This is a genomic window from Gordonia oleivorans, from assembly GCF_040044975.1.
Lineage (GTDB): Bacteria > Actinomycetota > Actinomycetes > Mycobacteriales > Mycobacteriaceae > Gordonia > Gordonia oleivorans.
The window spans coordinates 288358-344184 of sequence record NZ_JBDZDI010000003.1 but is presented as its reverse complement, the minus strand read 5'-3'; the positions used below and the strand labels follow the sequence as shown (position 1 = coordinate 344184).

General features: G+C 66.1%; 49 protein-coding genes, 2 tRNA genes and 2 pseudogenes. 37 read left to right on the top strand and 16 right to left on the bottom strand.

Translation table 11 applies throughout. The features are described from left to right. The coding region (locus ABLE92_RS08105) for an HNH endonuclease signature motif containing protein (protein ID WP_348804249.1) at positions 1 to 343 on the top strand (343 nt) is incomplete at its 5' end. A gap of 346 nt (positions 344 to 689) precedes the next feature. Here ABLE92_RS08105 and ABLE92_RS08100 read toward each other — a convergent pair. Next, positions 690 to 2630, bottom strand: coding sequence for a glycoside hydrolase family 15 protein (locus tag ABLE92_RS08100; protein WP_348804267.1), 1941 nt, complete (start codon positions 2628 to 2630; stop codon positions 690 to 692). A 189-nt stretch (positions 2631 to 2819) separates the two neighbouring features. Between ABLE92_RS08100 and ABLE92_RS08095 the strand changes: the two genes are divergently transcribed. From ABLE92_RS08095 to ABLE92_RS08075, 5 genes are all read left to right on the top strand, one after another. After that, on the top strand, positions 2820 to 3026 hold the full coding sequence (locus ABLE92_RS08095) for a hypothetical protein (RefSeq protein ID WP_496560780.1): 207 nt from the start codon (positions 2820 to 2822) through the stop codon (positions 3024 to 3026). Between the two features lie 173 nt (positions 3027 to 3199). Beyond that, complete coding sequence (locus ABLE92_RS08090; RefSeq protein WP_348804247.1) at positions 3200 to 4357, top strand: sulfate ABC transporter substrate-binding protein; 1158 nt, start codon at positions 3200 to 3202, stop codon at positions 4355 to 4357. Continuing rightward, on the top strand, positions 4354 to 5229 hold the full coding sequence (cysT, locus tag ABLE92_RS08085) for a sulfate ABC transporter permease subunit CysT (RefSeq protein WP_348804246.1): 876 nt from the start codon (positions 4354 to 4356) through the stop codon (positions 5227 to 5229). The genes ABLE92_RS08090 and cysT overlap by 4 nt, the downstream gene beginning before the upstream one ends. Continuing rightward, positions 5226 to 6173, top strand: a complete 948-nt coding sequence (gene cysW / locus ABLE92_RS08080) for a sulfate ABC transporter permease subunit CysW (protein ID WP_348804245.1) — start codon at positions 5226 to 5228, stop codon at positions 6171 to 6173. The genes cysT and cysW overlap by 4 nt, the downstream gene beginning before the upstream one ends. A 1-nt stretch (position 6174) precedes the next feature. Continuing rightward, the gene (locus ABLE92_RS08075) at positions 6175 to 7170 is read left to right on the top strand and encodes a sulfate/molybdate ABC transporter ATP-binding protein (protein ID WP_348804244.1); all 996 of its coding nucleotides are present in this window, start codon (positions 6175 to 6177) and stop codon (positions 7168 to 7170) included. A gap of 120 nt (positions 7171 to 7290) precedes the next feature. On the opposite strand, the gene ABLE92_RS08070 is transcribed toward ABLE92_RS08075, so the two are convergent. Genes ABLE92_RS08070 through ABLE92_RS08050 form a run of 5 tightly spaced genes read right to left on the bottom strand, consistent with a single transcriptional unit; the run spans position 7291 to position 12833 of the window. Next, positions 7291 to 8016, bottom strand: coding sequence for a sirohydrochlorin chelatase (locus ABLE92_RS08070; RefSeq protein ID WP_348804243.1), 726 nt, complete (start codon positions 8014 to 8016; stop codon positions 7291 to 7293). Then, the gene (locus ABLE92_RS08065) at positions 8013 to 9308 is read right to left on the bottom strand and encodes a sulfate adenylyltransferase subunit 1 (protein WP_348804242.1); all 1296 of its coding nucleotides are present in this window, start codon (positions 9306 to 9308) and stop codon (positions 8013 to 8015) included. Before ABLE92_RS08065 ends, ABLE92_RS08070 begins: the two co-directional genes overlap by 4 nt. Then, positions 9308 to 10261, bottom strand: coding sequence for a sulfate adenylyltransferase subunit CysD (gene cysD, locus ABLE92_RS08060; RefSeq protein ID WP_348804241.1), 954 nt, complete (start codon positions 10259 to 10261; stop codon positions 9308 to 9310). Before cysD ends, ABLE92_RS08065 begins: the two co-directional genes overlap by 1 nt. Next, positions 10240 to 10998 carry a phosphoadenylyl-sulfate reductase gene (locus tag ABLE92_RS08055; protein ID WP_348804240.1) on the bottom strand — a complete coding sequence of 253 codons (759 nt, stop codon included), beginning with the start codon at positions 10996 to 10998 and terminating at the stop codon, positions 10240 to 10242. Before ABLE92_RS08055 ends, cysD begins: the two co-directional genes overlap by 22 nt. Beyond that, entirely contained in the window at positions 10995 to 12833 is a 1839-nt protein-coding gene (locus ABLE92_RS08050) for a nitrite/sulfite reductase (RefSeq protein ID WP_348804239.1), read from the bottom strand. The genes ABLE92_RS08055 and ABLE92_RS08050 overlap by 4 nt, the downstream gene beginning before the upstream one ends. 409 nt (positions 12834 to 13242) lie before the next feature. Here ABLE92_RS08050 and hemW point away from each other — a divergent pair, with 409 nt between their 5' ends. Beyond that, a complete protein-coding gene (gene hemW, locus ABLE92_RS08045) occupies positions 13243 to 14442 on the top strand; it encodes a radical SAM family heme chaperone HemW (RefSeq protein ID WP_496560777.1) in 1200 nt (399 codons plus the stop codon). A gap of 19 nt (positions 14443 to 14461) precedes the next feature. Here the strand turns inward: hemW and ABLE92_RS08040 are convergent, their stop codons facing one another. Beyond that, positions 14462 to 14920, bottom strand: a complete 459-nt coding sequence (locus tag ABLE92_RS08040; RefSeq protein WP_348804238.1) for a type II toxin-antitoxin system VapB family antitoxin — start codon at positions 14918 to 14920, stop codon at positions 14462 to 14464. 147 nt (positions 14921 to 15067) lie between these two features. Between ABLE92_RS08040 and hrcA the strand changes: the two genes are divergently transcribed. From hrcA to ABLE92_RS07975, 13 genes are all read left to right on the top strand, one after another. Next, on the top strand, positions 15068 to 16102 hold the full coding sequence (gene hrcA / locus ABLE92_RS08035) for a heat-inducible transcriptional repressor HrcA (protein ID WP_348804237.1): 1035 nt from the start codon (positions 15068 to 15070) through the stop codon (positions 16100 to 16102). 145 nt (positions 16103 to 16247) lie between these two features. Further along, positions 16248 to 17405 carry a molecular chaperone DnaJ gene (gene dnaJ, locus ABLE92_RS08030; RefSeq protein ID WP_348804236.1) on the top strand — a complete coding sequence of 386 codons (1158 nt, stop codon included), beginning with the start codon at positions 16248 to 16250 and terminating at the stop codon, positions 17403 to 17405. A 10-nt stretch (positions 17406 to 17415) separates the two neighbouring features. Next, complete coding sequence (locus ABLE92_RS08025; protein ID WP_348804235.1) at positions 17416 to 18165, top strand: 16S rRNA (uracil(1498)-N(3))-methyltransferase; 750 nt, start codon at positions 17416 to 17418, stop codon at positions 18163 to 18165. Positions 18166 to 18182: 17 nt separating this feature from the next. Continuing rightward, positions 18183 to 18953 carry an alpha/beta hydrolase family protein gene (locus tag ABLE92_RS08020; RefSeq protein WP_348804265.1) on the top strand — a complete coding sequence of 257 codons (771 nt, stop codon included), beginning with the start codon at positions 18183 to 18185 and terminating at the stop codon, positions 18951 to 18953. Between the two features lie 191 nt (positions 18954 to 19144). Further along, entirely contained in the window at positions 19145 to 21316 is a 2172-nt protein-coding gene (locus tag ABLE92_RS08015) for a PhoH family protein (protein ID WP_348804234.1), read from the top strand. Beyond that, complete coding sequence (gene ybeY, locus ABLE92_RS08010) at positions 21313 to 21897, top strand: rRNA maturation RNase YbeY (protein WP_348804233.1); 585 nt, start codon at positions 21313 to 21315, stop codon at positions 21895 to 21897. Before ABLE92_RS08015 ends, ybeY begins: the two co-directional genes overlap by 4 nt. After that, positions 21894 to 23312, top strand: coding sequence for a hemolysin family protein (locus tag ABLE92_RS08005; protein ID WP_348804232.1), 1419 nt, complete (start codon positions 21894 to 21896; stop codon positions 23310 to 23312). Before ybeY ends, ABLE92_RS08005 begins: the two co-directional genes overlap by 4 nt. Further along, positions 23309 to 23665 (top strand): cytidine deaminase-like protein, encoded by a 357-nt coding sequence (locus tag ABLE92_RS08000; protein ID WP_348804231.1) that lies wholly within the window; start codon positions 23309 to 23311, stop codon positions 23663 to 23665. Before ABLE92_RS08005 ends, ABLE92_RS08000 begins: the two co-directional genes overlap by 4 nt. After that, complete coding sequence (era, locus tag ABLE92_RS07995; RefSeq protein ID WP_348804230.1) at positions 23662 to 24573, top strand: GTPase Era; 912 nt, start codon at positions 23662 to 23664, stop codon at positions 24571 to 24573. Before ABLE92_RS08000 ends, era begins: the two co-directional genes overlap by 4 nt. 45 nt (positions 24574 to 24618) lie before the next feature. Beyond that, positions 24619 to 26082: a YhgE/Pip domain-containing protein gene (locus ABLE92_RS07990; RefSeq protein ID WP_348804229.1), complete on the top strand. Its 1464-nt coding sequence runs from the start codon at positions 24619 to 24621 to the stop codon at positions 26080 to 26082. A gap of 127 nt (positions 26083 to 26209) precedes the next feature. Beyond that, complete coding sequence (gene recO / locus ABLE92_RS07985) at positions 26210 to 27001, top strand: DNA repair protein RecO (RefSeq protein WP_348804228.1); 792 nt, start codon at positions 26210 to 26212, stop codon at positions 26999 to 27001. Beyond that, positions 26982 to 27800 carry an isoprenyl transferase gene (locus ABLE92_RS07980; protein WP_348804227.1) on the top strand — a complete coding sequence of 273 codons (819 nt, stop codon included), beginning with the start codon at positions 26982 to 26984 and terminating at the stop codon, positions 27798 to 27800. Before recO ends, ABLE92_RS07980 begins: the two co-directional genes overlap by 20 nt. Beyond that, the gene (locus ABLE92_RS07975) at positions 27797 to 28225 is read left to right on the top strand and encodes a hypothetical protein (RefSeq protein ID WP_348804226.1); all 429 of its coding nucleotides are present in this window, start codon (positions 27797 to 27799) and stop codon (positions 28223 to 28225) included. Before ABLE92_RS07980 ends, ABLE92_RS07975 begins: the two co-directional genes overlap by 4 nt. A 26-nt stretch (positions 28226 to 28251) precedes the next feature. Here ABLE92_RS07975 and ABLE92_RS07970 read toward each other — a convergent pair whose 3' ends face one another. Further along, positions 28252 to 28689: a Fur family transcriptional regulator gene (locus ABLE92_RS07970; RefSeq protein ID WP_348804225.1), complete on the bottom strand. Its 438-nt coding sequence runs from the start codon at positions 28687 to 28689 to the stop codon at positions 28252 to 28254. After that, positions 28686 to 29051 (bottom strand): ArsR/SmtB family transcription factor, encoded by a 366-nt coding sequence (locus ABLE92_RS07965; RefSeq protein ID WP_348804224.1) that lies wholly within the window; start codon positions 29049 to 29051, stop codon positions 28686 to 28688. Before ABLE92_RS07965 ends, ABLE92_RS07970 begins: the two co-directional genes overlap by 4 nt. Positions 29052 to 29224: 173 nt before the next feature. Here ABLE92_RS07965 and ABLE92_RS07960 point away from each other — a divergent pair, with 173 nt between their 5' ends. Further along, positions 29225 to 30004 carry an oxygenase MpaB family protein gene (locus ABLE92_RS07960; protein ID WP_348804264.1) on the top strand — a complete coding sequence of 260 codons (780 nt, stop codon included), beginning with the start codon at positions 29225 to 29227 and terminating at the stop codon, positions 30002 to 30004. Between the two features lie 27 nt (positions 30005 to 30031). On the opposite strand, the gene ABLE92_RS07955 is transcribed toward ABLE92_RS07960, so the two are convergent. Next, positions 30032 to 30280 carry a hypothetical protein gene (locus tag ABLE92_RS07955; RefSeq protein ID WP_348804223.1) on the bottom strand — a complete coding sequence of 83 codons (249 nt, stop codon included), beginning with the start codon at positions 30278 to 30280 and terminating at the stop codon, positions 30032 to 30034. A gap of 124 nt (positions 30281 to 30404) precedes the next feature. Between ABLE92_RS07955 and ABLE92_RS07950 the strand changes: the two genes are divergently transcribed. From ABLE92_RS07950 to ABLE92_RS07940, 3 genes are all read left to right on the top strand, one after another. After that, the gene (locus ABLE92_RS07950; RefSeq protein ID WP_348804222.1) at positions 30405 to 31805 is read left to right on the top strand and encodes a glycine--tRNA ligase; all 1401 of its coding nucleotides are present in this window, start codon (positions 30405 to 30407) and stop codon (positions 31803 to 31805) included. A 130-nt stretch (positions 31806 to 31935) separates the two neighbouring features. Next, entirely contained in the window at positions 31936 to 32421 is a 486-nt protein-coding gene (locus tag ABLE92_RS07945; RefSeq protein ID WP_348804221.1) for a cold-shock protein, read from the top strand. After that, the gene (locus tag ABLE92_RS07940) at positions 32414 to 33721 is read left to right on the top strand and encodes a deoxyguanosinetriphosphate triphosphohydrolase (protein ID WP_348804220.1); all 1308 of its coding nucleotides are present in this window, start codon (positions 32414 to 32416) and stop codon (positions 33719 to 33721) included. Before ABLE92_RS07945 ends, ABLE92_RS07940 begins: the two co-directional genes overlap by 8 nt. A gap of 24 nt (positions 33722 to 33745) precedes the next feature. Here ABLE92_RS07940 and ABLE92_RS07935 read toward each other — a convergent pair whose 3' ends face one another. Then, positions 33746 to 36022: a glycoside hydrolase family 3 C-terminal domain-containing protein gene (locus ABLE92_RS07935; protein WP_348804219.1), complete on the bottom strand. Its 2277-nt coding sequence runs from the start codon at positions 36020 to 36022 to the stop codon at positions 33746 to 33748. A gap of 140 nt (positions 36023 to 36162) precedes the next feature. Here ABLE92_RS07935 and dnaG point away from each other — a divergent pair, with 140 nt between their 5' ends. Continuing rightward, entirely contained in the window at positions 36163 to 38082 is a 1920-nt protein-coding gene (gene dnaG / locus ABLE92_RS07930; protein ID WP_348804218.1) for a DNA primase, read from the top strand. Between the two features lie 48 nt (positions 38083 to 38130). Here dnaG and ABLE92_RS07925 read toward each other — a convergent pair whose 3' ends face one another. The 4 genes from ABLE92_RS07925 to ABLE92_RS07910 form a co-directional block, all read right to left on the bottom strand. Next, positions 38131 to 38295, bottom strand: a complete 165-nt coding sequence (locus tag ABLE92_RS07925) for a hypothetical protein (protein WP_348804217.1) — start codon at positions 38293 to 38295, stop codon at positions 38131 to 38133. Positions 38296 to 38416: 121 nt separating this feature from the next. After that, positions 38417 to 38998 carry an ATPase gene (locus tag ABLE92_RS07920; protein WP_348804216.1) on the bottom strand — a complete coding sequence of 194 codons (582 nt, stop codon included), beginning with the start codon at positions 38996 to 38998 and terminating at the stop codon, positions 38417 to 38419. Next, on the bottom strand, positions 38995 to 39375 hold the full coding sequence (locus ABLE92_RS07915; RefSeq protein ID WP_348804215.1) for a TA system antitoxin ParD family protein: 381 nt from the start codon (positions 39373 to 39375) through the stop codon (positions 38995 to 38997). The genes ABLE92_RS07920 and ABLE92_RS07915 overlap by 4 nt, the downstream gene beginning before the upstream one ends. A 377-nt stretch (positions 39376 to 39752) precedes the next feature. Next, a tRNA-Ile gene (locus ABLE92_RS07910) sits at positions 39753 to 39826 on the bottom strand. 300 nt (positions 39827 to 40126) lie between these two features. Here ABLE92_RS07910 and ABLE92_RS07905 point away from each other — a divergent pair. The 9 genes and pseudogenes from ABLE92_RS07905 to ABLE92_RS07865 all read left to right on the top strand — a co-directional run bounded on the left by ABLE92_RS07905 (position 40127) and on the right by ABLE92_RS07865 (position 50244). Then, on the top strand, positions 40127 to 40780 hold the full coding sequence (locus tag ABLE92_RS07905; RefSeq protein WP_348804214.1) for an MspA family porin: 654 nt from the start codon (positions 40127 to 40129) through the stop codon (positions 40778 to 40780). Positions 40781 to 40862: 82 nt separating this feature from the next. Further along, the gene (locus tag ABLE92_RS07900) at positions 40863 to 43703 is read left to right on the top strand and encodes a PQQ-binding-like beta-propeller repeat protein (RefSeq protein ID WP_348804213.1); all 2841 of its coding nucleotides are present in this window, start codon (positions 40863 to 40865) and stop codon (positions 43701 to 43703) included. Positions 43704 to 43706: 3 nt separating this feature from the next. Next, a complete protein-coding gene (locus ABLE92_RS07895; protein WP_348804212.1) occupies positions 43707 to 44060 on the top strand; it encodes an Imm8 family immunity protein in 354 nt (117 codons plus the stop codon). A gap of 803 nt (positions 44061 to 44863) precedes the next feature. Then, positions 44864 to 45135: pseudogene (locus tag ABLE92_RS07890) on the top strand (ISL3 family transposase); the annotation flags it as partial. Positions 45136 to 45341: 206 nt separating this feature from the next. Then, on the top strand, positions 45342 to 46040 hold the full coding sequence (locus ABLE92_RS07885; protein ID WP_348804210.1) for a GntR family transcriptional regulator: 699 nt from the start codon (positions 45342 to 45344) through the stop codon (positions 46038 to 46040). Positions 46041 to 46137: 97 nt separating this feature from the next. After that, the gene (locus tag ABLE92_RS07880) at positions 46138 to 47565 is read left to right on the top strand and encodes an allophanate hydrolase (RefSeq protein WP_348804209.1); all 1428 of its coding nucleotides are present in this window, start codon (positions 46138 to 46140) and stop codon (positions 47563 to 47565) included. A gap of 54 nt (positions 47566 to 47619) precedes the next feature. Beyond that, the gene (locus ABLE92_RS07875) at positions 47620 to 48315 is read left to right on the top strand and encodes a cysteine hydrolase family protein (protein ID WP_348804208.1); all 696 of its coding nucleotides are present in this window, start codon (positions 47620 to 47622) and stop codon (positions 48313 to 48315) included. Between the two features lie 102 nt (positions 48316 to 48417). After that, positions 48418 to 50010, top strand: coding sequence for a regulator (locus ABLE92_RS07870; protein ID WP_348804207.1), 1593 nt, complete (start codon positions 48418 to 48420; stop codon positions 50008 to 50010). A 161-nt stretch (positions 50011 to 50171) separates the two neighbouring features. Further along, positions 50172 to 50244, top strand: a tRNA-Asn gene (locus ABLE92_RS07865). Positions 50245 to 50417: 173 nt separating this feature from the next. On the opposite strand, the gene ABLE92_RS07860 is transcribed toward ABLE92_RS07865, so the two are convergent. Continuing rightward, the gene (locus ABLE92_RS07860) at positions 50418 to 50903 is read right to left on the bottom strand and encodes a hypothetical protein (protein ID WP_348804206.1); all 486 of its coding nucleotides are present in this window, start codon (positions 50901 to 50903) and stop codon (positions 50418 to 50420) included. Positions 50904 to 51509: 606 nt separating this feature from the next. Between ABLE92_RS07860 and ABLE92_RS07855 the strand changes: the two genes are divergently transcribed. The 3 genes and pseudogenes from ABLE92_RS07855 to ABLE92_RS07850 all read left to right on the top strand — a co-directional run bounded on the left by ABLE92_RS07855 (position 51510) and on the right by ABLE92_RS07850 (position 55749). Then, positions 51510 to 51884, top strand: coding sequence for a hypothetical protein (locus ABLE92_RS07855; RefSeq protein ID WP_348804205.1), 375 nt, complete (start codon positions 51510 to 51512; stop codon positions 51882 to 51884). Positions 51885 to 52344: 460 nt separating this feature from the next. Then, positions 52345 to 53400, top strand: a pseudogene (locus ABLE92_RS26125) (WD40 repeat domain-containing protein); the annotation flags it as partial. 192 nt (positions 53401 to 53592) lie between these two features. After that, positions 53593 to 55749: a P-loop NTPase fold protein gene (locus ABLE92_RS07850; protein WP_348804204.1), complete on the top strand. Its 2157-nt coding sequence runs from the start codon at positions 53593 to 53595 to the stop codon at positions 55747 to 55749. Positions 55750 to 55827 lie beyond the last annotated feature (78 nt).

Here is a 55827-nt window from a genome sequence, read left to right as displayed (position 1 = left end):
CGACCCCACCGGGCACGGCGGACATCTGCTCCCACCCTCGGGTGCGTTGACGTATCGGATACCGGCCTGGTTGCGGGAGAAGATCATCGAGTTGGATGGCACCTGCCGGTACCCGCACTGCGGCCGCCCGGCCAGTGAATGCCAGATCGATCACCTGGTGAAATTCGTGCACCAGGATCCGATCACCGGTGGCTGGACCGTGGAATTCAACCTGATGCCGTTGTGCACCCCGGACCATCAGCGAAAACATATGGGGTTGTTGATCCCCACCATGCTGTCGGATCGGGCTGTCATCTGGCGCGACCCCGTCACCGGGGAGACCATCACCACCTATCCACGGTAGGTCACTGCCGTCGGGTGGTGCTGCGCTGCGATCGGGTTCCAGCACCGTGTTGCGTGGTCTCGAGGCTCGTCGCCTATGGGCTCCTCGCGCCTCGACCGGCGGGAGTCATGTTGCGCTGCAATCGGTTTCCAGCTCCATGTTGGGTGGTCTCGACACGCCACGGGCTCGCAAGCTCGCACGAGGCGGCTCGACCGGCGGGGTAAAGCACCTCGACCGGCGGGAGTTGGGTTGTGCTGCAGTCGGTTCCAGCATTGGGTTGCGTGGTCTCGACCTCGACAAGCTCGGCCCGGCGGTCACGGTCCTCCGTTTCGACGGAGCTCGCCGCAAGGCGAGAGGGCGCACCGACTCAGTGATTGGCCGGCTGGAACTGCCCGTGGCTGGCGGCCTCCTCCGCGCGAATCACGTGCATGACCGCGTTGATCAACGCCAGGTGGGTGAAGGCCTGCGGGAAGTTGCCCAGGTGCTGGCCGGTCTTGGCGTCGATCTCCTCGGCGTACAGCTTCAGTGGGCTCGAATACGACAACAGCCTTTCGCACAAGGTCTTTGCGCGTTCCAGCTCACCGATCTCCACCAGCGCCGACACCAGCCAGAAGGAGCAGATGGTGAAGGTACCCTCCTCGCCGGACAGGCCGTCGTCGGTCTCCTCGACCTTGTAACGCAGGACGAGGCCGTTGTCGGTGAGTTCCTCGGCAATCGCCAGGACGGTGTTGCGGACGCGGTAGTCGTCCGACGGCAGGAACCGGAGAAGAGGAACCAGGAGCAGGGAGGCGTCCAGAGCGTCGTCGCCGTAGCGCTGGGTGAACACGCCGCGGTCGTTGACGCCGAACGCGAGGATGTCCTCGCGGATCTCGTCGGCGATCGCCGCCCACTCCCGGGCGTACTCCTTCTCCTCGTGCAATGCCGCCAGGCGGGCGCCGCGGTCGAGGGCCACCCAACACATCACCTTCGACGAGGTGAAGTGCTGCGGTTCACCGCGGACCTCCCAGATACCGCGATCGGGCTTGCGCCAGTTGCGAACCGCCTCATCGACCTGCGCCTTGAGCACCGGCCACAGCGTCTCCGGCACCGACTCACTGGACTTGGTGTTGAGGTACACCGAGTCGAGCATCGTTCCCCAGATGTCATGCTGCGCCTGGTTGTAGGCACCGTTACCGATTCGCACCGGGCGGGCACCGTCGTAGCCGGTCAGGTGCCCGAGTTCCTCCTCCTCCAGGGTGCGTTCGCCACCCACCCCGTACATCACCTGCAGCGGATGCTGTTCGCCGCTGGTCACGCCGGAGACGTCGGCGATGAAGGAGAAGAAGTCGTCGGCCTCGCGGTCGAGGCCCAGGGTGTAGAGCCCCCACAGTGCGAAGGTCGAATCACGCACCCAGGCGTACCGGTAGTCCCAATTGCGTTCGCCGTGAGGTGTTTCCGGCAGGGACGTGGTGGCCGCGGCCAACAGCGCGCCGGTCGGGGAGTAGGTCAGGCCCTTGAGCGTCAACGCAGAACGCTGCAGGTGCGTACGCCACGGATGGTCCGGGAAGGAACCGATGTTGATCCACTGCCGCCAGCATTCGGAGGTGGCCCACATCTTCTGCGCGGCCTCGGTGAAGTTCTGCGGGGCGGGCTGTTTGGACCAACTCAGGGCGACGAACCGGTCGTCACCCTCGACCAGCCGGGTCCGCGCCCGAGCCTCGCGACCCTCGAGGCCCAGCCGCAGATCGGTGGTCAGCTTCAGTGTCGGACAAGTGGCGTCGGTATTGATGGCCGTGGCGATCGCCTCGCCGTATGCGGGACCGGAGTACTCCCACTTCGTCCGGGCCCGGTGATAGTCGAAGGCCGGTTCGCAACTCATCGCCAACTCGACGGTGCCCGACACGCAGCGCACGGTGCGGAGCAGGATGTGCTCGGCGTCCCAATCGGTCGGTGTGCGGCGATGGGTGGTCGAGCGGCGCTCGTTGTCATGCCAGGGGCCCATCACCAGCGCGTCACGCACGACGATCCACCCGGTGTCGGTCTGCCAGGTGGTCTCCACCATCAGGCTGCCCGGCAGATACCGACGATCGACGGGAACGTTCACGCCGTACGGCGCAAGACGGAAGTGGCCCGCGCTGCGATCGAGGATCGCCCCGAACACACTCGGCGAGTCGGGGCGTGGTGCACACATCCACTCCACCGACCCGTTGCGGGCGATGAGGCAGTTCGTCTCGGTGTCGGAGAGGAACGCGTAGTCGCCGATCGGCGGGAACGAGGTGACGGTATGCGTCGCCGGGGAGAAGGCGGCGGCCTCCGGCTCGACCGGCATGGGCGGTACATCCGGCTCGGCCACCGCCGCATCGGTGATATCCGAGTCGAGGGCGGAGTCGTCTGTGGCCGTCATGGATATATCATTGCGACCGGTCCGCAATGCCGCCACTTGAGTGGCGACGGCCGGATCGGAGAGTTCGAATCAGGCTGAATGAAAGTCCACAGCCGAGCGGGGACTGACGAGGTGATGGGTGTGAACGGGGTACTCGCCTGGTGGGACGGTGTCGAGGAATGGCTGACCGGTCTGGCCTTCGTTCCCCAACTCCTGGTCACCCTGGTGGTCCTGGTTCCCTGCGCCATCGCCGCCGCGATCGTGCTGAATGCGCTGGTCGACGGCGTGATGTCGGTGATTGATCGTCGCCGGTTCGCCGACGACGACCAGAAAGGTTTGTAGGTGGTGTTCCGCTCGCGTGTGACCTGGGCGCTCGTCGCGCTCATCGTTCTCGTTCTCTTGGCCTGGCTCCTCACTCGATAGCACCTTCCGCCGGCGAGGGCCAGAAGGCCGTTCGCGGGTTTCGGCGGCCCCCACGAGGGTTGTTAGCGTAATTCGTCCGCTGGTCACGGCCCATGTCGACCGGCGTCGAAATCACATCTTCGGAGGAGCCTGTAGTGAACGCTGCATCCATCCCGCGACGCAGAACGCCGATACTGGTGTGTCTGCTGGCCCTGGCGATGGTCGCGGTGGCCGGTTGTGGCGGCGGATCGACCGACGAACCCGGTGGCGTCGACATCTCCAGTGGCTCCCGCCACCTGGACCTCGTCGCCTACGCGACGCCCAAGCTCGGATTCGACCACATCATCCCGGCCTTCCGCGCCACCCCCGAAGGCCACGACATCGGGTTCTCGGCCTCCTACGGGGCCTCCGGAGACCAATCCCGCAAGGTGGCCCGCCACGTCCCCGCCGACGTCGTCAACTTCTCCGTCGAACCCGACATCACCCGACTGGTGAAAGCCGGCCTGGTCGACAAGGACTGGAAGACCCAGGCGCCCTACAACAGCACTCCGTTCGGGTCGGTCGTGGCGTTGGTCGTGCGCAAGGGCAATCCCAAGAACATCCACGACTGGAACGATCTGCTGCGCCCCGGCGTACAGGTGGTGACACCCAATCCCGGCAGTTCCGGATCGGCGAAGTGGAACCTGCTGGCACCGTATGCCGCGATGAGCAACGGGGGTCAGAACTCCCAGGCCGGCCTCGACTACGTCGCCGAACTCGTCCGCGATCACGTGCGCGTGGTCCCCAAATCAGGCCGCGAAGCGACCACCGCCTTCGAGCAGGGACAGGGCGATGTGCTGATCAGCTACGAGAACGAGGCGATCATGCTCGACCGGGCGAATGCCACGGCGGCGCCGTCCGCGCAGGTGGAGTACGTCATTCCGCCACAGACGTTCAAGATCGAGAACCCGGTCGCGGTGGTCAATACCTCCGATGACCTGCCCGCCGCGCGCGCCTTCGTCAACTACCTGTTCACCGATGAGGCGCAGTACATCTGGGCGCAGCAGGGCTTCCGGCCGGTGGTGCCGGCGGTCGCCGCGGCCACCGCGAACCTCTTCCCGGGTGACATCGAGAAGCTGTGGACGATCAAGGAGCTCGGCAAGGTCCTCGGCCAGGGCACCGCCGCGGACAACGACGGCGTGGACCTCACCGGGTGGAAGGCCGTCGACAGCGCACTCTTCGGCACCAAGGGCGCCATCACCAAGATCTACGACGCAGGGGGTGTCCAGTGACCTCGGAAACCGTACCGGCCCCGCGACCGGAGGCGGTGGGTTCGCAGCCGCCGGGCGGATTCCTCGGACGTTCGCGGACCTTCGCCGGCGTCAGTCCGATCACCATCGGGGTGGCGTGGCTGTGGCTGAGCCTCATCGTGCTGCTGCCGCTGGCCGCGATCACCGTGCAGTCCTTCGACGACGGGTGGAGTGGATTCTGGGACGCGGTCACCGCTCCCGCAGCACTCGACACCCTCTGGATCACGGTGCTCGTCTCGCTCGTCGCCGCACTGATCAATGTCGTCTTCGGCACCCTGATCGCCTGGGTGCTCGTTCGGGATGACTTCCCCGGCAAGGGATTCGTCAACGCGATCATCGACCTGCCGTTCGCCTTGCCGACCATCGTCGCGAGCCTGGTGTTGCTGAGTCTGTACGGTCCGAACAGTCCGATCGACATCCATCTCAACGCCACCAAGCCGGCATTGATCATCGCGTTGACCTTCGTGACGTTGCCGTTCGTGGTGCGTCAGGTGCAGCCGGTGCTGATCGAACTCGACGTCGACGTCGAAGAGGCCGCGGCGGTGCTCGGCGCGCGCAACTGGACGACCTTCCGCAAGATCATCCTGCCGGCGCTGCTGCCGTCCATCCTGACCGGCGCCGGGTTGGCGTTCACCCGCGCGATCGGTGAGTTCGGTTCGGTCGTCCTCATCGGCGGCAACATCCCCGGCGACACGCAGGTCGCCTCGCAGTACATCCAGCAGCAGATCGAGATCGACAACCCGGTCGGCGCCGCGGCGATCTCGGTGGTGTTGCTGCTCATCGCCTTCGTCACCCTGCTGATCCTGCGTATCGCCGGTCGCTGGCAGTCCAAGCGGGAGGATGCGGACCGATGAAAGTCTCGCCACTGACCCGGTACGGGCTGCGCACGATCGCACTGGTGTACCTGTTCATCCTGCTGATCGTGCCGGTCGGGACGATCTTCTACCGCGCCTTCGAGCACGGCATCGTGCAGTTCTGGGAGTGGATCACCACCCCGGCGGCGATCTCGGCGCTGCAACTGAGCCTGCTCATCGTGGTGATCGTGGTGCCGCTCAACGTCATCTTCGGGGTGCTGATCGCCCTGGCCCTGGCGCGCGGCCGCTTCCCCGGCAAGGGGGTGCTGCAGGCCGTCGTCGACCTGCCGTTCGCGGTGTCCCCGGTCGTCGCCGGTGTCGCGCTGATCCTGCTGTGGGGCTACGGCGGCTGGTTCGGCGGCGTCGAAAGCCTCGGCTTCCGTGTCATCTTCGGTTTCCCCGGACTGGTGCTGGCCACCCTCTTCGTCACCCTGCCGTTCGTGGCACGCGAGGTCGAACCCGTCCTGCGCGAGATCGGCACCGAACAGGAAGAGGCCGCGGCGACGTTGGGCGCCAACGCCTGGCAGGTGTTCTGGCGGGTCACCCTGCCGGCGATCCGCTGGGGCCTGACCTACGGCATCGTGCTGACCGTCGCCCGCTCGCTCGGCGAGTTCGGCGCGGTGACGATGGTGTCGTCGAACTACCCGGGCATCTCGCAGACGTTGACCCTGCTGGTCAACTCCCGCTACACCGACGACTACAACGAATTCGGTGCCTACGCGGCCGCGACCCTGCTGATGATGGTCGCGATCCTGGTGCTGGTGCTGATGTCGCTGATCGAACGACGGGCCAAATCGCGTCTGGCCGATGCCAGTACGTCGGTCACCGGCGAGGTGGACACCGTCGAACCGGAACTGACGGTCCCGCACGGCCCCGAATCGCTCGACGCCGAGCAGGTCGTCCACACCCACTCTCACTCCGCCGCAGGCAAGGAAGGCGTCTGACATGTCCATCTCGGTGATCGGTGCCAACAAACGGTACGGCGATTTCGCCGCCCTCGACGACGTCTCGATCGAGATCGCCGACGGTCAGTTGACCTCGCTGCTCGGTCCGTCCGGGTCGGGGAAGTCGACGTTGCTGCGGGCCATCGCAGGGCTGGACACCCTCGATTCCGGCACGGTCGTCATCAACGGCAACGACGTGTCCGGCAAGGCACCACAGAAGCGCGACATCGGCTTCGTGTTCCAGCACTATGCGGCGTTCAAACACCTCACGGTGCGCGACAACATCGCGTTCGGCCTCAAGATCCGCAAGCGACCGAAGGCCGAGGTCGACGCCAAGGTGGACGAACTGCTCGAGGTGGTCGGTCTGACGGTGTTCCAGAAGCGCTTTCCCTCACAGCTTTCCGGCGGCCAACGGCAGCGGATGGCGTTGGCACGCGCGCTCGCCGTCGACCCGAAGGTGCTGCTCCTCGACGAACCCTTCGGTGCCCTCGATGCCAAGGTTCGTGACGACCTGCGCCGGTGGCTGCGCCGACTGCACGACGAGGTCCACGTGACCACCGTGCTGGTCACCCACGATCAGCAGGAAGCGCTCGACGTCAGTGACCGGATCGCGGTGCTGAACAAGGGCCGCATCGAGCAGGTCGGCACGCCCGACGATCTCTACGATCGGCCGACCAACGAATTCGTCGCGTCCTTCCTCGGATCGACGGTGCGCCTCAACGGAGAACTGGTGCGGCCCCACGACATCCGCATCGGACGCAAACCCGAACTGGCGCTGCCCGCCGCGGACCCGAGCCTGGACACCGGAGTCATCAAGGCGACGGTGAACCGGGTGGTGAACCTCGGATTCGAGACCCGCGTCGAGTTGACGTCGGCGGCCACCGGTGAGGAATTCGCGGCCCAGATCACCCGCGGTGACCAGAACGCGTTGAACCTCAACGCCGGTGAGACCGTGTACGCGCGGGCCACCAAGGTGGCGGCACTCTCGGAGATCTGAGCGTCGAGGGCGCTGTCAACGTTGGGGAGAGCGCTGTCAGTGTGGGGGAGAGCGCTGTCAGTGTGGGGGAGAGCGCTGTCAGTGCTGAGGAGGGCGCTGTCAACGTGAGCGAGGGTGCCGTCAGTGGACGGAGATACCCGCCCACGCGTGCCGACGGTAGGCGGTCGCCACCGCATCGACGAGTGCCGGGTGGGCACCGATCGGACCGGCCACCAGGCAATCCGGGGTGAGACGGTCCAGGGCGGTCTCGACGCGTTCGGTCAACAGGCCGGCCGACAGGAAATAGGGACTCACCGCGATCCGCGCGGCGCCGGCCGTGCCCAGGCGTCGAATGGCGTTGCGCAGGTGACGGTCTCCGCTGCCGAGTCGGGTGGCGAAGACGACGTCGACGGGGCGGTGCAGCCGGGTGGATAGTTCGACGGCGCGGCGTCGGACGAGTAACTCGGCCGCCGGATTGGTGGAGCCGACCGCGGTCAGGATGATCCCGTCGTCGGGTCGCAGACCCGCTTCGTGCAAGCGGTCCCCGAGTGCGTCGGTCAGCGAGGCGCGACCCACGACGTCGGTGATCGTCACCGAAGCGGCGGCGTCGGCCTCGGCGACGATGCCGGGCAGGTCGACCTCACTGTGGTAACCGGGTGCGAGCAGCAACGGCACGACGACCACCTCGCGGTCGTCGCCGAGTCCGGTGAGGCACCCGGCAACCGTCGGGCTGTCGAGATCCAGGAACGACAACACCACCTCGACGTGCGGGAGCTGCTGGGCCACAGCCGCTCTCACGCGCCGAGCGGTGTCGCCGAATCGCGGATCCCGACTCCCGTGGGCGACCAGCAGAAGGGTCGGACTCACACCAGCTCTTTGAGGTGCAACGAGGCCAGCGCGTCGCCGACGAGCCCCGCCGCGAGGGTGTTACCGCCCTGCGGATCGATCAGCAGGAAGCTGCCCGACTCGCGGTTGACCTGATAGTCGTCGGCCGGGATCGGCTCGGCGGTCTGGATCGAGATACGTCCGATCTGGTTGAGCTCCACCGTATCCGGTGCCTCGGACACCGACAGGTTCTGCTCGTCGAAGAGCGCGTCGAGGGCGCCGACGATGGCCTGCGTGGTGCGGGTGCCGTGCTTGAGCAGCACCCGTGCACCCGGCCGCAGCGGCTTGTCCGCCAGCCAGCACACCGTCGCGGTGAACTGCTGGGTGGGTTCGGGAGCATCGGCGACCGCAGCGATGAGATCACCGCGGGAGATGTCGACGTCGTCGGCGAGCAACAGCGTGACGCTGCGACCGGTGTGCGCGGTCGCCAGTTGGCCGTCGGCGGTGTCGATCTGGGTGACGGTGGTGCGCACACCCGACGGCAGCACGACGACCTCGTCGCCCACCGACACCCGGCCCGCGGCGATCTGACCCGCGTAGCCGCGGTAATCCGGGAATTCCGCTGTGCGGGGCCGGATCACGTACTGCACTGGGAAGCGCAGTCCGACCTGCTTGCGGTCGGTGACGTTCGGCACGGTCTCCAGGTGCTCGATGAGCGTCGGGCCGTCGTAGTACGGGGTCTTGTCCGAGCGGGTGGCGACGTTGTCGCCGTGCAGCGCCGAGACCGGGATGGCCTGCACCTGCTCGGGCGACCAGCCCAGCGTGTGGGTCAGTTCGGCGAACTCCGCGGAGATCTCCGCGAACACCGTGGCGGGGTTGTCGACCAGGTCGATCTTGTTGACCGCCAACACAAGCTGCGGCACGCCGAGCAGCGCCATCACCGCGGCGTGGCGGCGGGTCTGGGAGACGACACCGTTGCGGGCGTCGACGAGCAACATCACCAATTGCGCGGTCGACGCGCCGGATACCGTGTTGCGGGTGTACTGCACATGGCCGGGGGTGTCGGCGAGCACGAATGACCGTGCGGGCGTGGCGAAGTAGCGGTAGGCCACGTCGATGGTGATGCCCTGCTCACGCTCGGCACGCAGACCGTCGACGAGCAGCGACAGATCCGGGCCCTGCAGGCCGCGGTCCACCGAGGCGCGGGTGACCGCGTCGATCTGGTCGGCGAGAACGGATTTGGTGTCGTAGAGCAGCCGGCCCACCAGGGTGGACTTACCGTCGTCGACGCTGCCCGCGGTGGCGATGCGGAGGAGGTCGGGGGAGTGGGTCATCAGAAGTATCCTTCGCGCTTGCGGTCTTCCATGGCGGCCTCGGAGACGCGGTCGTCGCCGCGGGTGGCGCCGCGTTCGGTCAGCCGGGACGCGGCGACCTCGGCGAGCACGGCCTCGTTGGTGGTGGCATCGGAGAGCACCGCGCCGGTCGACGAGCCGTCGCCGACGGTGCGGTAACGCACCGAAAGTCGTTGCACCTCTTCGTCGTCACGTGGTCCGCCCCACACCCCGGCGGTCATCCACATGCCGTCACGCTGGTAGACCTCGCGCTCGTGGGCGTAGTAGATCGACGGCAACAACACCTGCTCGCGGGCGATGTAGCGCCACACGTCGAGTTCGGTGAAGTTGCTCAGCGGGAACACGCGGACGTGCTCGCCGGGCGCATGCCTGCCGTTGTAGAGGTTCCACAACTCGGGGCGCTGACGCTTCGGATCCCACTGGCCGAAGGCGTTGCGCAGCGAGAAGATCCGCTCCTTGGCGCGGGAGCGTTCCTCGTCGCGGCGACCGCCGCCGAACACCGCGTCGAAGCGGTTCTCGGTGATCGCGTCGAGCAGCGGGATGGTCTGCAGCGGGTTGCGGACACCGTCGGGACGCTCGGTGAGCCGGCCGTCGGCGAGGTAGTCCTCCACCTTGGCGACGTGCAGACGCAAACCGTGGCGTTCGACGACCTGATCGCGGAACTCGAGTACCTCGGGCAGGTTGTGCCCGGTGTCGACGTGCAACAGCGAGAACGGCAGCGGCGCAGGCCAGAACGCCTTGAGCGCGAGGTGCAGCAGGACGGTGGAGTCCTTGCCGCCGGAGAACAGGATCACCGGACGCTCGAACTCGCCGGCGACCTCGCGGAAGATGTGGATGGCCTCGGACTCGAGGGCGTCGAGGGTGCTGAAGTCGTCGGCCTCGAGAGATTCGATGCCGGTGGTCTCGGTGATGGTCATGATGCGTGCAGCCCACATTCTGTCTTGGCGCGGCCGGCCCAGCGGCCGCTGCGGGGATCGGATCCGGGTTCGGGTTTGGCGGTGCAGGGGGCGCAGCCGATCGACGGATAGCCTTCGTCGACCAGCGGATTGACCAGCACCCCGTTGGCGTCGATGTAGTCCTGCATCTCGTCGTCGGACCACGGTGCGATCGGGTTGATCTTCACCAGACCGAAACCCTCGTCGAACGAGATGAGCGGCGCGTTGGCGCGGGTGGGCGCCTCGACGCGGCGGATGCCGGTCACCCATGCGTCGTAGCCGGACAGACCGGCCTTCAGCGGAACCACCTTGCGCAGTCGGCAGCATTCGCCCGGATCGCGGGCGAACAGGTTGCGGCCCAACAGTTCATCCTGTTCGGCGACACTGTGCTCGGGGGTGAGGTTGACCATCTCGACGCCGTAGACCTGCTCGACGGCGTCGCGGGTGCCGATGGTCTCGGCGAAGTGATAGCCGGTGTCGAGGAACAGGACCTTCACCGGGTCACCGTCGATCAGGTCGCGGTCGACGTGCTTGACCGCGAGGTCGACCAGTGCGGCGTCCTGCATGTTGGAGGCGACGACGAAGTTGGTGCCGAAAGTGCGTGCGGTCCAGGCGAACAGCTCTTCCGGGGTGGCGTCGGGTCCGAGTTCGGCGGCACCGTGTTCGGCGAGTGACCGCAGTTCGTCCTCACTGAACCGGCGCCCGTTGGTGGTGCGGGTGGTGGTTCCGGTGGTCATCGCAGTGCCTCCTCGTCGGCGCGAACCGCCCACTGCGCGAACCGCTCTCCGGGCTCACGCTGTGCGACGAAGTTGCGCGTCACGCGGTCGATGTAGTCGCCGATCTCGGTGGAGGCGACCTTGTGCTGACGCAGCTTGCGGCCGAATCCGGCGTCCTGGCCCAGGCTTCCGCCGAGGTGGACCTGGAAGCCTTCGGCCTGTCCGCCCTCGCCGTCCTCGATCAGTTGACCCTTGAATCCGATGTCGGCGATCTGCGACCGCGCGCACGAGTTGGGGCAACCGTTGATGTTGACGGTGATCGGCACGTCGAGGTCGGCGTTGATGTCGGCCAGCCGCTCCTCGAGTTCGGGGACGAGGACCTGTGAACGCTTACGGGTCTCGGTGAAGGACAGTTTGCAGAACTCGATCCCGCTGCACGCCATCAGGTTTCGACGCCAGTTCGACGCCCGCGCCTGCAGGCCCAGCTTCGCGAGGTCACCGATGAGTTCCTCGACCTTGTCGTCGGGGACGTCAAGGACGACCAGCTTCTGGTACGGGGTGAACCGGATGCGGTCCGAACCTGCCCGCTCCGCGGCGTCGGCCACCGCGGTTAGCTTGGTGCCGGTCACACGGCCGGCGATGGCGGCGAATCCGACCGAGTTGAGGCCGTTCTTCAGTTTCTGCACACCGACGTGGTCGCGGGGCTGGGTCAACGGTTCCGGTGCCGGGCCGTCGATCAGCTTGCGTCCCAGGTACTCGTCCTCGAGGACCTGACGGAACTTCTCGATGCCCCAGTCCTTGATCAGGAACTTCAGGCGCGCCTTGGTGCGCAGGCGACGGTAGCCGTAGTCGCGGAAGATCGAGACCACGGCCTCCCACACGTCGGGGACCTCGTCGAGCGGAATCCAGGCGCCGACCCGTTGGGCCAGCATCGGATTCGTCGACAGCCCACCGCCGACCCACAGGTCCAGACCGGGGCCGTGCTCGGGGTGGTTCACGCCGATGAAGGCGATGTCATTGGTCTCGTGCGACACGTCCTGCAGGCCCGAGATGGCGGTCTTGAACTTGCGGGGCAGGTTCGAGTACTGCGGGTCACCGATGTAGCGGCGGACGATCTCGTCGATCGCCGGCGTCGGGTCGAGGACCTCGTCGACGGCCTCGCCGGCCAGCGGGGACCCCAGGATGATGCGGGGGCAGTCACCGCAGGCCTCGGTGGTCTTGAGTCCGACGCCCTCGATCCGCTCCCAGATGGTGGGTACGTCCTCGATCCGGATCCAGTGATACTGCACGTTCTCGCGGTCGGAGAGATCGGCGGTGTCGCGGGCGAATTCGGTGGAGATCTGACCGAGGGTGCGCAGCTGCTCCACGTTGAGGGCACCCGCGTCGCAGCGGATGCGCATCATGAAGTGGCTGTCCTCGAGAATGTCGATGTTCTCGTCGCCGGTCCAGGTGCCGTCGTAGCCCTCGGCGCGCTGGGTGTAGAGACCCCACCAGCGCATCCGGCCACGCAGATCCTGCTTGTCGATCGAGTCGAAGCCCTGCTTGGAGTAGATGTTCTCGATACGCGCGCGGACGTTGAGCGGGTTGTCGTCCTTCTTGACCTGCTCGTTGGGATTGAGCGGTTCGCGGTAGCCGAGCTTCCACTGGCCCTCCGCGCGACGCTTGGCCGGGCGGGCCTTCTTGCGTGCCGGGCGTTCGCCTGCTGCGGGGGAGTCGCCGGTCGCCGGGGTGCCCGTCGTCGGTGCGGCGTCGGCGCGGGCCGCTCGCGTACGGGCGGGCGTGTCGCGTCGCGGCTTGGGCGACGAGGGCTGCGAGCCGGAATCCCCGGTCGCGGTGATGTCTGTGGTGGACGTCATGAATTCTCCTGGGCCGGCACACGCATGCACCGGCTATCGCACGGTCTTGGGCTGTGACGTGGCGGCATCCCGCGTACAGAATGCGGGGACTCTCCGGGGCCGGACGTCGTCTAAGGACGACAGGTAGCGCTGCAGACGCGCTTGAGATCGACGTGGCGCCGAGCGGCGAGCCACACCCCGGGGAAATTCACGCGGTCCATAGTGCCACGTCCATCCGCCTTGCGTCTACTTGGGAATACTTTTCACCACGATGAGGCAAACTCGCCCCGCGGCGACATCGCCACCGGTGCTCCGACCGGACCGGCACGGGTTGCCATCACAGCGATATGAGGGGCAAGGCGGCCCGCGCCGCCGGTATTCCCCGGGTCGCGATTGGGTCGCCGACGGTGCGGGCGCGCATCATGGAGGCGTGACGAGCACTTCCGTCCCGGCGATCCCGGCCGAGGTCCACGCGGCCTGTGAGGCGGTCGACCCGGCCGCGCCGCTGGGTCTGTATCTGCACGTCCCGTTCTGCGCCTCGCGCTGCGGCTACTGCGACTTCAACACCTACACCGCCGGTGAGCTGGGCAGTTCGGCGTCGCCCGAGTCCTGGTTCACCGCCGTCGAACGCGAACTGGCCCTCGCGGCGGCCACGATGCGGCCGACGCGTCCGGTGTCGACGATCTTCGTCGGCGGGGGCACCCCGTCGCTGCTGGGCGCCGACGGACTGGCCCGGCTGCTCGATGCGGTGCGCCGCCACTTCGACCTCACCGACGGCGCCGAGGTCACCACCGAATCCAACCCGGAATCGACGTCGCCGGAGTTCTTCGACGGGCTGCTGCGGGCCGGGTTCACGCGCATCTCGCTGGGTATGCAGTCGGCGGCTCCGCACGTGCTGGCCACCCTGGATCGCACACATACCCCGGGCCGTGCGGTGGCCGCGGCGCGGGAGGCGGCGTCGGCGGGTTTCGTCCACGTCAACCTCGACCTCATCTACGGCACGCCCGGCGAGACCGACGCCGATCTCGACCTCAGCCTCGACGCTGTCCTGTCGACACCGGTCGATCACGTGTCGGCGTATGCGCTGATCGTCGAGGACGGCACGGCGCTGGCCCGCCGGGTACGTCGTGGGGAACTCCCGGCACCCGACGACGATGTCCTCGCCGACCGGTATCTGCGTCTGGACCGGCGACTGCGCGACGCCGGTTTCGACTGGTACGAGGTGTCGAACTGGTCCCGCGGCGACGGTGCGGAGTGCCGGCACAATCAGGCCTATTGGCACAGCCACGACTGGTGGGGTGTCGGCCCGGGCGCGCATTCGCACGTCAACGGCGTCCGGTGGTGGAACCTCAAACATCCGGCGCGTTACGCCCAGAGCCTCGGTGGGGGGCGGTTCCCGGCCGACGATCATGAGGTCCTCGCTGCCGGTGACAAGCACGTCGAAGCGGTGATGCTGCGACTGCGTTGTCGCGAGGGATTGTCCGCCGATGAACTCGGCGCCGACGAACTGCGACGGGCGCACCGGGCGCGGGTCGAGGGCCACCTCGCGACCGACACCGACCGGGTTCGGCTGACCGATGCCGGACGACTGGTCGCCGACCGGGTGGTGCGTCAGATCCTCTGGGAGTGAAGCGGATTCGGGTGTGCGGTCACCAGCGCTGCGGCGGTGTCCACCCGGTGCTGCGCGTTGCCCGACGATGCGAACCACCACCCGAGATGTCTCTCGGTGGGGGTGTGGTGTCGCGGGTGGGCGGCAACTCGTCGGTGAACGCGAGCTGTTCATCGATCGACGGCGCGCCCGGACGCAGGTCCAGTGCGTCGAGGTCGAGCATGCGGGCGTGGATGATGGTGCGATTGCGCAACGCCGACCGCACGGCGCGGTGCAGGCCGTCCTCGAGATAGAGGTCTCCGTTCCAGCGCACCACATGCGAGAACAGATCGCCGTAGAAGGTGGAATCCTCGCTGAGCAGTTTGTCGAGCGCCAACACGGTGGTCACGGTGATCAGTTCGTCGAGGCGGAACTGGCGGGGCGGGATCGTCGCCCAGCCGCGATGGGACACCCCGTGATCGGGATAGGGTTTGCCCTCCCGGACCCCCTTGAAGATCATCGCGACTCTTCCTGCCTGCCGTTCCCGTGTTGGGCGACGCGCGGGGTGAACCGCCGACATTCGCCCGCACCGGACTTCTTGCTGCGGTTTCGTAGAATAGAACTCACTCACTGTAGGCCAGCAGCGGGTTCGAGAGGAGGTCCAGCCGTGTCGACCACCGATGACCGGCGGTTCGAGATCCTGCGGGCGATCGTCACCGACTTCGTGTCGACGCAGGAACCGATCGGCTCGAAGGCGCTCGTGGAGCGGCACGCGCTCGGTGTGTCCAGTGCGACGGTCCGCAACGACATGGCGGTCCTCGAGGCGGAGGGATACATCACCCAGCCGCACACCAGTTCCGGTCGCGTGCCCACCGACAAGGGCTATCGGATGTTCGTCGACCGCATCAGCGAGGTCAAACCGCTGTCGGCGGCCGAACGCCGCGCCATCCTGTCGGTCCTGGACTCCGGGGTCGACCTCGACGACGTGCTGCGCCGATCGGTGCGCCTGCTCGCCCAGCTGACCCGGCAGGTCGCGGTCATCCAGTACCCGCTGCTGTCCACCGCGACGGTCCGTCACCTCGAGGTCATCACGGTGTCGCCGTCGCGGCTGCTGCTGATCGTCATCACCGACACCGGGCGGGTCGAACAACGCATGGTGGCCCTCGCCCAGGACCTCGACGAATCCGACATCGTGCGGCTGCGTGACATGTTCTCGACCGCGTTGCACGGCAAGCGTCTGGAGGAGGCATCGGTGTCGGTCGCGGAGCTGGCCAATTCCGCCCCGGGCGACATCCGCGACGCCACGGTCAACGTCGCCACGGTGCTCGTGGAGACGCTCGTCGAACGCGGCGAAGACCGCGTGGTGCTCTCGGGCACCTCGAATCTGGCCCGGGCGGCGGCCGACTTCGCGCCGGTGAACGGCGGAATGGATTCCGTCCTCGAAGCGCTGGAAGAGCAGGTGGTGGTGCTCAAACTGCTCGCCACCAGCCAGCGGATGGGTCGGGTGACCGTGCAGATCGGCGAAGAGACCCAGACCGAGAACCTGCGTGGAACGTCGGTGGTGTCGACGGGGTACGGTGCTTCGGGCACCGTGTTCGGCGGGGTGGGTGTCGTCGGACCCACCCGCATGGACTACCCGGGAACCATCGCGTCGGTGGCCGCCGTTGCAAAGTACGTGGGCGAGGTGCTCGCCGAGCGGTGAGCGGCCTCCCGGTGGGACCCATCCGGTACGACCGAGCCGGTGTGACCACAGGGCCGCGGACCCCGGGTCGCCGCGCAGGGACGCGCGTGCGAGGCCGGCCGGTGAAACAAACGTGAGTGTGTGAGGACGAAGGACCGAGACGACCGTGGCAACTGACTACTACGGAATCCTGGGCGTGGCCCAGGGGGCGACCGACCAGGAGATCAAGCGCGCCTATCGCAAGAAGGCCCGCGAGCTGCATCCCGACGTGAATCCGAACGAGGAGGACCGTTTCAAGGAGGTCACCACCGCCTACGAGGTGCTCAGTGATCCGGACAAGCGTCGCATCGTCGACGCCGGCGGTGACCCGATGGCCGGTTCGGGAGCAGGTGGCTTCGGCGGAAATTTCGGCGGCGGCGGCCTCGGCGACGTGTTCGAGGCGTTCTTCGGGTCCGGCGGTGGGTTCGGAGGCGGTTTCGGTGGTAATCGTGGTCCGCGTTCGCGAGTGCAGCCCGGCGAACCGGCACTGGTCACCGTCGAACTCGACCTCGAGGAGTGCGCGTCCGGGGTCAACAAGGAGATCACCGTCGACACCGCCATCCTGTGCGACGTGTGCCACGGCGCCGGCACCAACGGCGATTCCAAGGCCGTCACCTGCGACACCTGCCGCGGCGCGGGTGAGATCCAGGCGGTGCAACGGTCGCTGCTCGGCCAGGTGATGACCGTCCGCGAATGCCCGACCTGCCACGGCACCGGCGAGATCATCCCGGATCCCTGCCACAAGTGCGGTGGCGACGGGCGCGTCCGGTCGCGGCGCACCATGACCGTCCGCATCCCGGCCGGCATCGAGAGCGGCATGCGTGTGCGACTGGCCGGACAGGGCGAGGTCGGCCTCGGCGGCGGTCCCGCCGGCGACCTCTACGTCGAGATCACCGAACGCCCGCACGAGGTGTTCATCCGCGACAAGGACGACCTGCACGCGACCCTGCGGGTGCCCATCGCCGACGCCGCGCTCGGCGGCAGCTTCGACATCCCGACGATTCTCGGCGACACCACCACGGTGACCATCGAACCCGGCACCCAACCCGGCCAGGTCGTGAAGCTGCGTGGGCAGGGCATGCCGCACGTGAACACCGGTGTGCGCGGCACCCTGCACATCCACCTCGACGTGACCGTGCCGACCAAACTCAGCAACGCCCAGTCGGAGGCCCTGGCCGCGTTGCGTGAGGCATCCGACGACTCCATCGATCTGGTGACGACATCGGCGGCGGCCGCCCCCGGTGGCCTGTTCTCGCGTCTACGCAACGCCTTCGCCGGACGCTGATCGGGCTCGTGTGAGTCCGCCGCTGTTCTGGATCGACGAGGTTCCGCCCGCCGGCTCGGCCGCCACATTGACCGGCCCGGAGGGCCGCCACGCGGTCACGGTTGCCCGGGTCAACCCAGGAGAGGTCATCGCGCTCGGCGACGGGGCCGGCTCCGTGGGGACCTGCGAGGTGTCCGAGGTGCACGGCAAGGACACGCTGACCGCGGTGGTCCGCCGATTCGACTTCACCGACCGTCCGCGACCGGTGGTCACCCTGGTACAGGCCTTACCGAAGTCCGAACGTTCCGAGTTGGCCGTCGACCTCGCCACCGAGGCCGGCGTCGATCGGATCGTGCCGTGGCAATCGGCGCGCTGCGTCTCGCGCTGGGCGGGGAAGGCCGACAAGGGTGTCGCCAAGTGGCGGGCGGCGGCGTCGGCGGCGGCCAAACAGAGCCGACGCGCCTGGATTCCCGAGGTCACCGACCTCGCGACGACCACCGACATCCGGGCACGTGCCGCCGACATCATCGCGGCCGGCGGATCGGTGGCCGTGCTGCACGAGGATGCGACGACCCCGCTGCGCGACGCGATCGGCGCCGACGCCCCCGAGATCATGCTGGTGGTCGGGCCGGAGGGCGGGCTCGACGACGCCGAGATCGCCGACCTCACAGCGCTCGGCGGGCAATCGGTGCTGCTGGGCCCCGAGGTGCTGCGGACCTCCACCGCCGCGGCGGTGGCGCTCGGTGCGATCGGCGTGCTCACCCACCGGTGGGCGCGGTGAGCGTGCGGCGTTGCGCGGTGCATCGCACGCGTGTCGCCTACGGCGAGCATCCGTCCCAGTTCGGGCACGTCTATCACCCACTTGAGGAGGCCGACCTCCCCGCGGTGATGCGTCCGGTCGTGCTGATCCACGGCGGTTACTGGACGACGGAATTCGGGCTGACCATCGAGTCGGCGATCGCCCGGCAGTACGCCGAACGCGGGGCGCTGGTCTGGAACATCGAATATCGCCGCGTCGGCGAGGACGGTGGCGGTTGGCCCAACACCGGCCGTGACGTCGTCGCCGCCATTGCGGCGTTCGACGACGCCGTCCGCGATCGGCTCCCCGCCGCCGTCGCACCTCGAGTGGACTGGAATTCGGTTGCCGTGGTGGGACATTCGGCCGGTGGGCAACTCGCGATCTGGGCGACGGCCCAGCTGCGGGCGCACACGCAGAAGGCTCGGATCACCACCGTCATCGCCCAGGGTGCAGCGCTGGATCTGGTGGCCGCCGGGCAGGCCGGCCGCGAATCGGTGTGCGCACTGATGGGAACGCCCTTCGATCAGACCCCGGACCGCTACCGGGCCGCCTCGCCGATACATCAGGAACCGTTCGATGCCCACGTCGTGGTGATCCACGGTGCGAAGGACACCGCCATACCCGTCGAGCTGGCACGTGAGTATGTCCGCGCCGTCGGGGAGCGTGGTCAGTCGGTGGAACTGGTGGTGGTGCCCGACGAAGGTCATGACGCCTTCGTCGATCCGCGCAGCGTGTGCAATCGCCAGACGATCCGGGCTCTCGGGCTCTGACCGTCACTGACAGCGCTCTCGCCGTCACTGACAGCGCTCGTCTGCACGTTGACAGCGCTCACGTCTTGCTCGTCCGCCGCCTGCGATCGGAATAATGGGTCGCTGATCAGCGGTTGACGCGGGATACACTAGGTCATTACCACCCGACAGAACCGACATCGCAGACCCGACAACCAGGAGTGATCTGATACGTGAGTGACGACAACCCCGACGTGAGCGCGACGACGCGTGGCAACGCAACGGGCAGACCTGTGGTCACCTCCAACATCGACGTCCCCTCCGAGGTGGTGTTCGGGCTTCTCGGCACCAGCGATGTCAACCTGCGGACGCTGGAGCAACTCCTGCCCGCCGACATCCACGTGCGCGGTAATCAGGTGACATTGCGCGGTACCTCCGCCGACGTCGCGGTCTCCGAGAGAGTCCTGGCCGAGCTGGTCGACCTCGTCGGTCGTGGCACGCCGCTGACCCCGGATCTGGTCCGTCACAGCGTCTCGATGATGTCGCAGGGATTGGGCGAGTCGCCCGCGGACGTGTTGTCGCTGGATATCTTGTCGCGGCGCGGCAAGACCATTCGGCCCAAGACGCTCAACCAGAAGCGCTACGTCGACGCCATCGACAACAACACCATCGTGTTCGGCCTCGGCCCGGCCGGTACCGGCAAGACCTATCTCGCGATGGCCAAGGCCGTCCAGGCGTTGCAGTCCAAGAGCGTCAACCGGATCATCCTCACCCGGCCGGCGGTCGAGGCGGGCGAACGCCTCGGCTTCCTGCCCGGCACGCTGAGCGAGAAGATCGATCCCTACCTGCGCCCGTTGTACGACGCCCTGCACGACATGATGGATCCCGAGTCGATCCCGAAGCTGATGGCGGCGGGGGTCATCGAGGTGGCACCGCTGGCATATATGCGTGGACGCGCACAACCGTTGACCACCAAGGTTCTGACCCCGCACGGTTTCCGCGCCATCGGCGAGTTGATGGTGGGCGACCGGGTGATCGGCTCGAACGGCACACCCACCGAGGTTCTCGGTGTGTACCCGCAGGGATTCAAGGACATCGTCCGCGTGACGACTCAGGACGGGTCGTCGACACTGTGCTCCACCGATCACCTTTGGTCGGTGTACACACGATCGGATCGACGCCGCGGCAAGGGTCCCCGGGTTCTGGAGACCAAGGAGATGATCGGCAATCTCCGTGCGGCGCACTATCACCGGTACGAACTGCCAGTGCTGGACAGCCCGGTTGACTTCGAGTCTGCGGATGTTCCCATGGATGCATACGCGCTCGGACTCATGTTGGGCGATGGCTGTATGGCGGGGCAGACAACACCCTCATTCACGACGATGGACCCCGAACTGGTTGAATCGCTCGTTGCTGCCGTGCCCGGTATCGAGGCACGTCGCAAAACCGACATTGACTATGTCCTCAATCGCATCACGAGTCGGGGTGAGGTCATCACGATCGAGAACCCGGTCACTCATCTGATGCGCGAACTCGGACTATGGGGGACGAAGTCATCGACGAAATTCGTTCCCACGAACTATCTCTACAACGCACCTGAGATCCGGCTCGCCGTCCTGCAGGGCCTCCTCGACACCGATGGTGGACCGGTTGGCCAGCAGGGACGCACATGTCGCGTGCAGTACACGACTTGCTCGGATCAACTCCGAGACCACGTCATTTTCTTGGTGCAGTCGCTCGGCGGTATCGCCTACACCCGAACCCGTTTCGCAGAAGGTCGCAAGCCGGGTCACGCCCGTGGTCGTGACGTTCAGTACCGTCATGACGCCCATGTCATCGACATTCGACTCCCAGAGGGCCTCGCCCCGTTCCGACTGGCCCGCAAGGCGAAAGCGTACGCGTCTGCCGGCCATAAGCAGCCGAAGCGCTACATCGAGAGCATCGAGCCCGCAGGCACCGAGGAGGCCGTCTGTATCCGTGTCGCCGCCGAGGATTCGCTATATGTCACCGAAGACTTCCTGCTCACCCACAACACGCTCAATGATGCCTTCATAATCCTCGACGAGGCGCAGAACACCACCGGCGAACAGATGAAGATGTTCTTGACGCGCTTGGGTTTTGGTTCCAAGGTTGTCGTCACCGGTGATACCACGCAGGTCGATCTGCCCGGCGGTGCGCGCAGCGGCCTGGTGGCCGCGTCGCAGATCCTCGACGGTATCGACGACATCCACTTCGCCACCCTCACCAGCGCCGACGTGGTGCGCCACCGGCTCGTCGCCGACATCGTCGACGCCTACGGCCGCGCCGAGGAGGCCGAACGTGGTGGCAGACTTCGTGATTCCGACCGGATCGGAGGCGGCAACCGGGCCGCCCGACGGGCGGCCAACCAGGGGCGGCGGTCATGACCATCGAATTCGCCAACGAGTCGGGCGTCGACGTTCCCGCCGAATTGGTCCTTGCCGCAGCACGTTTCGCGGTCGAGGCAATGGATGTGCATCCCGGCGCGGAACTGTCGGTGCTGTGCGTCGACGAGTCGACGATGGCCGACATGCATGTGCAGTGGATGGATCTGCCCGGACCGACCGATGTGATGAGCTTCCCGATGGACGAGCTCGTGCCGGGCGGTCGTCCCGACGCTGCCGACCCCGGCCCGGCGATCCTCGGTGACATCGTGCTGTGCCCGGAGTTCGCGGCCAAGCAGGCCCGCGAGGCCCGACGGTCACTCGATCACGAACTGGCGATGCTGACCATCCACGGTGTCCTGCACCTCCTCGGCTACGACCATGCCGAACCCGAGGAGGAGAAGGAGATGTTCGGGCTGCAGAACCAACTACTCGAGCGCTTCTACGACGAGCGGCACCGTCAGGCGCAGCAGCAGCGGCAATCCGACCGCGACACCCGACTCCTGACCAACATCGGCTTCACCGACGCGGGAGGTGACGAGGGTTCGGTGCGCGGACCGCACACGGGCCCGGACAAGCAGTGACCGCCTCGCAATACACCTGGTTCGTCATCGGCGCGGTCGTCCTCGTCGGTATCAGTGGTCTGTTCGCCGCCGTCGACACGGCGGTGTCGACGGTGTCGATCGCCCGCGTCGAGGACATGGTCAAGGAACGACGCGCCGGTGCGGTACGGCTGATGCAGGTGCTGTCATCACGCGCCACCTACGTGGGGCTCGCGGTGTTGCTGCGGGTGGTCTGCGAGACCGCAGCGGTGGCGTTGATCGCGGTCGTCCTCGTCGAGAGACTCGATGTCGGCTGGGGATTGCTGGCCACCATCGCGGGAATGGCGGTGGTCTCCTATGTCGCCGCAGGCGTCGGTCCGCGCACCCTGGGCCGCCAGCACGCGTACTCGATAGCGCTGGCCGCCGCGCCGCTGCTGCAGATCGCCGGTGTGTTGCTGCGGCCGGTCACCCGACTGCTGATCCTCATCGGCAACGCACTGACCCCCGGTAAGGGATTCCGCAACGGACCGTTCGCCACCGAGGTCGAACTCCGCGAGGTCGTCGATCTCGCCGAGGCGAGCGGAGTGGTGGCCGCCGATGAACGCCGGATGATCCAGTCCGTGTTCGAACTCGGCGACACCAATGCCCGTGAGGTGATGGTGCCGCGTCCGGAGATGGTGTGGATCGAACAGGACAAGAGCGCGATGCAGGCGACGAGTCTCGCGGTGCGCAGCGGACATTCGCGAATCCCGGTCATCGGCGAGAACCCCGACGACGTGCTCGGTGTGGTGTACCTCAAGGACCTCGTGGAGCGGTCGCTGGCCGGTGATGACGCGCGGGCGTTCTCGGTCGCCGAGGTGATGCGCCCGGCCGAATTCATCCCGGACTCCAAACCGCTCGATCGGGTGCTGGAGGACATGCGCCGCACCCACAATCACATGGCGTTACTGGTCGATGAGTACGGCGGTATCGCCGGCCTGGTCACCATCGAGGACGTCCTCGAGGAGATCGTCGGGGAGATCACCGACGAATACGACTCCGGTGAGGTCGCCCCCATCGAGGATCTCGGTGGCGGCACCTACCGGGTGTCGGCGCGACTGCCCGTCGAAGACCTCGGTGAGCTCTTCGACATCGACATCGACGACGACGAACTGGATGTGGAAACCGTGGGCGGGCTCGTCGGCCTCGAGCTGGGCCGGGTACCGCTGCCCGGTGCGCGGGTGAGTTCCCACGGATTGGACCTGGTGGCCGAGGGCGGACCTAATCGACAGGGACGCCAACGCATCACGACGGTGCTGGTGACCCGATCCGAGGAGGACTCCGCGGCCGCCGAGGATGACGAAACGAGATCCGAGGAGGCCGAGGCCCGCGGCGCCGATCGGTCGCGATCGGGTGGCAACGGCCACCGTCGTGACGAATACGCCGGGTCGTCGAGACAACGCAAGGAGGCGATGTGACCGAAGCGCGCACCCACGAACCACTGAGCGACGAGGACCAGAAGCTGGTCGTGCTGGCCCGCGGAGCCCGCGGCCGGGCGCAATCGGCCACCGGCGCGGCGGTTCGGGACGGCGACGGTCGCACTTATGCCGGGGCGGACGTCGCGGCGACGACACTGTCGCTGTCGGCGTTGCAGGTCGCCGTGGCCACCGCACTGTCCAGTGGCGCCGAGTCGTTCGAGGCGGCCGTCGTGATCGGTGGCGGTCCCGACGATCCGGGCCGGGCGACGCTGGCCGAGATCAGCCCGTCGGCGGATCTCATCATCACCGACGCCGCCGGCGGCGTGCAGGACCGGCTGGGTGCCGGCCGATGACCGAATTCCGTTCCGGCTTCGTCTGTTTCGTGGGACGACCCAACACCGGCAAGTCGACGCTGACCAATGCGCTGGTCGGCCAGAAGGTCGCGATCACCTCCAACCGGCCGCAGACCACCCGCCACACCATCCGGGGCATCGTCAATCGTCCCGACGCGCAACTCATCCTCGTCGACACCCCGGGTCTGCACCGACCGCGCACACTGCTCGGGCAACGGCTCAACGACCTCGTCCGCGACACCTACTCCGAGGTCGACGTGATCGGCATCTGCGTACCCGCCGACGAGAAGATCGGACCGGGGGACCGGTGGATCATCACCCAGGTCCGGGAGATGGCGCCGCGCACCACCGTGATCGGCATCGTCACCAAGATCGACCGGGTGGGACGAGAGCAGGTCGCCTCCCAGTTGATGGCGCTCTCGGAACTGCTAGGGCCGGAATCCGAGGTGGTCCCGGTCTCGGCGAAGTCGGGAAAGCAGGTCGACGTGCTCACCGATGTGCTGGTGTCGCTGATGGAACCGGGGCCCGCGTTCTACCCGGAGGGCGAACTCACCGACGAGCCCGAGCAGGTGCTGATGGCGGAGTTCATCCGCGAGGCCGCGCTCGAGGGAGTTCACGACGAACTGCCGCATTCGCTGGCGGTGGTCATCGAGGAGATCATCCCGCGCGACGATCGGGGCCCCGATCAGCCGGAGATGGTTGACGTCCATGCCATTCTGTACGTCGAGCGTGACAGTCAGAAGGGCATCATCATCGGCCGCAAGGGTGCGCGACTCAAAGAGGTCGGCACCGTGGCGCGCCGCCAGATCGAGGCGCTGCTGGGGGTGAAGGTCTACCTCGACCTGCATGTGAAGGTGGCCAAGGACTGGCAACGCGATCCGAAACAGTTGGGCCGCATGGGCTTCTGAGGAGCCTCGGGTCGGCGCACCACGGTTCTACAGGGAGGGCGGTCGATGGGCAGGCACGAATCAGATGAGGTCGATGACACGTCGGACCTCGGTGATCACGCCGGGGTCGAACGGGACGCGTCGGCGGCCACCACGATCGCCGAAGTACTCGGATCACCCCGATTCTGGCTGCTGCCGCTCCTGCTGGTGGTGGTCATCATGTCGTTCATGGCGGCGCTGTACATGGGCGCCATCGCCGATCCCGAGAAGAACCTGCACGACTTCCCGATCGCGATGGTCGCCGAGGACACCGGCGGCACTCTCGACAACGGTGACGGCACCTCCGCGAAGGTCAACTACGGCGACCAGGTGGCCGACGGCATTGTGACCAGTGCCGCCGAGAGTGGGATCGCGGTCCACCGCACCGACCGCACCACCGCGCTGAACGAACTCAACAGCGGGCGGGTGTACGGCGTGGTCGTCATCGGTCCCAACTTCACCAACTCGACCATCGCGCTCGGCAAGGCGGCCGTGCTGCAGGCCAGGCCGGAACCGGTGGCCATCGACGTCTTCATCAACCGCGGCTCGGGAACCTTCGCCTCGGCGGTCACCACGACCTTCGCCGAGCGGGTGTCGACGGCGGTCAACGACCAGATGGGCGGGCAACTCACCGACACCGTGCGGGAACAACTTGCCAAGGCCGACGTGGCCTTCTCCGGTGCGGCACAACTCGCCCTGTGGAAACCGGTCGAGGTGTCGGTCATCGAACCGTCGCCGCTGCCGTCCGGGTCGGCCAACGGGTTGTCCGCGTTCTACTTCACCCTGCTGCTCGTCCTGGCCGGATTCACCGGGGCGATGATGGTGAGCATCGTCGTCGACGCCATCCTGGGCCAGACGCCCATCGAGTTCGGGCCGTTCTACCAACTGCGCGTACGGCTGGCGATCTCGCGGTGGGGCACACTGGCCGCCAAGTGGATCATCATGGCGCTCATCGCGTTCGTGCAGTCGGCGCTGTTCATCGGGGTGTGCACGCTTGTCGGCACATCGTTGCCCAATGCCTTCAGCCTGTGGGCATTCTCGGTCCTGGCCATCTTCGCGGTGGGCGTGTCGGCGAGTTCGATGATGGCCGTATTCGGCAATCCCGGACTCATCCTCAACCTCATCTTCTTCGTCATCCTGGGGTTGCCCTCCTCGGGTGGCACGGTGCCGCTCGAGGCCAGTCCACGCGTGTTCACCTGGATCGCCGCGGTCGAACCGATGCATCTGATCTACCTCGGGGTGCGCGCCATCCTCTATTTCGATGCCGACTGGTCGGCGGGACTCGGCCGGTCGATCATCCAGACATTCATCGGACTGGCGATCGGTGCGCTGTTGGGCTGGGCGGGCACCCGGCTGTACGACCGGAAGGGCTGGCATCGCTATCCGGGTGGGATGACACTGCCGACGCGGCTCGCCGCGCAGCTGGACAAGACCGGTACACCGACCATCACCTCACCCGCGCCGTATCACTCGCCGGTCGAGCGGACCTGATGCGGATCCCGGTGGGCCGTGGTGTGTCGACTCGGGTGTGTCGACTTCGGGTGTGTCGACTTCGGGTGTGTCGACTTCGGGTGTGTCACCGTCGGTGCCTGTCGTCCGTCGGTGACAGAATGTCGCGGTGAGGTTCTACCGGGATGAGGGTGTGGTGCTCCGCCAGCACAAGCTGGGCGAGGCCGACCGCATCATCACCATGCTCACCGCCGAACACGGTCTGGTGCGCGCGGTCGCCAAAGGCGTGCGGCGGACCCGGTCGAAGTTCGGGGCCAGGCTGGAGCCGTTCGCCCACATCGACGTCCACCTCTACCCGGGTCGCAACCTGGACGTCATCACCCAGGTGCACAGTCTGCACGCCTTCACCGACGCGATCGTCGCCGACTACGGCCGCTACACCACCGCCTGCGCGGTGCTCGAGACCGCCGAACGGCTGGCCGGCGAAGAACGCGCACCCGCCCCACAACTTCAGCGCCTGACCGTCGGCGCGTTGGAGGCATTGGCCGACAACCGACGTCCCGGGCAACTCATCCTCGATGCCTTCCTCCTGCGGGCCATGCACTGTGCCGGGTGGATGCCGGCACTGGAGGTGTGCGCGCGATGTGCACAGCCCGGCCCGCATCGTGCCTTCCACGTCGCGGCCGGCGGCGCGGTGTGCCTGCACTGCCGCCCGCCCGGCGCTGCCACCCCGTCGCCGGGCGTGCTCGATCTGATGGATTCCTTGTTCCGTGGGCAGTGGGAACACACCGTCGAGGTCAGTGATTCGTTGCGGCGACAGGCCAGTGGTCTCACCGCAGCCCATCTGCAGTGGCATCTGGAACGTCAGCTGCGCACCCTGCCGCTCATCGAACGCACCGCTCCCCATAGGCTGGTGGAATCGGGTGCGAGAGGAGTCGACGATGGCGCTGCGGCCGGGTAGCTCCGCCAAACGGCAGACCGCCGAGGCGCGGACAGAGGTACGACCACCGGACCCGCATCCCAGCGGAGCCATTCCGCCGGCGATCCCGGCCGAATTCGTCCCCAATCATGTCGCCCTGGTGATGGACGGCAACGGTCGCTGGGCCACCGATCGTGGGTTGCCGCGCACCGAGGGACACAAACGCGGTGAGGCCGTGCTGATGGACTCGGTGTGCGGGTGCATCGAGATCGGCGTGAAATGGCTGTCGGCATATGCTTTTTCCACCGAGAACTGGTCGCGCAGCCCTGACGAGGTCCGCTTCCTGATGGGGTTCAACCGTGACGTGATCCGCCGTCGCCGCGACGAGATGAACGAGATGGGGGTGCGGGTGCGATGGGCCGGACGCCGACCCCGGTTGTGGCGCAGCGTCATCAAGGAACTCGAGGTGGCCGAGGAGCTCACGAAGGACAATGACGTGATGACGCTGACCATGTGCGTCAATTACGGGGGTCGTGCCGAGATCGCGGACGCCGCAAAGGAAATCGCTCGTCGTGCGGCGGCGGGCGAGATCGATCCGGAACGTATCACCGAGCAGTCGTTCGCACGCTACCTCGACGAGCCGGATATGCCCGACGTCGATCTCTTCTTGCGTCCCTCCGGGGAGCGGCGCATCTCCAATTTTCTGCTCTGGCAATCGGCCTATGCCGAGATGGTGTATCAGGAGAAGCTGTTTCCCGATTTCGATCGCCGTGATCTGTGGGATGCCTGCCTCGAGTACGCCTCGCGTGATCGTCGTTTCGGCGGAGTGAAGCCCCGGTGAGCCACGACGATTCGACATCGGCGGGTACTACCGGTGGCACCTCGATCGGGCGGATATCCGCCCTGCTGGCCGAGGTGGGTGACGTCGTCGAGGGGGACGCGGACTCGGTGGTGGTGCAGGTGGGACTGACGCGTGCGTCGATCCGGGTGGTCGAACTCGGTGAGCAACTCGAGGTCCTCAGCGTCACCCAGCTTGTCGCGGTGAATCTCCCGAACACCTCCGATCTCCGCGATGACGTCGAAAGTCACGATGCCACACTGAGTTTCGGGAGCCTACGCCGTTCCGATCCCACCGGCGTGACCACCGATGTGCTGCTGTACTACACCTTCCCGATCGGCGGGATCTCCGACGTCGCGCTGCTCACCGTGCTGCATGTGGTGCTGGTGACCGGTGCTGACATCGCCGGTGCGCTGGTCGGTACGTGACACCGGCCTGATCGGTGAGGCGTGCCCTACTCCCGGGCCGCCAAGGCCTGACACCGCTCGCACACGCCGAAGACCTCCACGGTGTGGTGGATGTCGGTGAATCCGTGCTTCTTGGCGATGGCGGCGGCCCACCGCTCGACGGTATCGGCCTGCAGTTCCACGGTGGTTCCGCATTCCCGGCACACCAGGTGGTGGTGATGTCCATTCGAGCAGTGTCGATAGCGGGTTTCGCCGGAACCGTCCCACAGGGAATCGATCTGGCCGGCCTGCGAGAGTGCCTGCAGATTGCGATAGACGGTCGTGAGGCCGATGGACTCGCCACGCGACTTGAGTCGCTCGTGGAGTTCTTGCGCGGATTGGAAGTCATCGCTGGCGGCCAGTGCATCGGCGATGGCCGCACGCTGGCGGGTGGACCGCACCCCGGTGACCGGGCGCGAGGGCGCAGTGGAACTGTCGGCGCTCATGAGGCGGCCTCCACATCGGGGTCGGCGGACGCGACGTGCGACTCGGTGGCATGCACCAGCGCGTCGGTGACGATGTGGGCCAGGTGGTCGTCGATGAGTTCGTACATGATCTCCCGGCCGTTGCGGTGCCCACGGACCACGCCGGCGTCCTTGAGAACACGCAGGTGCTGGCTCACCAGCGGCTGGCTCAGCTCCAGGCTGCCGACGAGTTCGTGAACGCACTTGGCGCCCTGCTGCAGCGACAGCACGATCGCGATGCGAGTGGGGGCGGCCAGGGCGCGAAGGAGTTCGCTGGCGGCTTCACGGGCCGCGGCGTCGCGGCGCTCAGTCGCGGAATCGCACGGCCGAGGGGGGTGCTCCATGGGTCCATGCTAAAGGAAGTCGTTGTCATTTGCGGACGCGGCCCCGATGACCGCCGACTCTGTTATTCTGGAAACGTCCGTTATCAGAATGGGGAATGCTTGTGGCCGCACCTGCTCGTCTATCGCGTACCGAACTCGACAACCTGTCCTCCGACGTCTTCGCGCGATCGCTGATGTCGATGGGCAACACGATGAGCACCGCCAACGTCATCATGCAGCTCGCCAATCCGGCCGTCGGGTACGGAGTGGCACGCAGCACCGTCGAGGGCGGCCGCCTGGATCGCCATCCGGTCAAGCGGGCCCGCACCACCGCGTCGTATCTCGCCGTGGCCATCCTCGGCAACGCCGACGACCGACGTCGCTTTCGTCACGCGGTCAACCGGCAACACGCGCAGGTCCGCTCCACCGAGGACAGTCCGGTCGAGTACAACGCCATGAACACCGACCTGCAGCTGTGGGTCGCCGCATGCCTCTATGTCGGCCTCGAGGACATCTACGAACGCGTGCATGGTCCCCTGGCCGGCGAACTGCGGGACACCTTCTATCAACAGGGCAAGGTGCTGGGTACCACCCTGCAGATGCCGGCCGAGATGTGGCCGGCCGACCGCGATGCCTTTGACGAGTACTGGGCCGAGGGGGTCTCCCGGATCTCGGTCAGCGACGAGGTGCGCGACTTCCTGCTCGGCATCGCGCGATTCGGCTACGCGCCGGAATGGGTGCAGAAGCGGTTCGGCCCGGTCAAGTACCGGCGCACCGTCGGCTATCTGCCGCCCGAGTTCCGGGACGCGATGCGGGTGGACTGGACCGACGACGACCAGCAGTGGTTCGACGAGTACATCGCCGGATGCGTCGCGCGGGAACGGCGAAAGCCACGGTGGTTGTCGCAGTTGGGCTTTCGGCTGCTGCTGGCCGACACCCGAGTGCGGCACCGGCTGGGTAAGCCGCTGGTCTGATCCGTCGGGACACGTTCCTGCGTGTCCCTATGTGTCGACTCGGGTCGTCATCCGCACCGCCAACATTCGGACAGGCCGATCGCCAACCCCACCTGAATCGCCTGGTGAACACCCCGAGCGTGCGGTCTTGCGTCCGACCGCGCGATACCAGCGTCGCGCGTCGATCATGGTGGTGTCGTCGAGGGTGCGCAGCCGGCGGAGCACGGTGACGGTGTCGCCGCCCTGCACCGCCTCGAGGACGTCGGGAAAGGCCTGCCGCGACGGTGTCCGCCCCATGCCGGGATGGTAACGCCGACGACGATTCTTCCGCCGCAACCCCGGCGGCTACCCTGTAAGGGTTGCCGATCGCCGGTGGGTATCACCAGCGAATCGGCCGTGACCTGTCCCAACGTCACCTGGAGTGCGATTCATCGTGGCCGCCGCCCCGTCCAAAGTCGAAGCCGTCGTCAACCTCGCCAAGCGGCGCGGTCTGGTCTACCCCAGTGGGGAGATCTACGGCGGCACCCGGTCGGCGTGGGATTACGGTCCGCTCGGCGTCGAACTCAAGGAGAACATCAAGCGGCAGTGGTGGCGCACCATGGTCACCTCTCGTGAGGATGTCGTCGGTCTCGACTCGTCGGTGATCCTGCCGCGGCAGGTGTGGGAGGCCTCCGGGCACGTCGAGGTGTTCACCGACCCGCTGGTCGAATCGCTCTACACCCACAAGCGTTACCGTGCCGATCACCTGATCGAGGCGTACGAGATCAAGCACGGTCACCCGCCGGAGAACGGCCTGGCCGACATCAACGATCCGGACACCGGGCAGCCCGGCAAGTGGACCGAACCCAAGGCGTTCTCGGGCCTGATGAAGACCTTCCTCGGTCCGGTCGACGACGAAGAGGGTCTGCACTACCTGCGTCCGGAGACCGCGCAGGGCATCTTCGTGAACTTCAAGAACGTGATGACCACCGCGCGTAAGAAGCCGCCGTTCGGTATCGCCCAGATCGGCAAGAGCTTCCGCAACGAGATCACTCCGGGCAACTTCATCTTCCGCACCCGCGAGTTCGAGCAGATGGAGATGGAGTTCTTCGTCAAGCCCGGTGAGGACGAGCAGTGGCATCAGTACTGGATCGACCAGCGGTTCAACTGGTACGTCGATCTCGGTATCGATCCGGAGAACCTGCGGCTCTACGAGCACGCCCAGGAGAAGCTGTCGCACTACTCCAAGCGCACCGTCGACGTGGAGTACAAGTTCGGGTTCTCCGGCAACCCGTGGGGTGAACTCGAAGGCGTGGCCAACCGCACCGACTTCGACCTGTCGACCCACTCGAAGGCCTCCGGTGAGGACCTGTCGTTCTTCGACCAGGCCACCGGTGAGCGTTACACCCCGTACGTCATCGAGCCGGCGGCCGGTCTGACCCGCTCGGTGATGGCCTTCCTGTGCGACGCGCTGACCGAGGAGGAGGTGCCGAACGCCAAGGGCGGCACCGACACCCGCACCGTGCTGCGCCTGGACCGGCGACTGGCGCCGGTCAAGGTGGCGGTGCTGCCGCTGTCGCGCAACGAGAAACTCTCGCCCAAGGCCAAGGACCTCGCCGCCGAGCTCCGCAAGAACTGGAACGTGGAGTTCGACGACGCGCAGGGCATCGGCAAGCGGTATCGCCGTCAGGACGAGATCGGTACACCGTTCTGCGTGACCGTCGACTTCGACACCCTCGACGACCATGCCGTCACCGTGCGGGAACGCGACACCATGAGCCAGGAACGCGTCGGCATCGATCGCGTGGCGGAGTTCCTCGGCGGCAAGCTGCTCGGCGCCTGACCGGGGCCCGGACCGGGCGTGGATTTCCCGACTGGGCCTGACCTGCGGCTGTCTGTCACAATTGGAGTCCATACCGCCGCACGGGCAAGGGGTCCGTGGTGTGCGGAGTGAGAGAGCGAGTGGGAGAGTCGTGGCAGTCAGTGGCAAGGTCGTTCATTACGACGCGAATCGGGGATTCGGATTCCTGGCACCGGAATCCGGTGGGGCCGATGTGTTCTTGCACATCAACGACATCGACATCGACGAGAACGAGTTGAAGCCGGGCGCCAAGGTGTCCTTCGACGTGGAGGAGACCGACCGCGGCGCGAAGGCGATCAACGTCGCCGTCACCGAGGCCGCACCGGCCGACGACGCGCCCGCCGGTGGGCGCCCGCACCGTCGCGACGATCACCACGGTGGACGTTCACACAATGATCGCCACGGCGGTGACCGGCACGGCAACGAACGTCCGCGCCGTCCTCGCGCCGGTAGCGGCTCCCTCGACGCGGCGGCATTCACCGAGGAGCTCACCGAACTGCTGCTCGACTCCGCCGACGACCTGACCGCAGCGCAGATCGTCGCCATCCGTCGTCGCATCACCGATTTCGCCGTCGGCCGGGGCTGGGTGCTTGACTAGTACCCCCATCGCGGGGCGGTCCGGTATTCCGCCCACCGCGTTCTACGGCGATGAGGCCACCGAACGGATGGTGCCCGAGGGTGCCAAGGTGGCGAGTCTTCCGGGAACGCGGACCGATCACCGCAGTGAGTACGCGCGCGACCGTGCGCGCGTACTGCATTCGGCCGCGCTTCGTCGGCTCGCCGACAAGACCCAGGTGGTCGGGCCGCGTGAGGGTGATACGCCGCGAACCCGGCTGACGCATTCGCTGGAGGTCGGCCAGATCGGCCGCGGCGTGGGTATCGGGTTGGGATGTGAACCCGATCTGGTGGAGCTCGCCGGGCTGGCCCACGACATCGGGCACCCGCCGTACGGTCACAACGGGGAACGTGCGCTCAACGACTTCGCCTCCGACATCGGCGGATTCGAGGGCAACGCGCAGAATCTGCGCATCCTGACCCGGCTCGAACCGAAGCTCCTCGACGATCAGGGTCGTAGCGCCGGACTGAACCTGACCCGCGCATCGCTCGACGCGACGCTGAAGTATCCGTGGACGCGGCGGCCACCGAAGGTGAAGTTCGGTGCCTACGCCGACGACGCCGCCGCGCTGGACTGGATCCGACGTGGCGCACCCGGGGACCGCAAGTGCATCGAGGCGCAGGTGATGGACTGGGCCGACGACGTCGCCTATTCCGTGCACGACCTCGAGGACGGTGTGATCGCCAACCGCATCGATCTGCGGACCCTGGCCGACCCGGATGATCAGCGCACCCTCGCCGAGATCGGCGTGAAGGAGTTTCCCGAACTCGAACCCGAGCCGTTGATCGATGCGGCCCAACGCCTTTCCCGGATGGACATCGTGGCGGCGGTGGGCGTGTTCGACGGCAGCCTGGATGCCTCGGTGAAACTCAAACGTCTCACCAGTGAGCTCATCGGCCGGTTCGCCTCGGCCGCGATCACCGGCACCCGCGAGGTCGTCGGGGGTCGCTCGATCTCGCGTTACGACGCCGATCTGGCGGTGCCGCCGCTGATCGCCGCCGAGGTCGCGATCCTGAAAACCCTTGCGCTACGGTTCATCTTCTCCAACGCGCGGCACAAGGCGCATCAGGCGCGGCAGCGGGAACGCATTCACCGGGTGGGGGAGTGGCTGACCGCCGCGGCCCCCGGCGGCCTCGACCCGGTGTTCGTGCCGAGTTGGGAGCAGGCCGCCGACGACGTGGCCCGCAAGCGGGTCATCGTCGATCAGATCGCGTCGATGACCGAAGGCCGTCTGGAACGGATGGACAAGCAGAACTCCGGGGCGCAAGCGCACCTCGGGTAGCCGCCCGGTTGGTCGGTACGCCGCTCAGTGAGCCGCGTTGGCCCGATCGAGGATGTCGCGCAACACCTCTGGTGGCAGCAGGCCGGCCGAGAAGTCGACGATGCGACCCACCGGCACCGACCCCATGATCGTCACCAGGTCCATGCCCTCACCGGAATCTGCGCCGTCGAACATGGCGCCGACGATCGGTGCCATGCCCTCGGCGGCCACCGGGTCGGCGAGGACCTCGGCCACACTGGATTCCATGGTCAGTGGGATGCGGGGTTGATCGCCGACGATGTCCACCATGGCGGTCACCCGGATGTCGCGGCTCGACGCACCCACCGAGATATCGTAGGCACCGGATTCCACCACGAATCGGTGGGCGCGAATATCCCAGTACGCCAGTTCATCCGGCTCCACGACGATGGTCGCGTCGCCGCTCTGGCCGGGGTCGAGGACGATGTCGGCGAATCCCCGCAGCTCTCGGATCGGTCGGCTCACCGCCGATCCGGGCACACCGATGTAGAGCTGCACGACCTCGCGGCCGCGCCTGCGACCGGTGTTGGTGACGGTCACCCTGGCCTCGATCGTCGCCTCCGCGTCGACCGACACGCGCAGGTCGGCGTAGTCAAAACTGGTGTAGGACAACCCGTGTCCGAAGGGGAAGGCGACGTCCAGGTCGCGGGCGTCGTACCAGCGGTATCCGATGAACAGTCCTTCGCCGTAGTGGACGTGCCCGGACTCGCCGGGGAAGTTCAGGAAGTCGGCGGTGTCCTCGATCCGCATCGGAATGGTTTCGGCGAGTCGCCCCGAGGGATTCACCTCGCCGAACACGACGTCGGCGACAGCGGAACCGACCGCCTGCCCGAGCAGTGCGCCGTCGAGAATGGCCGGCGCCTCCAGCGGGGCCACCGCCAGCACACCGCCGTGGGCGAGCACGATCACCGTGCGAGGATTGGCGGCCGTCACCGCGGCGGCGAGGGCGATCTGATCGGCGGGCAGGTCGATGTCGGTGCGGTCGAAACCCTCCGACTCCTGACGGTCGGCGAGACCGAGGAACAGCAGCACCGTATCGACCGACCGTGCCAGCGTCACCGCCTCCTCGGAGAGACCGGGATCGCCGGTGCCGTCGAGTCGATACCCCTCGGCGAACGGCACGTCCCCGTCGGCGCGGTGACCGATCTCGTCGAGGGGCATATCGACGCGGGTGGCGTTGACATGCGACGAGCCGCCACCCTGATACCGGGGCTGCGACGCCAGGGCGCCGATGACGCCGATGCGTTCGGAGGTCGACAGTGGCAGCAGGGCATCGTCGTTGCGCAGCAACACGATCGACGCGGCGGCGGCCTCCCGGGCGAGAGCATGATGGGCATCGAGGTCGACGGGGGCGGTCGGGGCATCCGTGGCTGTCGACCCAGTGGCTGTCGACCCAGTGGCTGTCGACCCAGTGGCTGTCGACGCGGTGGCCCTGCCGACCAACGCGACCACGCGATGCGCGGCGGCACGCAGCGCGTCGGCGTCCAGGGTGCCGTCGGCGACGGCCGCGGCGACCCGCTCGTCGGACTGTGGCCCGGGGAACGGCATGGTCAGATCGAGGCCGGCGGCGATCGAACGCACACGGTCGACCACCGCACCCCAGTCGCTGACCACTGCACCGTCGAAACCCCAACTCTCGCGCAGGATCTCGGTCAGCAGTTCACGGTTGTGGGTGGCGTGCACGCCGTTGATGCGGTTGTAGGAACACATCACCGTCCACGGTTGCTCGTCGATGACGATCTGGCGAAACGCCCGCAGATACAGTTCGTGCAGGGACCGTTCGTCGACGTCGGCGCTGATCCGCATCCGATCGGTTTCCTGATTGTTGACCGCGAAGTGCTTCAGCGATGCCCCGATCCCGCGACTCTGCAGCCCGTGCACCCAGGAGCCGCCGAGCGCGGCGGTCAGGTGGGGATCCTCGGAGTAGTACTCGAAGTTGCGTCCACCGCGGGGTGAGCGTTTCAGGTTGATGCCGGGTCCGAGCACGACGCTGACGCCCTGCGCGCGGGCCTCGTCGGCGATGGCCGCACCGACCCGCCGCGCCAGCGACCGATCCCACGACTGCGCCAACCCGGCCGCGGGCGGGAAACACGTCGCCGGTTCGCTGCCGGAGACCCCGAGGTTGTCGGTGGCCCCGGACTGTCGACGCAGACCGTGCGGGCCGTCGGTCATCAGGATCGACGGCAACGAACCCTCGGGCTTGGTCGTCCAGAAGTCGTGTCCGCTGGTCAGGCGGGCCTGCGCGTCGACGGGCGGGTCATCGGTCGGTGACGGCGATGTCATGGTGCTCCTTGTCGATCGGCGACCAGGATGGTCGGTCGCTCCGCATCCGACGGTAGCCCCGATCCCGGGTCGCCCCGTCCCATTCGGGCGCTGTGCACACCGCGCCGACGCTCGCGACGGCGGTCACTACACTGGTCAAAGTGGCAGGCCGAATCCCCGATCGCGACATCACGGCAATCCGTGAGCAGACCCGCATCGAGGACGTCATCGGCGAGTACGTGGCGTTGCGGCAAGCCGGTCCGGATCGACTCAAGGGACTGTGTCCCTTCCACGACGAGAAGACCCCGTCGTTTCATGTCCGCCCGCATCACGGGCACTTTCACTGCTTCGGATGCGGTGAGGGTGGCGACGTCTACAGCTTCCTTCAGAAACAGGAGCATATCGGCTTCGTCGAGGCCGTCGAGCAACTCGCCGACCGGCTCGGATACCAGATCCACTATGAGGGTGGCGGCACCAGCGTCCAACGTGATCGGGGGACGCGGGCCCGGCTGGCCGCGGCCAATGCCGCGGCGCACGCGTACTACGTCGAGCAGCTGAAATCACCCGAGGCGCAGACGGCGCGTGACTACCTGACCGACCGTAATTTCGATGCGGCCGCGGCGGCCCAGTTCGGGTGCGGTTACGCCCCCGGCGGGTGGGACACGATGACCAAGCACCTGCTGTCGCAGGGATTCGAGTTCTCCGAGCTGGAGGCGGCCGGGTTGTCGAAGCAGGGGCGTAAGGGGCCCATCGACCGGTTCCATCGACGCCTGCTGTGGCCGATCCGCAATCTCGGTGGCGACATCATCGGATTCGGGGCTCGCAAACTCTTCGACGACGACAACCTCGGCAAGTACATGAACACGCCGGAAACCATGCTGTACAAGAAGTCTCAGGTGCTCTTCGGCCTGGACCTGGCGAAGAAGAACATCGCCAAGGGACATCAGGTGGTGATCGTCGAGGGCTACACCGACGTCATGGCGATGCATCTGTCCGGTGTCACCACCGCGGTGGCGTCCTGCGGGACGGCCTTCGGCGAGGACCACCTGGCGCTGGTGCGGCGACTGATGATGGACGACACGTACTTCCGCGGCGAGGTCATCTACACCTTCGACGGCGACGACGCCGGAAAGGCCGCGGCACTCAAGGCATTCGAGGGTGAGCAGTCGATCGCCGGCCAGACCTTCGTGGCCATCGCACCCGACGGGATGGACCCGTGCGAACTGCGTCAAGAACGCGGTGATGCCGCCGTCCGCGATCTCATCGCCCGCCGGGTACCGATGTTCGAGTTCGCCATCAAAACACTGATCGCGGCCTACGACCTCGACACCGCCGAAGGTCGCGTACACGCGCTGCGTGAGGCGGTACCCGTCGTCGCACGCATCAAAGACGTTGCGCTGCGCGACGAATACGCTCGTCAGCTGGCCGGCTGGGTGGGCTGGGAAGAAGTGCCGCAAGTCCTCGCACGGGTCCGCGAGGAGGGGGCCCGGCATGCCAGAGCCAGCGGCCGGACGCCGCCCACGGGCATCCGGTCGAATCGCCGTGAGCGACCCGAGGCCGCCAAGGCGCCCGGAGCGGGTAAACCGCGCGCCGACGACCCGCGACTGTGGCCGCAGCGCGAGGCGCTCAAGGCGGCGTTGCAGTATCCGGCGATCGCCGGCACCGTCTTCGATTCGCTGCCCGGCGAATGCTTCACCGATCCCGCGTATGCGCGCATGCGTCAGGTGATGGCCGACCTCGGCGGCACGTCGTCGGGCATGGGCGGCGCCCAATGGGTGGACGCGGTCAACCACGAGGTCGACGATCCGGTGCTCTCGCCGTTGGTCACCGAACTCGCGGTCGAGCCGATGCCGGTGGTGGAGGAGAACATTCCGCGCTACATCAACAGCGTGCTGGCCCGACTGCAGGAAGTGTGGGTCGGCGCGCAGATCGCCGACATCAAATCGCGGCTACGTCGCATGGCGCCCAGTGAGGATCCCGACGCCTACAACGCGGTCTTCGGGGATCTCGTGGCACTCGAGGCCTACCGCCGCAGTCTGTTGGAGCAGGCCGTCGACCCGGGTGCCGCCGACGCCGGCTGAGGGTGATCGCCGGGTCCGTCCGTGCCCGGCAGTCTCGGGTACCGCCCCTCAGGCGGCGTCGTCGAGACGACTACCCGGGCGCAGCTCCGGGGGATACAGCGGACGGTGCGGATCGTCGGCGTTGTAGGTGCATCCGCCGGCGTAGGTGTGGATGGTGCCGCAGTGATCGGGGATCGGCGCGGGCCGTCCCCAGATGTGATCGATACCCCGCATGATCGCCCCCTGACCGCCTGTCGGCGCTGCTCCTTCTCGATTGCCAGAAAGTATGGGGCGTGACCTGTCCGAATGGGCAGTGAGCGCAGCGATTCACTCGGTGTGACCGGTGTGGGGTATATCACTCGGTAGACGACGGGGGTGGTAGGAGAGCATGTGGCGTCCACTCGGGCCAGGCCTGCGCGCCCACCGGGGTGCCGTCGACGAAGCGCGCCACGATGCGAGGTCGCGACATGCTGTTGTCGTAGATCGTGGCCTGGTCGGCGCGGCCGACGGCCTCGGCCGCCAGCGGCCAGACACGGGCGTAGCGAGCGCGGATCTTGTCCTTCGGGACGGTGTGCCCGCCGCTGGTCACGCGCAGTCGAACGCGCTGGACGGCAAGTTCCTCGGGAACCATGACGACGTGCAGTATCACGCGGAATCCGTGGTCCTGGGCGGCGTCGATGAGGTCGAGTTTCGACGGGTGGGAGAACACGGTCTCGGCGATGAATGATCGCCGCAGCCCGATGAGTGTCGTGCGGGTGCGGGCGGCCACCTGGGCTGCCTCGTAGGAGTGTTCGGCGGGTGCGGTGGGCCAGCGCAGGCGTGCGATCTCGTCGGCATTGACGAACGGCGTGTGCAGCAGCGGCATCAGGTGTTGTTGCGCCAGAGTCGATTTGCCCGCGCCGTTACACCCGATGACCAGATCGAGGCGAGGACTCACTCCAGGATGACCGTCGACCCGTCCGGCCGGTACTCGACCATCCGGCCGAGCTCATCGAGTGCCACCGACGAAAATCCTTGTGCGGCACGATCTGTCACCATGTCGGTGCGGGCGAGTCGTTCTTCGAGATGCGCGTCGATCTCGGCGTCGAAGACGACCGACTCCTCCGGGGTGAGTTCGGTGATCGGGAGGGTGCCGGCCAAGGCTGCCTCGACCCGCCGTCGCGCGGCGCTGGTGCGCAGCGACACGCCACGACCGACGCGGGCCCAGTGTTCGAGTTGCTGACGCGCCGAGCGGTGTTCGCGCGCTCCCTCGGTGCCCGCCTCCTCGACCAGGGCGGCCGAAAAACGGGTGACCTTGTCTGCTGTATCGGCCATCACGGGCTCCCGCCGTCGGTGTTGCATTCTGCTACACCACCACTGTAGCAGAATGCAACGGGGGAGCGGCGGTCAGAAGTGTGACGGTTGCGCGATCGGCGACGGCACACGAGCCCGCACCCGATGCGGTCATCGGGTGCGGGCTCGTATGGCGTCGTCAGTCCTTGTTGCCCGGGATTCCTATTGCGAACCCGATCCCGATGATCACACACGACACGAGTGCCACTGCCGGCATCACCCACATTGCATTCATGGCCGGGACGCTACGCCCGGATATGCGGCGACGGGACGGATTCGGCGAGGTCGGGACTCTTGGATGAGAGATTGGGGTCTTTGGTCTCGCCGGTGACGGCGATCGCCGGATTGGCCAGTGTGGGTGGGGCGGGCGGGGCTCGAACCCGCGACCTACGGATTATGAGTCCGCGGCTCTAACCGACTGAGCTACCGCCCCGTGGGGCGTGAAACATGCCCGGGCAGCGAGATTACCGCACCGTGCATACCGCTCGGCGGGTGCGTGCGCCGGCGTGGCCACTGACGCGTTCGGTAGGAGTGTCTCCGCGGTCCCGGTTCTTGGGAATTTCTTCCCGGTCTGGAGATTCCGCCAACTGACCGACTCGTACAGCTGAAATTAATGATAGCGAAGTCGTGAGTGCTGTTGACGAATCGCGTGAGCCGTGCTGGCGAAGTATTGATCATCGCGCATTGCAGATGCATGATGATGCACTCGTATGTGCGGAGGGGAGTTGTTGTGGTGAGCGCTGGCAGTTGGGTATGGGGTCGATCGGGGTTGGCAGGCGGGTCTGCTGCGCTCGCGGCGGCAGTGGCGGTGATGGCGGCAGGCGTGGCGGGTGCTGCACCGAGTTCGTTTGCCGATCAACAGACCACGAAACGCACGGATGATGGCTGGGTCGTCTCGGCGATCAAGTCACACGAGCAGGTGCGTTCGGTGCCGCCTCTCAATCAATCACCTTGGACGAGAGAAGGTTTCCTGAGTCTGAAGGGTGAGGGTGTCATCGTCGGGTCGGGGTCAGTGCCAGTGCAGGCGGGGACTGTGGCAGTGGGTTTCCAGATCGGGTGCAACGCGGATGTCACCTCGGGTGCCACTGTGGGGATCTCGGGTGGGCCGTCGGCGCAAATGAACATCTCGTATCCGCCGGCGGTGGTGCTCGGGGCGACGGTCACTCCCAATATCTCCACCACGTTGCGGCCGGGCACGATCGCCGATATTCCGTTCGGTGGCAAGAGGATGCAGACCGGGGCCGCTGGTATCACCGTCGACGGGGTGCATGTGAAGGTCGATGGCTGTCTGGGACCGGTCGCCCTGCGCGCCTATGTGACTGTCAGCTTGTCAACAGCGTTGAACGACAACACGATCAATGTGTACGGCCAGCCCCACTACCTGTGACCTGTCGTCGCTGTCATCCGCCTCGGCGTGCGTGGCCGTGCGGTGCGTGAATCCCGACGTTCATCCTCGCTTTCCTCGTTCTGTGAATCTTCTCCATGAAGGGCTGTGGTCCGTTATGACTGCTCCTGCTTCGTCCGTTCCGGGTGGCGCGCATCGCCTCAATGCCGACGCGACCACTGAACTCCCTGTGACACCGATCGCTGGTGACCGCTCCCCCGATGGCGCTGCTGCGCCGGACGATCCATCGAATGACGGCGGAGTGCCGGTACTCAAGGTGGTGCTGTTCTTCGTCGGCTGCGTGCTGCTGGTGCTGGCGGCAGCAAACCTGTCCAATCTTGGTGGGTGGTCGGATCGGTGGGGTGTGATCCCGGTGTTCCTCGTGTTCTTTCTGGTGATGTCAATCGCCGGACGCTGGTTCTGGGCGGGTGCGGACGCGATCCTCGGTGCACTTGATGTGGGGCAAGAACAAATGAGGCCCAGCACCCAGCGACACGCAGATCATACCCAAGGGCTCGTGACGGTGAAGTCTCGTCGGGGCCGTCACCGGCTTCCCCGCCGCCGTCTCGGCGCCGGGCTGTTAGCGGCTGCGGTGTTGGCGATCGGCGGCGGGGTCACGGTGGCTGCGCTCGCGAGTGATCCTGCTCCGGCGCGTGCGGATGCGTTGTGTGATCAGATGCGCGCTCAGTACGGCTCGAATTGGCCGTGCATTTCGGTTCCTACGAATACATTCCAGCCGACCACAAACACCCCGGCACCGACAATCGGTGCGAACGGCGCTGGATCGGGTGGCCCGCAGGTCGGCTCCAATATTGGGCCCGGCCCGGTCGAAGGGAACGGCACACCGATCGTGACCGTGCCCGGACAGGGCACCCCACAACCACCAGCAGGTGGTGGCAGCGGCGGCTCCGCGCCGATCAACCCGAATGCTGGCGGCGTCCGGCCGACAGCACAGCGACCGGTACCGCCGGGTGACATCACCGGGCAGATTCCGGTGGTGCCTTCTACCGCTGCTCCTGCGGTGACGACGGTACCGGGTGCAGTGTCGGCGAACCCTGAACCAGGTACCCCGCCCCATGCTCTGGATTCCGGCTCGAAGCAGCCGGAGATCCCGCTGGCGGCGTGGGTCGTGGCGGGTGCGGCGGCGTTCGCCGCGGCGAATCCGCGGGTGCGTCGTGCGACGGTAGGTGGCCGATCCACCGGTGGGCTGCGGAGTTGGTCGTTGTTGCGGCGTGGCGGGTCGGAACGGGCGACGGTGGGTCCGTCGCAGTTGGTGCTGATCAACGATCCAACCAGCCCAAAGAGTTATGAGTTCCATGAAGATGTCCCACCGGGCGGGCATATCGGGGTGAATCCGGATGGGTCAGCGACCGTCTACGACGCAACCGGAAAACCGGTGCGTCAGATCGCGAAGCCATGGGCGTTTGATGCTGCCGGGCGGCCACAGAAGACGTGGTACACCGTCGACGAGAACGGTGACCTGGTCCAGCACGTCGAACCCGCACCGAACGCGCTGTATCCGATTATTGCTGATCCGACCGAAGGTAGTCCTGCTGCGGCACGCCAGGCGGATGAGGAGTCAATGGCGGCTTACAACCAGGAGTTTGGAACGGCCGCCTCGTCTGCATCCCCGACGGCAAGTCCTACTTCCGGGTCCGCGACGCCAACTGCGCCGAGTGCTGCAGCGACGACTGGTTCGGTACCGCAGGCGACACCCACCCCAGGTACGCCGGTAGTTCCCACTCCGTCTCCGTCGCCCACCGTCGACTCTCCGGCTGGTTCTCCATCAGGTCAGGTGCCGACTGTGGTGCCGTCGACCACGCCGGCAGGACCAGAGGAGCCGACCGGCGCTGGCGGCGGTGGGTCTGATGAGGACTCAGGGCTTCGGTCTCTGCTCGTCCCGTGGGGCGAGCCGGAAGAAGTCGCGCCACGCGGTCCCACCCAAGGCTTGCAGCCGGCGCCGGGTCAGGAGCGCTCATACGGCGACTGGGTTCAGAACAACCTTGGTGGACAGAATCTCGACGGCGTCAACGTGCAAGCCGGGTCAGACGGCGGACCTCAATACGTGTGGACACAGAACAACCCGGATGGCTCGAGCACAGAACACACCGCCACCTCTGCTCACCCGGGACCCGACGGTCAGCTGGTTTACCAGGACGGAGACGGGCAAGCCGTCAGCGCATCTGGTAGACCCGCCTTCGTCGACGGCAACGGCAACGGATGGGTGCAGAGTGGCTATGACCCGACCACCGGCGAGACGTTCTGGAATGGATCACAAGACGGTAAGGATGTCACGATCGCGACCGGCGAACTTGCTGACGGTCGAACCTACATCCGTCAAAACGGGAACTACTACGTCTACGACCACAACGGGAACCTCGTTAGCGAGTCGCATCTTGATCCTGGGCAGGCGCTTGAGCGGCCCCTCGGCTACGACGTCGCCACTGCAGCGGTCGGAATCTGGCCTACGATGCCCCCGGGACTCAAAGCCGCGGTTCTTGACGGGCTACAAGACCTTGCGTCGAATGAGACACCAGGCCAGGTGAAGCCCGGGGGATCTGGATTTGGCCAAACAGCAGGCTCGCTACCAGCTCAAACCCAGCCCACGGCTGATTGGCCCGAACTGTCTGGATTGTTGCGGGATGCGGCGAACGGTAAGGGCAACTTTGGAATCGGAAACGGTTCGTATACGCCCGAGCAGGCGTCGGCGCTGGGGCAAGCTTGGGTCGGCCCGGGAGCTAGACTATCTAGTGGCGGCAAAGCATGGGTTAGCGCGGACGGGCTTCGCCAGTGGAGGCCGCCGTCATATAAGCCGAATCTCGGAAAGAGGCAGTCCAACTACGAGTGGCGCGGACCTAAAGCACCGGACGGAAGTATGAGCTCGCAGTGGCAGGGAAATGCGCATCTCGATGTGGACGGAGAATGACGAGTGAAAGCTGAGATAAAGAGTTGGTATAGTGCGGACGTTGACGTCGCTACTTATCAGTCGCAAGACCCCGGTAATGATGCCGTTTCGGTGCGGATTCTCTGCGGCCCCCTCGGTCAACCTGGTGAGGAGTCTTTCGATATCCTGGTGTGCACTCCCGACTCGCTGAAGCCGGAGCTTGAGGCTGGCGTTCCGCGGCTTGGCCGACACACTCTCTTGCAAGGGAGGCTGGATCTCCCGGCTGCGTACAAGTTCATTGACGAATATGTCAGCAGTGTCGAGGGGAAAGACTGGACTGAAGTGGCCGAGAAGCTTGCCCGTCTAGGAAAGTGGGAATTCGAAGATTACCGCCCGTAGCCAGCACTCGGGATGTTCAGCCCGAGGGGTTATCCGCGATCTGCTGACTCTGTCGATACCTTCAGTCCAGGTACTCAATCATCTCGGGCGACACGAGCTGCCGATCGCCATCGGGGAAGTCCACTGCCACCAGATCGCCCAGGCCGCCAACAACCCAGCCCCATTGTTCGGTGTCGACCACGCGTACTCTGTGCCCAGGCGCGAAGTGCGATCCACTGGTAGCAGGAACCCCTGTGACGCACGTTCGATACGACGCTGCTCAGGCATGATGGTTCCTCCATCGTCGGTGTAGCCGCTACAGCATGTCATGAAGCGGAGTATGCCTGCTGGGTCACTGGGGCTTCCCTGATTAGCCATTTCCGCTATTGAATCGCTCGCTTATCGATATATAATAGAATTATATGAATGATGATCAATTATCCCAGCTCGATACGCAGATGAAGCAAATGTTCAAGTATATGCAAACAGGATTTACGCGTGTCGATCAGCGATTCGATGCGACGGATAAGGGATCTCCTGACGTTCTTGTGGGTGGAATCTTGGCCAGGGCGGTTCCGGGCAGGCGCCACCGCGGGTGGCACTTGTGACGTAGTTGTGGGTGGGCTCGGCGTGGTGTGAGGGCGTAATGCTGTTGTCCCGCTTAGGTTTTGGTTTGCAACAACCAAACCGGCTCTTCCGGATTCAGAGTGCGTTTGGGGATTCCTCGAGGTTGTCGCGGTTGTCGCGCGGGAGGAGACCGCCGCTGCTGGGGGTGAGGCTGGTGGTCGAGGCGCGCGGGTGTGCGCGCGACCGGTCTCGGTGTGCGTAGTGCGGGTCGCTTTACCCGCGCGTTTGATGACATCAAAGGGTGGTTGGCCGCGCACTGTCCGATCTCGGCGGTCGCCGAGTTCACTCGGGTGGCCTGGCGGACGGTGTCGATGTTCGCGGCGCGGGTAGCCGATGGGCATTTCGCGGGCGTGGATGGCCTGGATGAGCCCGTCAACATCAGTATCGATGACATCGTCTACCGCAAGGATCACCGCTATCTGATCTGACGGTCGTGATCAATCACGACACCGGCCTGATCGTGTGGGCTCAACAGTGCTGCTTAGCTTTAGTAGCATGGCCAAGGAAGAAGCAACGCTCCGACGCAAAGGTGTCTCCTGGACCGAAGGATGCTGGTGCCCTGGTAACTCAGGGTCGGGCCATGTGCCAGGCTGAACCGTCAGTCCTATCTCGACGGGAGTTTTGCGGGAGACCGTTGGTGACTCGACGGCGTAGACACAGGGAGCGGTTTCGACGATGGCGGGGCACGACGGGGCAGGGAGGACGCGCGGGCTTCCGGAGAGCCTCGTCGACGTCGCCGCCCGCCGTATCCGCGACGCGATTCTGTCCGGCGAACTCCAACCCGGTGAGAAGGTCGTCGAGGAGAACCTGTGCGCCGATCTCGGGTTCAGTCGTGCGCCGGTTCGTGAGGCGCTTCGTCTTCTCGCGCAGCAGGGACTGGTCGAACACCTACCGCGGCGGGGCGTGCGGGTGGCGGAATGGTCGCCGCGTGACATCCTGCAGCTGTTCGAACTTCGGGCGCTGCTCGAGCGGTTCGCGATCGAGTCGGCGTTGCCGTTGCGCGACCCCGACACCCAGCTCGCCGCCGTCCGAGGGGCCTACGAACAGTTGCGGCGGGCGTCGGACGACCTGGAACGCGACGACGCGCACCGCCGGTTCCACGCGGCGGTGGTGGCGCTGGCCGACAATCGGCAACTCGACATCGCCCTGGCGCCGATCCTGCTGAAACTCCAACTGCCGATGGCGGTCAATCTCCGGTCCGAGGCCGACGACCACGGGTCCGACGACGGACTGCGCCGGCATCGGACGATCCTCGAGGCGCTGGAATCCAACGATCCCGACGCCGTGGTCGCGGCGATGCACGATCACGGACACCTGCGGTATCTGGATCTGGTGGCGGCAACCGACGACGACGATGCCAACGTGTCTGCCTGAGGGCTTCCAGATCACCGCGTGACGCGGCGGACAGTCGCTAACACAAACGACACATAACCGTTCCTCAGGCGCCATGATTCTGTCGACAATCGACGTTATGGGATTTTCATCGACGGGTCAGGATCCCCAACCGGGACCATCCGTGGCCGAGATCATCGACAGTCACATCAGTGGAAGCGGATCGCCGACGCGAACGGTGAGTCGGGTGGCCGACGCCATCGAGGCACGCGGCGACGATGGGGTGTGGCTCTCCACCGTTCCCCGCGATCAATTACTCGCGGCGGCAGCAGAATTGGAGTCTCGTCCGGGGGCTCGTGGGCTGCCCCTGTACGGCGTGCCGTTCGGGGTCAAGGACAGCATCGACGTGGCGGGGGTGCCGACCACGTTGTCGTGCCCGGATTTCGCCTACGTCGCCGAGAAGACCGCGCCCGCGGTGCAACGCCTCCTCGACGCCGGAGCGCTCTACGTCGGCAAGACCAACCTCGATCAATTCGCGACCGGCCTCAACGGAACTCGCACCCCGTACACCATTCCCCGCAGCGTCTATGGGAACGAAATGATCTCCGGTGGTTCGAGTTCCGGCTCCGCGCTGGCGGTGGCGCTGGGGCAGGTGCCGTTCGCGGTGGCCACCGACACCGCCGGATCGGGCCGGGTGCCCGCCGCCCTCAACGGCGTCGTCGGGTACAAACCGTCGCGCGGTCTCATCAGTGCGGTCGGACTGGTGCCGGCATGTAAGTCGTTGGACTGCATCACCCTGATGGCCGGGTGCGTGGACGATGTCGATCGTGTGATGGCGGTGCTGGCCGCCGTCGACGACGCCGATCCCTGGTCGCGGCCGGCCGGTCCGGCCTGGGGCGGGGATCGGCTACGGGTCGGATTGCCCCCGGTCGACGAACTGGAGTTCTTCGGCGACGAGCAGATGTGCGAGGCGCACCTGACGTTCCGGAACAGGTTGTCGCACATGGAGATGCCGACCCCCATCGACGTCGTCGACGTCTCCTTGGAGCCGTTTCTCGCGGCGGGGGAGTTACTCTACGCCGGACCGTGGGTGGCCGAACGGCTGGTGGTGTTCGGGGAGTTCCTGGCCGAACATCCCGACTCCATCCATCCGGTCGTCCGCGACATCCTGCGCAGCGGACTCGACTACAGCGCCGTCGACGCCTTCGCCGCGATGCAACGGCTGCAAGACCTCAAAGGTGTTGCCGCGCAGGTATGGCGGGGGATCGACGTGCTCGTGGTCCCGACCATCGGCCGCACCTTCACCGTCGAGGAAGTGCTCGCCGAGCCGATCGCAGCGAATACCGCACTCGGCCATTACACCCATTTCGGCAACCTCCTGGATCTGATGGGAGTGGCGGTGCCACAAGGTCATACCGCCGACGGCCGGCCGCACAGCGCGATGCTCCTCGGCAACGCGCTCACCGACGATGCCGCCCTGGGTCTGGCGGCGGCGCTACTCGACGAGCCCCGGCCGCACGCGGCCGCCGGCGCCGACACCGCGGCCGCTGCGCCCATCCCGTCCTGACCGTCGACCCGCCGCCAACTCCCGATCGTCGTACCCACCCCCGAGAGGATTCTCATGGTGTCCATCACCGCACAACCCGCCCCCATCGATCTCGATCTCGACCACACCGCGCTGGTGATCATCGACATGCAACGAGACTTCCTGTTGCCCGGGGGATTTGGCGAAACCCTGGGTAACGACGTCGGTCAACTTCAGAAGGTGGTGCCGCCCCTGATGGAGTTGCTGGCGGCCGCCCGGGCGGCCGGCATGGTCATCGTCCACACCCGGGAGGGCCACCTACCCGATCTGTCGGATTGTCCACCGGCCAAACTCCACCGCGGTGCGCCGAGCAAACGCATCGGTGATCCCGGCGCGTTCGGACGCATCCTCATTCGCGGGGAGTACGGCCACGACATCATCGACGAACTCGCCCCGATGGAGGGGGAGTACGTCGTCGACAAACCCGGTAAAGGCGCGTTCTATGCCACCGATTTCGGAAAGATCTTGTCCGACAACGGGATCACGCAACTACTGGTGACCGGGGTGACCACCGAGGTGTGCGTACACACCACCACCCGCGAGGCCAACGACCGCGGATACGAGTGCGTCGTGGTCGCCGATTGCGTCGGTTCGTATTTCCCCGAGTTCCAGCGCGTCGGCCTGGACATGATCGCCGCACAGGGCGGCATCTTCGGCTGGACCGCCGCGAGCGCCGACATCATCGCCGCCCTCACCGGCAGCGAGCGCCCCGGCATCGTCGCCGCCTCCTGACCCGACAACCCTCTTCACCATCCCCGACACCCTCCGACGATCCGTACCCAACCCTCGCCACACCTGTCTCGCCACATCTGTTCTGCCGAAAGGATTTCCGTCATGAGTGCCACCGCCGAAACCGCGCCGCCAGCACCGCAGACGCCCGCGCCCACCACCGTTCCGTGGTGGACCCGGGGCGACACCAACGCCTTCTTCGGGCTCGGATTCAACATCCTCGTCAACGTCCTCACGCTGACCGGGTTGATGATCGCCGTCGTCAAGATCCCCGCCGCCGACGTCCTGGGGACGGTCCTGCCGGCTCTCGGTGTGGCGCTGGTGCTGGGCAACGTGTATTACACGTTCCTGGCGCGGCGACTGGCACAACGCGAGGGGCGTACCGATGTGACGGCGCTGCCGTACGGGCCGAGCGTCCCGCACATGTTCATCGTCGTCTTCGTGGTGATGTTGCCGGTCTATCTGAAGACCGATGACGCGATGCAGGCGTGGCAGGCCGGTGTGGCGTGGGCGTTCATGATCGGTGTCATCGTGATGATCGGCGCCTTCATCGGGCCCTACGTCCGCAAGCTCACACCGCGTGCGGCGATGCTGGGCACCCTGGCCGGTATCTCCATCACGTTCATCGCCATGCGGCCGGCCGGGCAGATGTGGGATGCGGCATGGATCGGCCTGCCGGTGCTGGCGATCATCCTCATCGGCTTCTTCACCGACGTGAAGCTGCCGGGCAACATCCCCGTAGGCCTGGCCGCCCTGCTGGTGGGTACCGCGATCGGCTGGATCGGTGGGTTCATGTCGGTGCCCGATCTGTCGCAGGCGGTGTCCGACATCGCGGTCGGTATCCCGGATCAGCGCTTCGACATGCTCTTCTCCGGTCTCGGCGATCTCGCGCCGCTGCTCGGTACCGCGATCCCGCTGGGCGTCTACAACTTCACCGAGGCGATGAGCAACGTCGAGAGCGCCGCGGCGGCCGGTGACAACTACAACCTCCGCAGCGTCCTGCTCGCCGACGGTGCCGGTGCCTGCATCGGTGCGGCCTTCGGGTCGCCGTTCCCGCCCGCGGTGTACATCGGCCACCCCGGATGGAAGGACGCCGGCGGACGATCAAGCTACTCGCTGGCCAGTGGCGTCGCGGTTGGCGTGCTGTGTTTCGCCGGGCTGTTCGGTGTCCTCGAGGCACTACTGCCGGTGCCCGCGATCGTGCCGATCCTGCTCTACATCGGCCTGCTGATCGGTGCACAGGCCTTCCAGGCGGTGCCGCGCCTGCATGCGGTGGCCGTCGTCGCCGCGATCCTGCCCAACCTCGCCCAATGGGGGTCGGGTCTGATCGACAATGCGCTGGCGGCGGCCAACACCACCGCCGCCGACGTCGGGGGTGAGGCCCTGACCAACGCCGGTCTTGTCTACAGCGGCCTGACCACCCTGGGTCAGGGGGCCGTGCTGGTCGGACTGGTGCTCGGCGCGATTGTCACGTTCATCCTGGACAAGAAGTTCCACTTCGCGGCGATCGCGTGCGCCGTCGGAGCGGTGCTGTCGTTCATCGGATTGATCCACGCGCCGGAGGTGGCGTGGGCGGCGAACCCGGAAGTGGCTCTGGGCTACCTGTTCTTCGGCATCGTCTGCTTCGGGTACTGGTTCCTGCCCAACGCCCGCACACCGGTCACCGTGGACGAGGCCGACGTCGTGGCCGGTCACTGACCGACGCGGGGAACGGTTTCGGCGGCGCCGGCACTCATGGGGGGTGCCGACGCCGTCGAGGTCGTGAGCAGGCGTTTTGTCGTTTGCTCGCCCGATACGCTAGAGTCAGCGTTCGGTTCTGAAGGACTCCGCGAGGGGCCCGGACGGACCGAAACGAGCAATCCCCCATAGCTCAATTGGCAGAGCATTCGACTGTTAATCGAACGGTTACTGGTTCGAGTCCAGTTGGGGGAGCAAGTAAACCGCCTGGTCCCGGGCGGTTTTTTGCTTTCACGGGCCGGCTCCGTGCAACTAGCGTGCCAGATGCACGCCGAACTCCCACCTGCACGCAATGCATTCCGCGCAGATGGGAGTTCAGCCTGCGGGGTTCACCGACGGCGTGTCGGATGGTTCACCGGGACGGGTCATCAGAGGGCCACCGGCTCTGTGCACGAGCGGTGCTGCTGCTCGTAGGCGATTCGGCCATGCCTAGCGAACTCGACGCCGTTGTCGTCCTTCTCGAGTCCCAGTGCAGGTGAGTATGGCTCGGGAGTCATCCCGAGGCAGAAGACCACATCCTCGGGGCGCGAGGGGAGGGTGGGGTAGCCGCGGAAGCCGCCACCGAACGGGTGGTAGGCCGCCAAGGAACGCGACACCCGGATGGTTCGCGTGTCGGAGGCACCGGGGCCGACCCGCAGTACACCCACGCTCGGCGGTGTCGCCATCTCCTCGACCTCGTCGGGCCAGTCGAAGAACCGTTGTGCGATTTCGACGTTGCGGCCGGCCGCGACAACATAAGCCTCACCCTCCGGACTTACACCCTTGTGCGACACCAGCGTTGGGATCAGCAGTTCCAGGCTGCTGCCATTGACCACTCGCCAGGTGATGGCGATGTCCGCATCGGTGATTGCCACGTCGGCATCAAAGGCCACCCCGGCCGGGAGCGTGGCGCCACCGCCCAGAGGGCCGGAGGTTGGTTGTCCGAGAACAGCACTGGCGACGACCAGGAGCGTGCAGAGGACACCCGCCGTGCACACACGCACGCGTAGGCGCACGCGACCGCCCAACCCGAATCCGGCCGAACGTGACGTGATACGGCTCACGACATGGTGCCCCTTCCCCCGCACCGCGACCCGGTGTCGGTCACTTCGATCTGGCGGTCGACGTCGCTGTGCTCTGGCGTGTTCGGATTGCGATCTCGTCGACGACAATGCCCGTCGTCTGTTCGTGGACGTGGCCATCCCCTGCAGGTGGTAGCCAACCTCGCTGGACGGTCGTCATCAACAGAAATCATTCGGGGCGAGTACGGGATGTGGTCAGGACAGAATGGGTACTCGTGCGGGTCGGATTGGGAGCAGGTGCGCCGCCCGGACGCTCGGTGATTTCGGATGGCATCCGAAGGAATGACGGCGATGACGCGTCTGCCCGGCCACCACGGCACGCGTTGATAGCGTTCTCGGACATGCAGCTGACTCCCTCGATTGCCGCTGCGCTCGATCCCACGAGGAAGGGAAGCTCGAGTGGCTGACACCGAACGCCCCGCAGACGGTCTCGATCTCATCGGGCGATTCTGCGCCTATCTCTACGATTCGGCCGTGCTGCCGGTGGTGAACAGCGCACGGTTTCGGCAGATGACGGCCGAGCACCGGGCGATCGTGCTGGACGCCACGATGCAGACGGCGATCAGCGTGGTGCATGACATGGTGGCGAAATTTCAGGAGAACGAGATCCGCGAACTGCCGGTCCGGATGGTCCTCGACCGCGGCGACGGCACGATGTGGACTCGGATCGACGAACTCTCCGACGACGATCTGAAAGGTGAGTTGTTCACCGGCGCAGGCTGGCTCGCGAGATTCGCGCAGGCCCCACTCCCGGACGGATATCGAGATGACTGAGGTAGGTCCGATCACGGTGCGCAGACCCGGTTCACCATCGGCCGGAACAATGGGTGTTGTCTGAGCTCGGGAGTGTGATGAAATGGCGCCCCGCGTTTCGTGCCGTAGGCAATGGACTAACGGGAAGTCGTGGTTGCTGGTATTCACATTCTAGAATACAGCCCAGTTTGGCGCCGTGGCGTCGATCCAGATCTCGATATTCTCTGAATGTCAGTCTGCAACAAGGCTTTGACGAGAACCGTCACGCCGTCAATGCACTAGTGTTGGGGACCAGGTGATGATCTCGTCGTTGCAGGGTCGAGAACCATGGGCAATCCGCTTTCCGACCCCACGGATCGCATGTAATGAAATTTGTCTACCATTTGTCGACGCATCAGTATCTGAGCATGTCGGATCTGCCCTATGATGCAGTGACCATTTCCGCTCGCAGCCCAGACACGGTGAGGGCCGAGGTGGCGACATGGCAACTGGCACCGGGAGCGCTTCCTCCGACGACGAACTGGACGTGCTCAATGTCGCAGAGCTCCCTGGGCTTTCGGCTGTTTCGGGCAGAGATGACCAGATCCAATTGAAACCCACCGCCGCTGCCGATGTGGCGATCGGTCTACGGTTGAGGAAGAGTCATACAGCTGGACGTCACGCTGGCGCAGTTGCGGTATGGGGCACTTGGGGGCGCGTCGGGAGGGACGCGGTGCTGGCCACCGGCGGCAGGGGAAGTGCGATTGGGCTGTGGAACGCCGTGACTGGTACCCACCGCGAGATCCAAACCGGGCACATCAATGGGGTGTTGTGGGGAGAGTGGGGCTGTGTCGGCGGAGAGATGGTGCTGGCAACCGGAGGTGGAGGCGGAACCACCCGATTGTGGAACCCTCGTTCCTGCAATGACATACAAGTCCTGCACGGCCACACAGGTGGTGTTCTCTGGGGAGCATGGGGCGTCGTCGGTAGGGACGCAATCTTGGCGACCGGGTCTACAGACGGAAGTGTTCGGCTGTGGAGCCCATGTGATGGCAAGGCGGTTCATGTGCTCAAGGGCCGGGGCAGCACTCCGCTGTGGGGAGCATGGGGGAGGTACGGACAGGCCGTTGTTCTCGCGGTCGGTGACGACGATGGACACATCGACATCTGGGACGCGACCACCGGTGGATCGGTAGATTCTCTGACTGGTCACCGTGGCGCGGTGCTATGGGGTGCTTGGGGGCGTCGCGGCGGCGATACAGTCCTTGCCACCGGCGGAGATGATGCGACGGTCCGGGTTTGGGATCTCGTTTCGGTTGGTGAGGTTCAAGCCCTCCGCGGCCATACCGGTGGTGTTCTTTGGGGAGCCTGGGGTCGTCAGGGCCAGGAAATGGTCCTCGCGACCGGTGGAGGCGGAGGAACGGTCCGTCTGTGGGATCCGAACGACGGCACCGAACGTCATGTCCTGACGGGCCATACAGGTGGTGTTCTGTGGGGATCATGGGGCAGGATTGGAGATGAAACCACGCTCGCCACAGGTGGCCGTGACGGCTCCATTCGTTTGTGGGACACGCGAAACGGAGCCGTGCACCAGGAGCTCCGGGGACACTCGGGCGCAGTGTTGTGGGGCGGGTGGGCGGACATGGGCGGAGGTGCACTTACCACCGGTGCGGCCGACGGTTCCGTCGAGATGTGGCGTGTCGTACGAGAGCGTTCGGTGCCGCGGTTACCCGGTTACCGTTCTGACGCGGTGTCCTCGTCGGACTCGCTCGGGCGGCGTACCGAAGCAACGGCGTTGGCCGAACTCATCACCTCTCGCACCGCCCGACCGCCGCTCGCGATCGGGCTGTTCGGTGAGTGGGGCGAAGGGAAGAGTCATTTCGTCCAGTTGTTGTCAGACGAGGTGACGTGCACGGCACGAAGCGGAAGCCCAACCGTTTCACATCAGAACGTGCGGCAGGTGTGCTTCAACGCCTGGCACTATGCCGAGGCTGACTTGTGGGCCAGTCTGGTGTCGGAGGTATTCACGCAACTCGCCAAGGGCGGACGGGACGGCAGTGTCGGCGACGATCAGCGTCAGCGGTCGCGTCTGGCCGCCGAGATCGTTGCCGAGCGCCGTCTCAACGAGCGCATCTCCGCCGAACGTGCTCGGTCGGCGGAGCTTCGATTGGCGCTGCGCAACCCTGCGCCCACCGATCATTTCGACGACCGACGCAGCCAACTCGCCGGCGCGATACCCGACCTGGGCGAAGGAGCCGTCGACGACGTGTACAGGTCGGTGGCCTGCACGCGACAGTGGTTCCGGGTGCGGCGACTGCAGGGTAAGCAACTGATTCGTGCCCTATCGCCGGCCTGGTGGGCTTGTGCCGCGTTACTACTCGTCGCGGTGGCGGGCGCGGTCGTGTTCCGCGAGCGGCTGGAGGCCGTGATCCTCGCTGCGGCCGGACTGGTTGTTCTCGCACGCCCGATGGTGCAGAACTATCGCAGTGTCGAACGGCAGGTTCGCAACGCGCGGGCCCGAGTGCGTGACCTCGTGAGTTCTTGGAATCTTCAAACGCAGAGCGCGTTGGACGTCAGTGAGGCGAGAGTTGCCGCGCTGAACCGGGAACTCCAGGACCTGACCGCCGCCGGACAACTTGCCGGTGTCGTCACCGACCGACTCGCCGAGGGCGGATACCGCCAGTCACTGGGGTTGATGACCCGGGTTCGCGAGGATTTCGAGCATATGGCGACGATCTTGATGCGTGATGACGGAGATGATCCTCGCCGCCGGCAGGAGTTGGAGGCGCCCGATTCCGGCGGTGACGAGCTTCCCCGCATCGACCGCATTGTGCTCTATGTCGACGACCTCGACCGCTGTCCGCCTCGGCGAGTGGTGGACATGCTGGAGGCTGTACATCTTCTGCTCGCGGTTCCGCTGTTTGTGGTGGTTGTTGCAGTGGACCCCCGTTGGTTGTTGCGCTCTGTTGCCGCCCATTATCGAGACATCCTCGTCTTCAACGACTCTCATCCGACGGAGGCGCCGAGCGCTGCTACGGAGGACGACCACCACCGGTGGTCGTCGACCCCCGAACACTACCTGGAGAAGATCTTCCAGGTCGCCTTCACTCTTCCACCGCTCAGCGAGCATGGCTTCACCACCATGCTCGACGAACTTGTCGGCGTGCGAGCCGACATTGGATCGCAGACGACACCAGCCGCCGCGCTCGTCCGACAGCAGCGCTCGTCGCCGACGGAGTTCATCGACTTCCGCGACGCGTCGACGATCGATGGAAACGACCTGGATACGACTACTCAGCTACCTGACCCGGTCGTCGTCAACCGGATCGACCCTCTGGCGCTCGAGCCGGATGAACTCCAGTTGCTGCGATACTTGGGTCCACCGCTCATCGCCACGCCGCGGTCGGTCAAGCGGCTGGCCAACAGTTACGGGTTGCTCGGCGCCATCCGCAGGCTTGAGGCGGGCGACACTTCCGCTGCAAGGCGCCTGTCAGCTCTGGTACTGCTCGCCGCTGTAATCGGCTTTCCTCACTTGGGCCCTGGACTACTCACGTGTTTGCACCGAGAATGCAATGAGCGCAGCGGATCTCAGGATCCGGACCACGGCACGTGGCTGCAGTTCGTCGATTCTCTGCGCCCGATCTACGATCCGGAACGTTCGCGATGGTCCAATCAGGCCGAGGAGTGGATGTCTTCCGCGGAAGCTCACGACTGGACGGTGTTGGTCGGCGCACTGCTCCGTACCGTTGATCGTGTCCGCGCCGATGGAACCCTGAATCTTCCCGATGATCTGGATGTCTGGGCGTCGTCGGTCGTCAGTGTCGGACGTCTCTCATTCCCGGCGGGCAATATCGTGACCCGCATGCATCGCGACCAAGCGACCACGGGACGGGGAGTGATGCCGTGAAGGTGGGTGCTGTGGCCGTCGCCTTGGTGCGCGTCTGGTTTTCGCACACGCCGAACTCCCATCTGCACACAATGCATT

Bases quoted from the DNA above. Each gene is read 5' to 3' on its own strand.
- ABLE92_RS08090 (WP_348804247.1), top strand. From the start codon at position 3,200: ATGTCGACCGGCGTCGAAATCACATCTTCGGAGGAGCCTGTAGTGAAC.
- cysD (WP_348804241.1), bottom strand. From the start codon at position 10,261: ATGTGGGCTGCACGCATCATGACCATCACCGAGACCACCGGCATCGAA.
- ABLE92_RS07915 (WP_348804215.1), bottom strand. From the start codon at position 39,375: ATGGCCGATACAGCAGACAAGGTCACCCGTTTTTCGGCCGCCCTGGTC.
- ABLE92_RS08065 (WP_348804242.1), bottom strand. From the start codon at position 9,308: ATGACCCACTCCCCCGACCTCCTCCGCATCGCCACCGCGGGCAGCGTC.
- ABLE92_RS07990 (WP_348804229.1), top strand. From the start codon at position 24,619: ATGGGCAGGCACGAATCAGATGAGGTCGATGACACGTCGGACCTCGGT.
- ABLE92_RS08100 (WP_348804267.1), bottom strand. From the start codon at position 2,630: ATGCCGGTCGAGCCGGAGGCCGCCGCCTTCTCCCCGGCGACGCATACC.
- ybeY (WP_348804233.1), top strand. From the start codon at position 21,313: ATGACCATCGAATTCGCCAACGAGTCGGGCGTCGACGTTCCCGCCGAA.
- ABLE92_RS07970 (WP_348804225.1), bottom strand. From the start codon at position 28,689: ATGAGCGCCGACAGTTCCACTGCGCCCTCGCGCCCGGTCACCGGGGTG.
- ABLE92_RS08050 (WP_348804239.1), bottom strand. From the start codon at position 12,833: ATGACGTCCACCACAGACATCACCGCGACCGGGGATTCCGGCTCGCAG.
- ABLE92_RS07885 (WP_348804210.1), top strand. From the start codon at position 45,342: ATGGCGGGGCACGACGGGGCAGGGAGGACGCGCGGGCTTCCGGAGAGC.
- ABLE92_RS07925 (WP_348804217.1), bottom strand. From the start codon at position 38,295: ATGCGGGGTATCGATCACATCTGGGGACGGCCCGCGCCGATCCCCGAT.
- ABLE92_RS08040 (WP_348804238.1), bottom strand. From the start codon at position 14,920: ATGATCTTCAAGGGGGTCCGGGAGGGCAAACCCTATCCCGATCACGGG.
- ABLE92_RS07980 (WP_348804227.1), top strand. From the start codon at position 26,982: ATGGCGCTGCGGCCGGGTAGCTCCGCCAAACGGCAGACCGCCGAGGCG.
- ABLE92_RS07870 (WP_348804207.1), top strand. From the start codon at position 48,418: ATGAGTGCCACCGCCGAAACCGCGCCGCCAGCACCGCAGACGCCCGCG.
- ABLE92_RS07960 (WP_348804264.1), top strand. From the start codon at position 29,225: ATGTCGATGGGCAACACGATGAGCACCGCCAACGTCATCATGCAGCTC.
- ABLE92_RS08095 (WP_496560780.1), top strand. From the start codon at position 2,820: ATGGGTGTGAACGGGGTACTCGCCTGGTGGGACGGTGTCGAGGAATGG.
- ABLE92_RS07955 (WP_348804223.1), bottom strand. From the start codon at position 30,280: ATGGGGCGGACACCGTCGCGGCAGGCCTTTCCCGACGTCCTCGAGGCG.
- ABLE92_RS07880 (WP_348804209.1), top strand. From the start codon at position 46,138: ATGGGATTTTCATCGACGGGTCAGGATCCCCAACCGGGACCATCCGTG.
- ABLE92_RS07875 (WP_348804208.1), top strand. From the start codon at position 47,620: ATGGTGTCCATCACCGCACAACCCGCCCCCATCGATCTCGATCTCGAC.
- era (WP_348804230.1), top strand. From the start codon at position 23,662: ATGACCGAATTCCGTTCCGGCTTCGTCTGTTTCGTGGGACGACCCAAC.
- ABLE92_RS08075 (WP_348804244.1), top strand. From the start codon at position 6,175: ATGTCCATCTCGGTGATCGGTGCCAACAAACGGTACGGCGATTTCGCC.
- ABLE92_RS08055 (WP_348804240.1), bottom strand. From the start codon at position 10,998: ATGACCACCGGAACCACCACCCGCACCACCAACGGGCGCCGGTTCAGT.
- ABLE92_RS07965 (WP_348804224.1), bottom strand. From the start codon at position 29,051: ATGGAGCACCCCCCTCGGCCGTGCGATTCCGCGACTGAGCGCCGCGAC.
- ABLE92_RS07935 (WP_348804219.1), bottom strand. From the start codon at position 36,022: ATGACATCGCCGTCACCGACCGATGACCCGCCCGTCGACGCGCAGGCC.
- cysW (WP_348804245.1), top strand. From the start codon at position 5,226: ATGAAAGTCTCGCCACTGACCCGGTACGGGCTGCGCACGATCGCACTG.